Below are 41350 nucleotides of genomic sequence, written 5' to 3' on the forward strand. Positions count from 1 at the left end.
TCCCGGTCTTCTTCAATGCGTTTTCCATAGCGTCTGCGGATACGTTCGGCGGACAGCTGGATCGGCGTCAGCGGGTTCTTGATTTCATGCGCGATCCTGCGGGCAACATCCGCCCAGGCGGAATTGCGCTGTGCGGAGACAAGATCGGTAATATCGTCCAGCGTCACCACGAAACCATGTTCGCGGCGGGTCGACTGTTCACTGGTGATACGCACATTGATCGTACGCAGCCGCCCGCCCCTGGCGATCTCGACCTGCGTTTCGGGAAGCCTGTCCCCCGGGCCTTGAAGGGCTTCCGCAATACAGTCCTGCAACTCAGGCACAACCTCGATAAGGGACTTGTTGAGGATCTGCACTTCGTCCAGCATGAGGAGTTCCAGGGCTGATCTGTTGATCAGCATGATGGAAGCCTCGTCATCGACACCGATCACGCCGGTGGAGACACCGGACAACACGGCCTCGTTGAAGCGGCGACGGCGATCAATCTGTTCGTTGGCGGCAAGCAGTGCGTCGCGCTGACCGAGAAGCTGCCCGGTCATCTTGTTGAAGGTGGTTCCGAGGTTCGCAAGGTCTCCGCCGGATTTCTCGGTCCCGACCTTCACCGCAAGATTGCCTTTAGAGACTTCATCTGCCGCGGAAATCAGCGCGCGGATCGGAGATACCAGTCGGTTGGCGAAGCCGAAACCGATCCAGATGGCCGACAGCAACAACACAAGCGCCACACCGAGATAGACAAGTGCGAAGGCGATCTGCACGCCGAAGCGGCTGCTCTCCATCTGCTGGTATTCGGACGCTCCGTCTTCGGCCAGGCGAAGATATTCAACCACGCGCGGATCGATGGCGCGCACCGCATAAAGATAAAAGTTGTCGTAGGCCGACAGCTTCATCACACCGCCGACGATGTTGGAACTGCCCGGGGCGATCAGAATCGGATCGCCGGATTTGGCCTTGAAGAAGCTGTCGGCGGGAGGCAGCGGAATATCCGCATTGGGATCGAGAATGATCCGCGTCACCACATCACCGTTTTCATTCAACATGAAAGCGCCGAGAATGCCGCGCAGCGAGACCTGTGTGGAAAAGAACTGGTCGAACCGTGAGGGTTCGAAATCATAGACCGCCTTGGCCCGGTCTATGTCATTCGTCATGGCGATCAGATCGCCGCGCAGCACTCTGGCATGTTCCTGAAGATAAGCCTGCGCCACGGTCAGGGCGTTGTCGATGATCTGGCGCGTGCGTTCCTCGAACCACCGGTCAAGACCCCGATCAAGCGTTATGGCGGCCAGTATGGCCATCAGAACGGCCGGAACAGCCGCAACCACGCTGAACAGGGCAACAACCCGCACGTGAAGCCGTGCGGCGGCGCGTCCCCGCCGCCGGGCCTGCCAGAGTTTCAGGATCTCGAAGGCGATGACACCAAGCAGAACGGCGGCCAGGGCGCCGTTGATCGTCATGGCGGTCTTGATGACGTCCTGGGTAGGATCGATCGACGTGAGGCCCATCAGAATGGCGAAAGTCACACCGATGGAAATCAGGGCGACAACCATTATCGCCAGACCGGCGCGTCGCCAGATCCTGCCGGCAGCGCTCGACTGCGCAACGGATTTCTGTGCCGCTTCTAGTATCATTGAACCTCGAACAAATGCCATCGGGAACGCGGCACAGGCTTCTAGACTGCTTGCGGCAAACTTATCACACAATGTTGCGAAATTGCGACAGGGTTGGTTGAAGGATGAAAAAATGCGGTGGACGAATGACCGCATCCCGGCGTTAAACAGGATATCGCTATTTTTATCCCTTCCGCCGCGCGCGGAATCTGATCTGGCGCGCGGCCTTTTTTGCCGGTCATCTGCAGTCTAGTGGCCCAACCTGCTGAGGAGCCCTAGCGGGTCGAACGCATCACCTGAATGTCCAGATCCCGGATTTTCTTGCGCAAGGTATTGCGGTTCACCCCGAGCAGTTCTGCGGCCTTGATCTGGTTGCCGCGGGTTGCGGCAAGCGCGGCGCTGATCAGGGGATATTCCACCTCGCGCAGAATTCGGTGATAGAGGCCAGGAGGCGGAAGCGCATCACCGAAGGTGTCGAAATATCCGGAAAGGTAGCGTTCAACGGAACCGCCGAGATTAACGCTCTCGGCCGTCTCCTCTTCCATGGAGGAAACAGACGGCTGGCTCAGTTCGTGCTCCAGCAGATTTTCACTGATCACATCCTGCGGATAGAGCGCGGCAAGCCGCCGGACAAGGTTCTCCAGTTCCCGCACGTTGCCCGGCCAACGGTAGCGGCGCAGCAGGTTGAGAGCGCTCTGGTCTATCTGCTTGGCGGGCAGGCCTTCCTTTTCCACAAGGCTGAAAAAGTGACGGACGAGATCGGGTATGTCTTCCACACGCTCGCGCAGCGGTGGCAGGCGTATCGGCACCACGTTCAGGCGGAAATAAAGATCCTCACGGAACAGTCCCTGATTGATCAGGTGGCGCAGATCCTTGTTTGTCGCTGCAACAATCCTGACATCGGTCTTGATCGGCGTGCGGCCACCAACCGTAGTGTACTCGCCCTGCTGCAAAACACGCAAAAGCCGGGTCTGCGCCTCCATCGGCATATCGCCGATCTCATCCAGAAACAGCGTTCCGCCGTCGGCCTGTTCGAAGCGGCCGGAACTGCGGTTCTGCGCGCCCGTGAAGGCGCCCTTCTCGTGGCCGAACAATTCAGCCTCAATCAGATCTCTCGGGATTGCCGCCATGTTGATGGCAACGAAGGGTCCGTTGCGCCGTTTGCCGTAGTCATGCAGGGCGCGCGCAACCAGTTCCTTGCCGGTCCCCGACTCGCCGTTGATCATCACCGTGAGATCGGTCTGCATCAGCCGCGCCAGAACCCGGTAAATTTCCTGCATGGCAGGCGAGCGGCCAACCAGGGGCATTCCTTCGCCAGCATCGTCCAGTTCGACGGCCGGACGCCTCTTCGGCTCTTCAAGCGCTCGTTGAACAATACTCGTCAACTCTTTGAGATCAAAAGGCTTAGGAAGATACTCATAGGCACCTTTTTCAGACGCCTTGATGGCTGTCATGAAAGTGTTCTGCGCACTCATGACCAGTACCGGAAGGTCCGGCCGCATCTTTTTCATGCGGGGCAGAACGTCGAAAATGTTCTCATCCGGCATGACAACATCGGTAATGACGAGATCTCCGTCTCCCGAAGACACCCACCGCCACAATGTCGAGGCATTCGACGTCAACCGGACGGTATAGCCGGCCCGGGAAAGCGCCTGATTGAGAACTGTGCGGATAGCCGCGTCGTCATCTGCAACTAGGATCGTGCCTGTCGGCATGGTCAATCAGTTCCTTTGTTCGGCTTGTCGATTTCAGGCTGTCCATCGCCTGAAAACGCGGGCATCAGGATCCGGAAAACGGTTTTGTGGCGCTGGCTGTCGCATTCGATCACGCCGCCATGGTCACCGATTATCTTGGCGACGAGCGCCAGTCCGAGGCCGGATCCGTTGGTTTTTGTGGATATGAAAGGCTCGAAAAGATGCGGCAGCAGATCTTCCGGCACGCCGGGACCATTGTCCTGTACGCAAAATTCAAGCGGTAGCCCGACCTTCTCTGCCGTACCGGGAACGGACAGCCGCACACCGGGACGGAAGGCGGTCGAGATACGGATCTCACCGTCCGGGTCATCGCCGATCGCTTCGCTGGCATTCTTGATCAGGTTCAGGAAAACCTGGATGAGCTGGTCCTTGTTGGCAAACACAGCCGGCAGGGAGGGATCGTAAATTTCATGGATCTTCTTGCCGCGCGCAAAGCCACTGTCGGAGAGCCGTTTCACATGATCGAGCACCACGTGAATATTCACCGGCTCGCGCTCGATTGGCCGCTCGTCGGAGAAAACCTCCATCCGATCGACAAGTTTCACGATCCGGTCCGTTTCATCCATAATGAGGCGCGTCAGGGCGCGGTCTTCATTTGGAACCGACTGCTCGATCAATTGCGCCGCGCCGCGAATGCCTGACAAAGGGTTCTTGATTTCGTGAGCCAGCATGGCGGCCAGACCCGTGACAGTGCGGGCAGCCCCTCTGGAAGTGAGCTGGCGGTCGATCTTTTCCGCCATCGTGCGTTCCTGAAACATCAGCACGACGGCGCCCGGGCGATCTGCGACGGGGGCGGCGTTTATGTCGACCACCCGTGGCGCGCCTATGCGCGGAGTGCCGATATCGACCTTGTACTCGTTGACCGCAGCGCCGCGGTCGCGCACCTGTTCGATCAGGGTCAGGAGCGGACTGCCGAAAGGAACAAAATCGCTGATGGGGTGGCGTCTCAGGACCGACACACTTGAGCGCATGAAGATCTCCGCCGCCATGTTTGCCGATTCAATGACACCGTCGGGCGCCACGAGAAGCACCGGATGCGGCAGGGCATCCAGAATGGTCGGCCCGTCGCTGGCAAGTGCGGCCGTCCGGCCTGTCGCAGACACAAAATCCGTCACGCGGCTGTCCGTTTGTTCGAGGAAGAAAACCAGTCCGCTGCAAGACGCATCACCTGCGCCGGCTGACTGGACGTCATAAGCGTTTTCCGGAGTGCTCCGGAACAGGCGTCTCCGCCGTCGGCAGCGTCCATGTACCAGCCGAGATGCTTGCGCGCGATGCGCAGCCCCTGCGCCTGGCCGTAGTGGCTCAAAATGGCTTCATAGTGCTCGTTGACCAGGTCGGCCAGATCAATGCCGGCCGGTTCCGGCAGACGCTCTCCCGTCGCCAGGAAACGGCTGACATGGCCGGGCAGCCAGGGCCGCCCATAAGCGCCACGGCCAATCATCACGCCATCTGCCCGCGAAGCCGAAAGCATACGTGCCGCGTCCTCAAAAATTTTGCAGTCGCCATTGGCGATCAAAGGTATTGAAACCGCATCCCGAACGGCTGCGATAGCCTCCCAGTCTGCGGTACCCTTGTAAAACTGGCAGCGCGTGCGTCCATGAACCGTGATCAGTTGAACGCCGGCGGCCTCGGCGCGCCGCGCCAGTTCCGGCGCATTGATGGACTGCTCGTCCCAGCCAAGTCGCATTTTCAGGCTCACGGGAACTTCGACGGCCTTCACGGTCGCATCGATCAGCGAAAGAGCATGATCGAGATCGCGCATCAGCGCGGAGCCGGAATAGCCGGAGGTCACTTTTTTGGCCGGACAGCCCATGTTGATGTCAATGACGTCTGCGCCAAGACCGGCAATGACCTTCGCCGCCTCCCCCATCCAACGCGCCTCACGGCCCGCGAGCTGCACCACATGCAGCCCCTTGCGCTGTGATTCCGCACGCATCTGGGTTTCCGCGTCCCCTCTCATAAAGGATTCGCTGGCGACCATTTCACTGACCACCATACCTGCGCCATATCTTGCGGCCAGCCTGCGGAACGGCAGATCGGTGACGCCGGACATCGGCGCAAGCACCGCCCTGCCGGGTATTACATGACGTCCAATAGAGATCGTTTTCATCACTGGCGACACAAGGCTCTCTTCTTCTGCTCATTGCCTGTGCATTTTACAGATTGCCTATATTGTAGACAAATTCCGCAGCGCAACAAGTCAAAATTTGCAGTCGATACAAGTTCTTCGTTAAAGACGGTCAGATGGTTTCGGAATGCCCCCTGCAAGGAGACCTTAAATGGCCAAAACGGCGGCAGCCCTCGTTGTTGCTGCTGGGCGTGGGTCACGCCTGGCGGATCCACGAACTTCAGTGCCCAAACAATACCGGCTTCTTGCCGGGCACCCGGTGCTGACCCATACACTGAACGCTCTGGGGAATCATCCCCGGATTTCACATATGGTCACCGTCATGCATCCGGACGACATCGGCCTTTATGACGAGGCCGTTTCGGTGGCCTCCGAGACCTGGTCGCACAAACTGGTCCAGGCTGTATTCGGAGGCGAAACCCGGCAAGAGTCCGTTCATGCGGGCCTCAAGGCTCTGTCAGCCACCTCCTGCGACTACGTCCTGATCCATGACGCCGCGCGTCCCTTTCTGATCCATGACGTCATCGACAGGGTGCTCGATAAACTTGACGGCGGGGCGGAAGGTGCGCTTGCCGCCACGCAGGTTGTCGATACTCTCAAGAAACAGATAGAGCCCGGCCAGCCGCTGGAAACAATTGACCGGGAGAACCTCTGGGCAGCACAAACGCCGCAGGCATTTTCGCTTTCGCGGATTTCCAGAGCTCACGAAAACGCCGCGCAAGCCGCTCACACGGCCTTTCCCGACGACACCAGTCTTGCGGAATGGGACGGAATGACGGTCGTCCTGAGCGCAGGCGATCCCGCGAATTTCAAGATCACGACCGCAGCCGATCTCAGGCGTGCGGAGCAACAGGCGAGTTTGCTGACAATGTCCCAGCCCCATTCCACAGACCGCCCGCTTTCCGAACTGACCGATATACGCACCGGCATCGGTTACGATGTCCATGCGTTCGATGACGGTGACGCGGTCATTCTCGGCGGCGTTAGCCTGCCCCATACACAAAAGCTCAAGGGCCACTCCGACGCCGATGTCGTTCTGCACGCCATTACCGACGCGACGCTCGGCGCAATCGGCGCAGGGGATATCGGCCAGCATTTCCCCCCGACAAATCCTCTTTGGAAAGGCGCATCTTCCGCCATGTTTCAGGAAGACGCCATGCGCCGGCTGTCGGACATGGGTGGCCGCCTCGCTCATATCGACGTGACAATCGTCTGCGAGGAACCGAAGATCGGCCCTCACCGGGACAGGATCCGCACGTCGATTGCGGAAATCTGCCGCCTGCCGCTGTCCCGGGTCTCCGTTAAGGCGACGACTTCGGAAAGACTGGGCTTCACCGGCCGCAAGGAGGGAATCGCCGCCCTCGCCAGCGTGACGGTGAGACTGCCTTTCGAAGAATATGAAGGAGACGCAACATGACTGACAGGACACCACGCAGTCTCGATGACCTCACCCCGCTTGCGCAAACCGTTCTCGATGCCTTGACGGCCGCAGGCAAGATGGTGGCCACCGCAGAATCCTGCACCGGAGGCCTGATTTGCGGAACGCTTACGGAAGTCGCGGGCTCATCCGCAGCTGTCGACCGCGGCTTCGTCACCTATTCCAATGAGGCGAAAACCGAGATGCTGGGCGTGCCCGCCGACCTGATCGTTAAAGTCGGCGCCGTCAGCAAGGAAGTCGCCATTGCCATGGCGGAAGGCGCTCTTGCGCGATCCGACGCGGACGTTGCGGTTGCCGTTACGGGAGTCGCCGGCCCGGGTGGAGGCAGTGAGGAAAAACCGGTGGGAACGGTTCATGTCGCCGTCGCGTGCAAGGGAAAACCATCCGGTCATGTTCACTGCTGGTTTGCGGATAGAGGCAGAAAGTCCATCCGCCTCGAGACGGTACAGACTGCCTTAACATCTATTCTAAATGCGCTTTCCTGAGTAAAATATCATTAATATTACAGTTATTTACGACTGGATTATCTAAACTTGAAAAGTACTGTTGCCTCCATCAGAATTCTTCTGCCCCCGAAAGCAGCAATACATGAAGATAACATCAGCGACGATTTTTGTAATTTTATCCGTCGGCAGCACAGTATTTGCGGATAATTTTATACAACTTGGAGATTTTTATCTTATTTCGCGGGATCGTTACGGTTACTTCGTCGGAAGCCACAAACTTTTTAGAAATAACTACAGGGGACTAAATAAAGTTTCCTACTGCAACCGCGACTATTTCGTGCGCAGCCATTCCGTCGCCTGGACGGAAGTCGAGAGCCGTCGCGGCAATGTCGTGCGCATCGAGTATAATTTCGGCCGCGGCTGGAGACCCATATGCGAAGGTCCGCAAGATCAGGTCACCTTGACGGATATCGGGATAGACATGAGCGCCGACGACGTTCTTGAGACCGCGGACGAGAGCGCCGCTGGCCAGAGCCGTCTGTCCTCTATCGGAGCCATGTTTCAGACCGAAAATTCTGGAAACACAGACAGCGGTTTTCACAAACGCTGACTTGTCTGTACTGCCGATATCTCACACAGTTTGCCTGTTCAGGCTCATGAAGCATCGGGAGTATAAATTTTTAATAAAAGCAGCCTCCATTTCGAAACAGCTTTTACAAAGACTTGCTGTAGCGATCAGCATACAAGAAAAAATCCCTATAAAATCGCACTACAGGATAAGGTAATGTCAATCAGAAACGCAATGCTTGCCGCGGGTGTTCTTATCCTGGCTGCGGCGGAGGCCTTCGCAGGAAGCGACCTGCCCCAGGCCGGAGATACCTACATTATTTCGCGCGACGAATATCACGGTTTCCGAGGATCCCATCGCATCTACAACAGGGTGGCCGATGGACTGGTGAAAGTGGAGTATTGCGGCCGTTCCTATTGGGTCCGTTTCGCGACAGTTGCCTGGACACAGTTGGAAGTCGAACGGGAAAATGCCGTGCGCGTCGAGTTCAATCGGGGCAAGGGATGGCGGCCAATTTGCGCGCATCCTGAAAGGCAGGTAACCTTGCTTGATCTGGGAGTTCAGGAAGACCCGAGGGTCGTGGTTCAAAATGATGGCGTACCGGATCAACGCGTGAACCGTTTCGCGACCATTATAAGCTCCTTCCGGACAACAACAGTCGATGATGCGGCCAAATCGTTTCATGGCCGCCAAAAAGACAAGTAAGGCTCAAGTAAGCCTGACATCGTATAATTCGAAAATAGCTGGGGTGAACTGAACACGCAGGATAAGGAATTTCAAAATGAAACGCTTGATAGCGTTCCTGGTCTTCGCGATTGCCACAAGCGGCTGTCTGACCGGGACGGCGCTTGGCCAAAGTGATTTCTACATCCGCTCCAACTACTCCAATGGCGGTTTCACAGGATCTCACGAGATTCTGCGCAAACCGAAAGAAGGCTATTACGAAGCACTCTACTGCAACATGACCTTCTGGGTTTCCTCAAGCACGGTTGCCTGGACCGAAGAGCAGGCGGAAGCCGGTCAAACACTGGTGGTGGAAGAAGACAACGGCGCGGTTTCCAGAAGCGGCCGAAAGATAGTCTGCGAAGACTACAAGTCTTTCGCCACACTGGAAGATCTCGGACTGAAGCCCTCGGAAATAGAAGAAATTCGCGGAACCGGCGATACCGTCAGAACGAAATCGAGCCGTCTCCGGACGATCCGCGACGCCTTCAAGCAATTCAAGTAGGTCCTGAACGGTTTCGCGGCGGAAGAACAGCCGGGACAGAAAAGTCAGATCCCGTAGACTTCGTCCGCCCGCGTTTCAAAGGCGCTCGAGAATTTTCGGAAAGCCCTGTCGAACATGACCCCCATCAGGGAGCCGAGCGTCCGGCTGCGGAATTCATAGGAAATATAGAAACCGACGCTGCTGACCCCGTCGCCCATATTCTCGAAAGTCCAGGTATTCTCGAGATGCTTGAACGGCCCGTCGAGATATTCCACCAGGATCGTGCGCTCAGCGGGTCGCAATTCCACACGGCTGGTGAACGTTTCCTTGAAAAGCTTGTAGGCCACGGTCATGTCGGCAACCAGAACGGTGTTCCCGTTCTCGAGTTCCTTGCGCCCGCGAACCTGCAGGTCCTGACACAACGGAACGAACTGCGGATACTGTTCCACATCCGCGACCAGACGGAACATGTCGTCGGCGTTGTGACTGACTTTGTGATTGGATGAATAACTGGGCATTCAGTGTGTCTGACCGTGTTGCAATCCGTTTCCTCGGCCGTCCCGCTCCTTCGGGACCGGCCGACCCGTAGACCTGATTTCAGCGTCCGAGCTTTGCCATGCGGGCGGCGCGCAGATCCGAGAAGTCCTCCCCGGCATGATGCGACGAACGGGTCAGGGGGCTGGCGGAGACTTTCAGGAAGCCCTTGGCGTAGGCAATGCGCTCATAACCCTTGAATTCTTCCGGCGTCACGAATGACAGGACCGGATGGTGTTTTTTTGACGGCTGAAGATACTGGCCGATTGTCAGAAAATCCACATCGGCCGCGCGCAGATCATCCATCAACTGAAGAACTTCGTTCCGTTCTTCGCCGAGGCCGACCATGATGCCGGACTTGGTGAACATTTCCGGATCAAGCTCTTTCGTCTTCTGGAGAATGCGGATCGAATGGAAATAGCGCGCACCGGGGCGGACAGTCAGATATTTCGAAGGCACGGTCTCCAGATTATGATTGAAGACATCAGGCTTCGCCTCGACCACGATCTCCAGAGCGCCCTCCTTGCGCAGGAAATCCGGGGTCAGAACTTCAACCGTGGTTGAAGGCGAGGTCTTGCGTATGGCGCCGATCACATCGGCGAAATGCCGTGCACCGCCATCGTCAAGATCATCCCGGTCCACGGATGTGATGACAACATGTTCAAGTCCCATGGCAGCCACTGCATCTGCAACGCCCTGGGCCTCTTTGGTGTCAACGGGTCCGGGCATGCCCGTGCGCACATTGCAAAACGCGCATGCGCGCGTGCAGGTGTCGCCGAGGATCATGAAACTGGCGTGTTTCTTGGACCAGCATTCGCCGATATTCGGGCAGCCGGCTTCCTCGCAAACAGTCACCAGATTGTTTGCGCGCACCACAGCCTGGGTTTCGCGGTAGATCGGCGAGGTCGGCGCCTTGACACGGATCCATTTGGGCTTGCGCTGCACCGGATTGTCCGGACGGTGAGCCTTTTCCGGATGGCGCGGGCGCGCATCGGACTTTTCCCGGGGGCGATTGAGCGTATTGACGATCGTAACCATGCAACTTACCTGTCGTTATTCCCTTGAAAGGTCAAGTCTCAAACCCAATTGCCAGCTATGTTCCAACTGCAGAACTCACAAGTGTTTCGAGCCGCTGCCGCGCCGTTTCGGACAGCGGCTGGGATTTGCGCGTTGCCTCATTCATCTGAACGGCCACCGTCACGGCCCGGGCGACAGGGATACCGTCCTGAAACACGCACTGGAAAAGCCTGAACGAACTTCGCCCGACTTCGCTCACGGCCGTGCCGATTTCAACATCCCCGGGCCAGTTGATTTCGGCCAGGAAATCGAGTTCCAGACGGGCGATCACGAAGGCAGCCCCCTCTCCGGCAAGCCCCTCTCGATAAAGCAGATCAACGCGGCCGGTTTCCAGAAACGTGGAAAAAACTGCGTTGTTCACATGACCCTGCCGGTCGGTGTCGCAGTAGCGCAGCTTGTCGCTCGTCCTGAGCGGAAACGCCTCGATCCCGGCCAAACTGGCATTCGCCGTCGTCACTTGAACATCTTCTTCCAGATGAACAGAAACAGGACGGCTCCCAGAACGGCGATGATCAGCCGGTCCAGGATCCCTCCGGTCACATTCAAATTCAGGATGGAGGCGAGTTCGCCCCCGATCAGCGCCCCGACGAGACCGACGACGAGGCTTCCAAGAAAGCCTCCCCGGCTGTTGAGCACCCTGTGGGCAACCGCGCCCGCGATGAGGCCGATGATAACCGTGATGATCAATCCCATCGCAGCAGTCTCCGCTATCAAATCAGGCCAGCAGCCGCGCGATCAGCACGACGACAATCGCACCGACGGCAGCCACGACGATTTCATTTACATAGGCATTTCCAAGGTTCAGATTTATCCCGGCAATCTTGAACAGGAAACCACCGACGAATGCACCGATCAGACCGGTGATGAGATACCGCACCAGTCCGCCACCGCCAACGATGACACTTGCGAGCCAACCGGCGACAATACCGATAACGATCCAGATCAGAATTGATTTTACGTCCATGACTGAAACCTCCCGTTAGTACAAAGCGGACAGCCTCACGTTAACGTAAATGCTGTCCGTGTCTTTAGTTCCCTACCAAATTCCAATCCGCGGAAAAGCCTACATGTTCAACACGCGGCCATACGCATCCAGCACGGATTCCTTCATCATTTCGGAGAGGGTCGGATGCGGGAACACCGTATGCATCAGATCCTCTTCCGTCGTCTCCAGATTCATGGCGACAACGTATCCCTGTATGAGTTCGGTCACTTCCGCGCCGACCATATGCGCACCGAGCAACTGACCGGTTTTCGCATCGAAGATTGTCTTGATTAGACCTTCCGGCTCGCCAAGAGCAATCGCCTTGCCGTTGCCGATGAACGGAAAGCGACCGACCTTGATGTCATATCCGGCTTCTTTCGCCTTCGGCTCGGTAAGACCGACAGAAGCGACCTGTGGATTGCAGTAGGTGCATCCCGGGATCATCGACTTGTCCATCGCGTGAACATCCTTGCCCGCGATCTTCTCCACACAGATCACGCCCTCATGCTCGGCCTTGTGCGCCAGCATCGGCGGACCCGCCACGTCGCCAATGGCATAGATACCCGGAACGTTGGTGCGGCCAAAACCATCGATCACGACGCAGCCCCGGTCGGTCTTGACGCCAAGATCCTCCAGACCGAGATTTTCGATGTTTCCAACAACTCCGACCGCGGAGATCAGCTTTTCCGCCTTCAGGTCCTGTTTCTTGCCGTCCTTGGTCTCGACCGTCGCAGTCACGCCGCCGGCGCCCTTTTTGACGGCCGAAACCTTGGCTTCGAGCAGGAACTTGATGCCCTGCTTCTCCATCATCTTTTTCGCCATGCCGGAGATTTCCGGATCCTCGACCGGCATGATGTTCCCCATCATCTCGATGACGGTCACATCAACTCCCATGGTGCGGTAGAAGGAGGCGAACTCGATGCCGATGGCACCGGACCCCATGACGATCAGCGACTTCGGCATCGCCGGCGGCACCATGGCCTCGAAATAGGTCCAGATGTCCTTGCCGTCCGGCTCGATACCCGGAATGGCGCGCGGGCGCGCACCTGTTGCCACGATGATGTGCTTGGCCTTGTAGACGCCCTCCCCCTTGGTGCCTTTCGGGGCCGGGTGCTGAGGTTCCATGGCCTTCTTGGCAGTCTTGGAAACAGTGACTTCACCCGCCTTGGTGACCTTGCCTTCTCCCCACAGGATATCGACCTTGTTCTTCTTCATGAGGAAGCCGATGCCGCCGTTGAGCTGACCGGACACTCCGCGTGAGCGCTTGACGACGGCACTGGCATCGAAGGAGATCTTCTCCGCGGACAGGCCGTAATCCCTGGCATTCTGCATGAAGTGGTAGATCTCGGCGGAACGAAGCAGCGCCTTGGTCGGTATGCATCCCCAGTTGAGGCAGATGCCGCCCATATGTTCCCGTTCGACGATTGCGGTCTTGAAGCCCAGCTGGGCGGACCGTATCGCGGTCACGTAACCGCCCGGACCGGATCCGATGATGATCACATCGTAGTTGGTATCAGCCATGGTGTGTTCCCCGGCGAAAGAAGTCATCGTTGACAACGGCGCGGCAGGGTGCCGCGCCGGAGAGCTGCATCAGACCAGCATGCTCATCGGATTTTCGATGTAGCCCCTGAACGCGCCAAGCACGGACGCGCCGAGGGCACCATCCACGCAACGGTGGTCGGTGGACAGGGTCACGCTCATGACGGTGGCGGCCGCCAGTTCGCCGGCTTTCACCACGGCTCGCTGTTCCCCGGCTCCGACAGCCAGAATGGTTGCATGCGGCGGGTTCACCACGGCTGAGAAGTTCTTCACACCCATCATGCCCATGTTGGAAACAGCCGTCGTTCCACCCTGGTATTCCTCGGGTTTCAGCTTGCGTTCCTTCGCCCGCTTGCCAAGATCCTTCATCTCGTTGGAGATAACGGAGAGCGGCTTTTCTTCCGCCCGCCGGATGATCGGCGTAATGAGGCCTCCCGGGATCGACACGGCGACTCCGACATCGGCATGCTTGTGCATCACCATGTCGCTATCGGTCCAGGATACGTTCGCATCGGGCACATCACGCAGCGACAGCGCCAGAGCCTTGATGATCATGTCGTTGACCGAGAGCTTGTAGGCGGGTTTGCCGTCCTTGTCCTTCGAAGCTGCCTCGTTGAGCTGCGCCCGCAGCGCCAGAAGCGCGTCCAGCTCGCAATCCACCGTGACGTAGAAATGCGGGATGGTCTGCTTGGATTCCGTCAGGCGCTTGGCGATGGTCTTGCGCATGCCGTCATGCGGCACGAGTTCGTAGGACCCTTCCTCGAAGAGTTTCAGCACCTGATCGGCAGACTGACCTGCCGCCGGGGCCGAAGCCGGCTTGGGAGCTTCCGCTGCAGCCGGTGCCGCCTTGCCGGTACCTGCGGCAAGCGCCGCCTCTATATCGCGCTTGACGATCCGCCCATGGGGGCCGGAACCGGACAAGGCCTTCAGGTCGAGACCATTCAGCTGGGCCAGACGGCGCGCCAGGGGGGATGAGAAAATCCGTTCTCCGCCCGAGGTTTTCGGTGCGGGGACCGGATCGCTCACAGCCTTGCCACCGGCTTCCGCGGCCGGCGCGCTTTCGACAACCGCCTGAACCTTGTCTGCACTTGGCGCCGCAGCAGATGCGCCGCCGCCACCTGAGGTATCGATTGCTCCTGCGTCCTCACCGTCTTCCAGAAGAACGGCGATCAGCGCGTTGACCTTTACCCCGGCAGTGCCTTCGGACACGACGATCTTGCCGACCGTGCCTTCGTCCACAGCTTCCACTTCCATCGTGGCCTTGTCGGTTTCTATCTCGGCGATGACATCGCCCGCGGAAACCTTGTCGCCTTCCTTGACCAGCCACTTGGCCAGGTTGCCCTCCTCCATGGTCGGAGAAAGGGCCGGCATGGTGATATTGATTGGCATGTCCGTCTCCCGCGCCTCAGGCTGTATAGGTTACGGCTTTGACCGCATCGATGACTTCACCGACATTCGGCAGCGCCAGCTTTTCCAGATTCGCCGCATAGGGCATCGGAACGTCCTTGCCGGTCACGCGTGCAATCGGCGCATCGAGATAGTCGAACGCCTTTTCCTGGACCTGGAAAGCGATTTCCGACGAGACCGAACACATCGGGAAAGCTTCTTCCACGGTAACGAGACGGCCTGTCTTGCGCACCGACGCCAGAACCGTATCGATATCCAGCGGACGGATCGTGCGCAGGTTGACGACTTCCGCCGAGATCCCCATTCCGGCCAGCTCTTCTGCAGCCTTCATGGCGTAGGTCATACCGATGCCCCAGGACACCAGCGTCACATCTGTTCCGCCGCGCTCGACCTTTGCCTTGCCGATCGGCAGGACAAAATCCTCTATGTCAGGGATCTCGAAAGAGTGCCCGTAAAGGATTTCGTTTTCCAGGAAAATGATCGGATTCGGATCACGGATTGCGGCCTTCAAAAGCCCCTTGGCGTCCGCAGCCGAATAAGGCTGGATGACCTTTAGACCCGGCACATGCGCGAACCAGGCGGCATAATCCTGCGAGTGCTGCGCACCGACACGGGCAGCCGCACCGTTCGGGCCGCGGAATACGATCGGCGCGCCCATCTGGCCGCCGGACATATACAACGTCTTGGCGGCGGAGTTGATGATCTGGTCCATCGCCTGCATGGCGAAGTTGAAGGTCATGAATTCGACGATCGGGCGAAGTCCCGCCATGGCCGCGCCGACACCGAGGCCCGCAAAACCATGTTCGGTGATCGGCGTATCGATCACGCGCTTGTCGCTGAACTCGTCCAGAAGGCCCTGAGTGATCTTGTAGGCGCCCTGATATTCGGCAACCTCCTCACCCATGACGAAGACATCCGTATCGCGGCGCATTTCTTCCGCCATCGCATCCCGCAGGGCTTCGCGCACCGTGGAGCTCTTCATCGCGGTGCCTGTCGGAACCTCCGGATCTTCCGCCGTTTCCGGGGCCGGAGCTTGAGGCGTCGGTGCGTCGGCGACAGCCGGAGCACTCGGCGCTTCCGACTTGGCCGGTGCAGCATTGGCAGCCGGCGCGGAAGCCGCAACGTCTATTGCGCTTGCATCTTCACCCTCGGCCAGAAGGATAGCGATCTTTTCATTGACCTTGACGGCATCGGTGCCTTCGGCGACCAGTATCTTGCCGAGCGTGCCTTCATCGACCGCTTCGACTTCCATGGTGGCCTTATCGGTTTCAATTTCGGCGATCACATCGCCTGCGCTTACGGTATCGCCTTCTGACTTCAGCCATTTGGCGAGTTTACCTTCTTCCATTGTCGGCGAGAGAGCCGGCATCAAAATGTCGATCGGCATGATATACCCCCGCTTTAAATCAAGATATCGGTGTAAAGTTCAGACGCATCCGGTTCCGGATCTGTCTGCGCGAATTCGGCCGCTTCCGCGACACGCGCCCGGACATCCTTGTCGATGCCCTTCAGATCGTCTTCGGACGCCCATTCCTTCTCGATGAGGCGCTTGCGCACCTGCTCGATCGGGTCATGCTCGGTACGCATCTTCTGAACTTCGTCCTTGGAGCGGTACTTCGCCGGGTCGGACATGGAATGACCGCGATAACGGTAGGTGATCATCTCCAGTATGTAGGGGCCCTTGCCGGAGCGGCACCATTCCAGAGCCTTCGCACCCGCTGCGCTGACGGCACGCACGTCCATGCCATCGACCTGCTCGCCGGGAATGCCGAAGGATTCACCGCGCTTGGAGAGATCGGTCGTTGCCGAAGCACGGGCAACGCTGGTTCCCATGCCGTATTTGTTGTTCTCGATCACGTAAACGACCGGCAGCTTCCACAGCTCGGCCATGTTGAAACTCTCGTATACCTGGCCCTGATTGGACGCACCGTCGCCGAAGAACGCCATCGCGACATTACCGTTCTCACGGTACTTGTTGGCGAATCCGAGCCCCGTGCCGAGCGGCACCTGCGCCCCGACGATACCGTGACCGCCGTAGAAGTGCTTCTCCTTGGAAAACATGTGCATCGAGCCGCCCTTGCCTTTCGACAAGCCGCCACGGCGCCCGGTCAGTTCGGCCATGACACCTTTCGGATCGAGGTCCATTGCCAGCATGTGACCGTGGTCACGGTAACCCGTGATCATCTGGTCACCGTCCTTCTTGGCCATCTGCAGGCCGACGACAACGGCTTCCTGGCCGATGTACAAATGACAAAATCCGCCGATAAGGCCCATGCCGTACAATTGTCCGGCTTTTTCCTCAAATCGGCGGATCAAAAGCATTTCGCGGTAAGCGTGAAGTTCCTGGTCCTTATCGAACTCGGCGATCGCAGGCTCGGCCTTCTTGGCGGAGCTGCGGGTCCGGCTGGTGCTCTTGGAGCTAGCGGAGGTGGTCTTTGATGTTGCGGCCATTACCCTCATCTCGACGTGGCGTTTCCCCTAAGACGTGTAGCAGCAACTTATCCTGTTGCTGCTGTCAATCCAATCCATCTATCTCGCAGCGCGATATCCAGATACATTGTTGTATCCGTTGATGGAATTAATTTTTAACTGGATATAGGTTAAGGCGAGATTATAAACTGAAATTCAGTTTACTTCATAACGGTGACCTGGCCTCAGGACGACCAGTTCGTTGCTGTGCACCACGTTCAGGTTGAGCCGGGCCCGTTCGTCCAGCATATCGGGATCGAGGCTCTCCGGACGCAGCAGGCTGACGCGTGCATGAAGCTCCCGCCGCTTGGCCGCAAGTGCTTCAAGTTCGGTTTCCAGCTCCGACACCTGCCGCTCGATCATGGCGCGACCGACCAGTCCCAATTCGCCATTCATGGCATGAAAGCCGAAATAGCCGAGCGCTGCAATGGCTATTGCAGGCGTGATCAACCGGCGGAATACGGACTTTTTTCTCTGACGCGTGGCTGCTCGGGGCACTCTTGGACCTTAACGCTGAACTCGTGGTCTCTTTATCCCGATACTATGCGGCCTTAGGTTTAATAGAGTCTTGAGAAAGCCGTTCAAATGCACGCAAATATTGTGAACGGCCTGGAGCACCGCCGTGAATTCGATGAAGTCCCAGCGCAGGGAAATGGTTCTCCGACAGCTTGAAGGCCGCGATATCCGGGATAAACGCGTCCTGGACGCCATGCGCAAGGTCCCCCGGCACCTTTTCGTGCCCGCCGCGCAAAAGGCAGCGTCCTACAATGACGGCCCATTGCCGATCGGTTTCGGGCAGACCATTTCCCAACCCTATATCGTCGCGCTGACGTGCCAATTGCTGGACCTTACCGGCCCAGCAAAGTGCTGGAAATCGGTGCGGGCTGCGGCTACGCCGCTGCTGTACTGGCGGAACTTGCGCAAGAGGTCATCACGATCGAGCGCATGCCGGAACTGGCTGATCTCGCCAGGGCGAATCTCATCAAAGCGGATCATCCCGATGTTCGCGTGATCTGTGCCGACGGCAGCCTGGGATGTCCAGTTGAAGCTCCCTTCGACGCTATCGCCGTCGCAGCCGGAGCACCGGCTCCTCCAGATCAACTCAAACAGCAGCTGAATATCGGCGGGCGTCTGGTTGTTCCGGTCGGCTCTAGCAGCCGGCATCAGGAGCTTTTGAGAATAACACGCCTGTCAGACACGGACTACGAGACGATATCTGCGGGCGAGGTCACCTTCGTGCCGTTGGTGGGCGCGCAAGGCTGGCCGGACGAAGGTCACTGAGCGAAGCCGATTCTCCGTTGTAGAGAGTTTCCAGCCGTCTGAGTTCTAAGCCGCCGCCAGCCGCGCCAGCTTGGTCAGAACCGTCGCCGTGCCCTTGAGCCGGTCATCCGTCTTCTCCCAGTCCCGCGTCAGAACAACCTTCTGGTCCGGCCGGATCTTGGCCAGCACGCCCTGCTCGGCAATATAGGAAACAAGCCCGGCCGGATTGGCGAATTCGCTGTTGCGGAAGGTGATGACGATGCCCTTCGGTCCGGCATCCACCTTTTCGATATTCGCCTTTCGGCAAAGCCCCTTGATGTAGACGATCTTGAGAAGATGCTGAACCTCGTCCGGCAGCGGGCCGAAACGGTCGATCAGCTCCGCGCCGAAGGCATCGATTTCTTCCGCTTCGCTCACATCACCAAGGCGCCGGTAGAGCTGCAGCCGCAGTTGCAGGTCGGCGACATAGCTCTCCGGAATCAGGACCGGCGTGCCTATATTGATCTGCGGAGACCACTGCTCTTCACCGGCTTCGACACCGCCGTCCTTCAACTGGGCGACCGCTTCCTCCAGCATCTGCTGGTAAAGCTCAAAGCCGACTTCCTTGACGTGGCCCGACTGTTCCTCACCGAGCAGGTTCCCTGCCCCGCGGATGTCCAGGTCATGGCTGGCGAGCTGGAAGCCCGCGCCGAGCGTTTCGAGCGACTGCAGCACCTTCAGCCTGCGCTCCGCCGTCGCCGTCAGCGTCTTGTTCGCCGGAACGGTGAACAGCGCATAGGCGCGGGTTTTGGAGCGCCCGACACGTCCGCGCAATTGATAGAGCTGCGACAGGCCGAACATATCTGCCCGATGAACAATCAGCGTGTTCGCCGTGGGAATATCCAGACCGGACTCCACGATCGTGGTCGAGAGCAGAACATTGTACTTGCCTTCGTAGAAGGCGTTCATCACGTCCTCAAGCTCTGTCGGTGGCATCTGGCCATGGGCCACCGCAACCTTGAGCTCGGGAACGTTTTCAGCAAGAAATTCGCGCCGCTCCGCCAGATCCGCCAGCCGTGGACAGACATAAAAACTCTGGCCGCCCCGGTAGTGTTCCCGCAGCAGGGCTTCGCGCACCACCAACGGGTCGAAGGGCGAAACGAAGGTGCGCACGGCAAGCCGGTCCACCGGCGGCGTCGCGATAAGCGACAGTTCACGCACGCCTGTCAGCGCCAGCTGCAGTGTTCTCGGAATGGGTGTCGCGGACAAGGTCAGCACATGGACGTCCGACTTCAGTTCCTTCAGCCGTTCCTTGTGTTTCACGCCGAAATGCTGTTCCTCATCAATGATCAGCAGGCTGAGGTCACGGAACTGGATCGATTTACCAAGCAGTGCATGGGTGCCGATCACGATATCGACGGAGCCGTCCGCGAGACCCTTCTTGGTCTCGGTGAGCTGCTTTGCCGGGACGAGACGCGAAGCATGGGCGACGTTGATCGGCAGACCGTGAAAACGTTCGGAAAACGTCTTGAAGTGCTGGCGCGCCAGAAGCGTCGTTGGCACGACCACCGCCACCTGGCGGCCGGACATGGCCGTGAGGAACGATGCGCGCAACGCGACTTCTGTCTTTCCGAACCCGACATCCCCGCAGACCAGCCTGTCCATAGGCCGGCCGGAGGAAAGATCGTCAAACACCGCATCGATTGCGGAGAGCTGATCGTCCGTCTCTTCATAGGGAAAGCGCGTTGAGAATTCGTCATAGACCCCTTCCGGGGTCTCCACCACAGGCGCGGTTTTCAGCGCACGCGCGGCGGCCGTCTTGATCAGTCCGTCGGCGATTTCCAGAATGCGTTTCTTGAGCTTCGCCTTGCGCGCCTGCCAGGCGCCGCCGCCCAGCTTGTCGAGCTGGGCTTCCTGGTCTTCAGACCCGTAGCGGGACAGCAGCTCGATATTTTCAACCGGCAGATACAGCTTGTCGCCGCCCGCATATTGCAGTTCCAGACAGTCATGCGGTGCCCCGACAGCCTCGATGGTCTTCAGCCCGATGAAACGGCCGATACCGTGTTCGAGATGGACGACCAGATCTCCTTCCGAAAGACCAGTTGCCTCGGTGATGACATTGGCGCCCTTGGCTTTCCGGCGCGATTTGCGCACCAGCCGGTCACCCAGAATGTCCTGTTCACCTATGAAGGCGATGTCCTTGAGCTCGAAGCCGTGTTCGATCCCCAGAATGCACAGGCCGGAGGTATCCTTCGGAAGCGCCTCGACTTGCGTGAGTGTATCGACCTGCCTCACCGATCCGAGACCGTGATCGTCAAGGATCTGTCCAAGCCGGTCCCGGGAGCCTTCAGACCAGCAGGAAATGACGGTCTTCTTGCCTGTCTTCTGCAAATCGCGCACATGAACGGTCAGCGCATCGAAGATGTTTATATCACCGGCGGCGCGCTCGGCGGCAAAACTGCGACCTTGACGGCCACCGAGTTCTACGACTGTCTTTCCGCTTCCCGGAGGCGGCGTAAACGGATCGAGGGCAGCGCTCGCACGATCGGCGATTGCTGCCGTCCATTCCTGCTCGGTGATGTAAAGACTGCCGGGAGTAACCGGCATATAAGGCACTGTACCGGCCGCCGATCCCATTTCGCGCGCGTCCTGCCGGGCCTTGTAATACTCGGTGACCTGCTCGAAGCGCTCGTGCGCCGCGTCCGATACATTGGTATCGAGCACCAGAGGCGCGTCGCCGATATAGTCGAACAGCGTTTCCAGCTTGTCGTGAAAAAGCGGCAGCCAGTGCTCCATACCGGCATAGCGGCGCCCTTCGCTGATCGACTGATAAAGCACATCTTCCCGGCTCGCCGCGCCGAAATTTGCCAGATAGGACCGGCGGAAGCGGGAGATTGCTTCTTCCGAGAGGACCACTTCGCTCATCGGCACCAGATCGAGCCGCTTGAGTTGCCGGGACGTTCTCTGGGTCTCGGCATTGAAGGACCTGATCGACTCCAGCGTGTCACCGAAGAAGTCCAGGCGAACCGGTTCTTCGGCTCCCGGCGCGAACAGGTCGACGATACCGCCGCGGACGGCATATTCGCCAGTCTCGCGCACTGTCGGCGTGCGTGAAAAACCGTTCATCTCCAGCCAGTTGGAAATGGCCGCCATGTCGATCTGGTTGCCCGGAGCCATGGAGAAGGTCTGTTCGGCCATAAAAGACCGCTCTGGCACCCGCTGTGTGGCGGCATTCAGCGTGGTCAGAAGTATGGTCTTCTTGCCGCGATCGATACCGCGGGCAAGTTGTCCCAACGCCAGAAGCCGTCGCGCACTGATGGCCGAATTGGGCGAGACCCGATCATAGGGCAGGCAGTCCCAGGCAGGAAGCTGCAGGACTTCGGCATCGGGGTCGAAAAAACTCAGCGCTTCGCTGACCATCGCCATGCGGGTGGCGTCACGGGCGACAAACACGAGCGCCAGGCCCTTCGCCCCGCTTTCGGCCAGAAGTCGCGCCAGTGCATAGCTTTCAGCCCCATCGGGCACGCCGGCCAGCGTGACGTTGGCCTGGTCTTTGAGCAGGCTGTCAAACACGGATGTCGGTCCTTGTTGGTATTATGTGACGTTTCCGGCAGCCCCGGAAATCTTGTGATAGGCAATGATCCGGCGGTAAAGCGGACCGTCCCACTCGCCGGGCAGAGGCGTGCGGCCGGTCATCCAGGCATAAAGGTCCTGATCGTTGGCCGTCAGAAGATGCTCAAGTTCGCGGATCTCGTCTGCTGACAACCTGTCGATCTCGGCATCGGCAAAGCCACCGAGCAGAAGATCCATCTCCTTCATCCCCCGGTGCCAACACCTGAACAGGATCTTTTTGAGCCTCGGGTTTCGTGCCTTGGAGGTTGTATCGGTGTTGCTGCCGGAGGGCTCGGACATGAAAAACCTAACTGGAGCTGATGGGCGGTCCTCGAAAGACAGTCTTCTTCTTGACAGGAGTACCGGCCTGAGAACGATCTTGGCGGATATATAACGCCAGTGCTCCGGCTTGTCAGCGTCCAAGTTCACATAATGTTCCGATTGTTGCGCGTCATGGCGGCTTCATGGCAGAACTAGAGCGCAGACTCACGAATGAGGATGAGTTCGCCCCCTGGAGGAACTTCGAAAGATTCCACCGCCCTGCCCGCTGACTTTCAAAGGTTTTGACGCCAAACATGCGCCCGCCGGTCCTTGATCCCCTGTTTGCTCCCGTCTCGACGCTTCCCGGGATCGGACCGAAAATCGCGAAACTTGTATCCGGACTGGTCGGAAATCAGCCGGAGCGGGATTCGACCGTTGCCGATCTTCTGTTTCACTTGCCCCATAGCCTGATCGACCGGCGCCACACGCCCGGGATCGCCTATTCTGAAAATGGTGACATCGTAACCCTGGACGTCACAATCGGCCGGCACATGGCCCCGCCCCGCAATTCCCGGGCGCCTTACCGCATTTCCGCCCACGACGAGACGGGACAGATCACCTTCGTTTTTTTCCACTCGCGCCTGGACTGGCTGCAGAAAACATTTCCCGAAGGAGAAAGACGGATCGTTTCCGGCAAGGTCGAATGGTTCAATGAGCGCCCGCAGATGGTTCATCCGGATTATTCGCTCAAGCCGGATGAAGCCGAGCAGATGCCGACAATCGAACCGGTCTATCCGCTGACGGCGGGTCTGGCCGCCAAGACACTGCAAAAAGCCGTGAAAGCCGCATTGGACAAGGTCCCCCAACTGCCGGAATGGCTGAATGAACCCTACCTGCACAAGACAGGATGGCCGGAATTCGCAGACGCCCTCCGGACGGTGCACCTGCCAAAGGAGCGCAGCGACATCGAGCCTGCGTCCCCTTACGTGCAGCGTCTTGCCTATGACGAACTGCTGGCGAGTCAGCTCGCCCTTGCGATGGTCAGGGCTCATATGCGTACGCTTGGCGGAATTGTCCGCGCGCCGAGCGGAGCCATGCAGGACGCGGTGATCGATGCACTGCCGTTTCAGCTCACCGGCAGCCAGCAAACAGCGATCCGGGAAATCAACGAGGATCTTGCCACACCGGTGCGCATGCTGAGACTGCTTCAGGGGGATGTCGGATCCGGCAAGACCGTCGTTGCCCTCGCCGCTCTTGCACAGGTCATTGAAACCGGCGCCCAGGGCGCGCTGATGGCGCCGACAGAGATTCTCGCCCGCCAGCATTTAGCCTCCATGGCGCCACTCTGCGAAAAAGCCGGCATTCGCCTCGCTCTGATGACCGGCAAGGACAGTCAGAAGGACAGACGTCTGAGGCAGGCGCAACTGGATGCAGGCGAGATCGACCTTGTTGTCGGCACCCATGCCCTGTTTCAAGGGACCGTGACCTTCCGGAACCTCGGCCTTGTCGTCGTCGATGAACAACACAGGTTCGGCGTCCACCAGCGCCTCGCGCTTTCGTCGAAGGGCCAGGGTGTCGACGTTCTCGTCATGACGGCCACGCCGATCCCGCGCACCCTGGTGCTGACGTGTTTCGGCGACATGGACGTCTCGAAATTGACCGACAAGCCCGCGGGTCGAAAACCCGTCGCAACCGTATCCGTGTCACTGGACCGGCTTGACGAAATCATCACGCGGGTCGGCGCGGCCGTAGCCGAGGGACAAAAGGTCTATTGGGTATGCCCGCTCGTTGAGGAATCCGAAAAGATAGACCTGGCCGCTGTCGAAGACCGGCACCGGGTTCTGGAACACATCCTTGGACAGCGGGTTGCCCTGGTTCACGGGCGGATGAGCGCCGATGAAAAGGATGCCGCCATGTCGGACTTCAAATCCGGCGCATGCAAAATCCTTGTCGCAACCACAGTGATAGAGGTCGGGGTCGATGTGCCGGATGCCACCATTATCGTGATTGAACACGCGGAACGCTTCGGACTTGCCCAGCTTCACCAGTTGAGGGGGCGTGTCGGCCGCGGCGACAAGCCTTCCTCCTGTGTGCTGCTCTACAAAGGCCCGCTCGGTGAAACCGCCCGCGCGCGCCTCAACATCATGCGCCAGACAAACGACGGCTTTCTGATTGCAGAGGAAGACCTGAAGTTGCGCGGCGGAGGTGAAATCCTCGGCACCCGGCAATCGGGAACGCCCGGTTTCAGGATCGCCAGGGCGGAGGATCACGCCGACCTGATGGAAGTCGCCCGCGACGATGCCCGGTTGATCCTGGAAACCGATCCGGATCTCAACTCGGACCGCGGCAAGGCCCTCCGCTGCCTGCTCTATCTTTTTGGACGCGACGCCGCCATCCGCCTTTTGCGAGCCGGCTGATCAGGCGTCTTCGGACGTTCTCATCTTTTCCAGTTGCGAAGGATCGGCAATCGCGTCTTCCAGGATATCCGGGTATTTCGGACTGACGAGGCCTGCTGAAATCACCAGCTTGGCGGCATCTTCAACGCTCATGTTGAGTTCGACGACATCTTCCTTCGGAACAAACAACAGGAACCCGGAAGTAGGATTCGGAGTGGTCGGCAGAAAGACGGAGACCGTTTCCGCCGCATCTTTCAGCCGTCTGGCGACTTCCCCCTTGGTGTCGGTGGAAATGAACACTATGGCCCACAGCCCCCGTCGCGGGTACTCGATCAGCGCAGCCTTGGTGAAACTGCTGCCTCGCTGATCAAGTACTGTCTCAAAGATCTGCTTCAAGCCATTGTATATATTACGAACCAATGGCATACGGCCGACAATATTTTCACCGATCGAGATAAGGCTGCGACCGAGAAAATTGGCAGCGAGGAAGCCGACGATGGTCAGGACGAAGAAAGCGACGATCAATCCGAAACCCGGAATGGGAAACGGAAGATAGGTGTCGGGATTGTAAATCTTCGGCACGAAGGGCTTAACCCAGCCGTCAACCCATTTGATGATCGTCCAGGTCAGCCACAGGGTAATTCCGATGGGACCGGTGATCACCAGGCCGGTCAGGAAATAGTTGCGCACACGCGTGGCCGCCCCGGGGCGATGGGCTTTCATCTGCGGTTCGTCTGATTTATGTTTGTTTCGGCTCATGGGTGAAACCCGCTCGAAGTCCTTTTGACGTTTGTCTTTTCACCAGACCGCACTTAGATAATCATCTTAAGCCCGGTGCGGTATCCTTCGCATGATTTATTTTTCAGCGATTTACCCGAAATTTGCCGGAATCGGAGGCAGACTTGCGGCGCACCACATTCAAAATCCTCGGAACCGGATTTGCGGGGATTGGAATTGCCGGTGCGTTTTTGCCGATCCTGCCGAGTACCATCTTTTTCATCCTGGCGGCAGCCTGTTTCGCCCGTTCCTCGCCGGAACTCGAAAAAAGATTGCTGAACCATCCAGTCTTCGGCCCACCGGTTATCGCCTGGCGGGAGCACGGCGCGATCCCGGTCAAGATCAAGATGGTCGCATTTGTAGGCATGGTCTTCGGCTATGCGGTGTTCTATTTGACCGTCCAACCCGGCCTGTGGCTGGCCTTGCTCGTCGCAGTCTTCATGACAGGATCGGCCATCTACGTTCTCAGCCGCCCCTCCGGGCCGGACAGCAACGGATCTAATTGTCCGGAATGAGCCGTTTTCCAAGCGGCACCGCGGCTTCCTCGGCATATCCGAGCTGTTCGTAGAACCGTTTCACACCTTCGTTTCCCTTGCGAACGAACAGGTTTACCTTGGGACAGCCAAGCCCAAGGAGAAAGTCTTCGCAGTGGGCCATGAGCATTTGCCCGAGGCCTCCTACCTGATGCGCCGGATCGACACTTAGATAATAGATCGATCCGCGATGGCCGTCATAGCTGACCATCACCGATCCGATGACCTTCTCGTTCAGCAAGAGCACCGGGAAAGCGCCGTTTCGATCCGCAAGCTTGCGATCGATATCCCTGTCGGGGTCGTTCCAGGGCCGGATCAGGCCGCATTTCTCCCACAGGGCGATAACCTCACCCCGAAACCGTTCCTCGAACGGGACGATCCTGGGCCCTTCTTCCTCACCCATCTTTTATTCCACCGTCACAGACTTTGCCAGATTGCGCGGCTGATCCACGTCGGTCCCCATGAAGACGGCCGTATGATAGGCAATCAACTGCACGGGAAGCGCGTAGATGATCGGCGCAACGATATCGGACATCTCCGGCATGATCACGACGCTCTGCGCCGCATTGCCGCTCTCGGAAGCCCCAAGTGTATCCGTGATGAGGACGATCCGGCCACCGCGGGCAGCAACTTCCTGCATGTTGGAGACGGTTTTTTCGAAGATGGCGTCATGCGGCGCGATGACAAAAACCGGCATATTTTCGTCTATCAGGGCAATTGGCCCGTGCTTGAGTTCACCGGCTGCGTAACCTTCCGCGTGAATGTAGGAAAGCTCTTTGAGTTTCAGCGCGCCTTCCAACGCAAGTGGATAGCTGGTCGAGCGCCCGAGGTAGAGCGCGTCGGCCGCTTTTGACAGAGGCTGCGCCAGTTTCTCAATGTCTGTCTCCGCGGCAAGCGCTTTCAAGGCAAGGCTCGGCACTTCGGTGAGCTCTGCAACCAGTTCCCGTTCCTTTTCGGCCGAAAGCACACCGCGCTCCCTGCCCGCCTGCAGCGCAAGAGCCGCCAGAACAGCGAGCTGACAGGTGAACGCCTTTGTAGAGGCAACGCCGATCTCCGGTCCGGCAATTGTCGGAAAAACCATGTCCGATTCGCGCGCGATGGTGCTTTCCGGCACGTTGACGATCGCACCGATAGCCGCCCCGTTTTCCTTGCAATAACGTAGCGAGGCCAGCGTGTCGGCGGTTTCTCCGGACTGGGAAATGAACAGCGCAGAATCTTTTTCGCTCACCGGCGTTTCGCGGTAACGGAACTCACTGGCGACGTCGATCTCAACCGGCAGGCGGGCGTATTTCTCAAACCAGTACTTCGAGACCAGTCCCGCCAGATAAGCCGTTCCGCATGCAGTGATGATCAGGCGTGACAGGTGCCTGAAGTTCAGATGCTCCGCACCGGCTACCATGGCCTGGTTCGTGCTGTAGTCGAAATAGCGCGACAGCGTGTGTCCGAGAACTTCCGGCTGTTCATGGATTTCCTTGGCCATGAAGTGCTTGTAGTTGCCTTTGTCCATCAGGCTGGAGATAACCGCTGACTTTGCTTCCGGACGCTCGACGGGCTGGTTACCCTGATCGAATATCCTGACGCCGGATCGGGTAATCACGGCCCAGTCGCCTTCCTCCAGATAGGTGATACGATCCGTGAAGGGAGACAGGGCAATTGCGTCCGACCCGAGGAACATTTCACCGTCACCATGGCCGATAGCAAGGGGAGAGCCTTTGCGGGCACCGATCAGCAGATCGTCCTCACCGGCAAAAAGCATCGCAAGCGCGAAAGCGCCCTTCAGGCGCGGCAGGACCGATGCAACCGCGTCCTGAGCGGACAGACCTTTCAACATCGCGAGATTGATCAGATGCGCAACGACTTCCGTGTCCGTATCCGTATCCAGCACGGCACCGGCTTCAACGATCTCCTCGCGAAGCTCAAGGAAGTTTTCAATGATCCCATTGTGAACCACTGCAACGGCCCCCGCCTGATGCGGATGGGCATTGCAAACAGTTGGAGCGCCGTGGGTTGCCCACCGGGTATGGCCGATGCCGGAGTGCCCTTCCAGAGGTGTTTTTTCAAGCACCGCCTCAAGGTTTCGAAGCTTGCCTTCCGCACGGCGCCGGACGAGCGCACCATCGACGAGAGTGGCAACGCCCGCGGAATCATATCCCCGGTACTCCAGCCGTTTGAGGGAATCCACGATACGCGGAGCAGCCTCGACCTTGCCAAGAACACCTACAATTCCACACATGAAAAAAACCTTTTGAAATGACACCCCATCGACCGCAATGGCTTAGACGACAGCGCGGCCGATACTGAAATCAAACCCTGTTTCAGAACGTGACAGAAGACTGATGTTCTTGAATCGTATTCACGATTTTTCGTCTTTTTCCGCCCGAAGCCGCTTGCGCAGATCTTTTGCTCCGCTGTCCCGGACAACCTGTCGAGAGCGGCCGAATGCCAGAGCATCATGCGCCACGTCGTCGGTGATGACACTTCCGGCCGCCACGAATACGCCATCGCCAAGTTTCACAGGAGCAACCAGCGTGGAGTTGGAGCCGACGAAACTGCCCGCGCCTATCTCGGTTTTGTGTTTCAGGAAACCGTCGTAATTGCAGGTAATCGTGCCTGCACCGATATTCGATTTGGCCCCGACCCTGGCATCACCGATATAGCTGAGGTGGTTGGCCTTGGCGCCAGTCTCGAACGTCGCGTTCTTGACTTCGACGAAATTCCCGATGCGTGTATCGGCTCCCAGAACGGCTCCGGGACGCAGACGGGCATAGGGCCCAACAACGCTTCCGGCTCCCACAACCGCCCCTTCCAGATGACTGAACGCGCGGATTTGCGCCCCGCTCGTAACTTTTACACCGGCCCCGAAAACGACATTCTGTTCGACAATCACATCCGCTTCCAGCTGCGTGTCATGGGAAAAGAAGACGGTTTGCGGCGCAAGAAGCGTGCAGCCGTTGTCCATTGCGGACCGGCGCATTCTGTCCTGGAAATCAGCTTCGCAGGAAGCGAGCTGCGCGCGTGTGTTGATGCCCTGTGTTTCGCTCTGCGAGCCGGTAACCGAAACCACACTCAGCCCGCGCCCATTCGCGATTTCAACGGCATCGGTGAGGTAATACTCGCCCTTGGCATTATCGTTGCCAATCGCTTCGAGCAGAGAAAGTGCGTGTGCTCCTGAAAATCCCATGATGCCGGAGTTGCAAAAGGTGATCCTGCGCTCCTCGTCCGAAGCGTCTTTTTCCTCACGGATGGCAACCAGGCGACCGTTTTCCGTCAATAGCCGCCCGTATCCGAACGGGTTGCCGGTTTCGAATCCGAGAACCGCCAGATCGGCGCCCGCGGCCAGGGCCTGACGGACTTTCGCAACCGTTTCCGGTGTCACCAGCGGTGTATCACCGAAGAGTACGAGAACATCGTCCGCGTTCAGCTCAAGCGACGGCTTCGCGGCAAGTGCCGCATGCGCGGTGCCGAGCCGGTCATGTTGAACATAACAGCGTGCATGGGGGGCCTGTTGACCGATAAAGTCTTGCAGCGTTGATGCTTCCGGCCCGATGACCACGGAAACTTTCTCAGACCCAGCTGTCTGGAGCGCATTCAGGACGTGCCCGACCATCGGCAATCCGCCAATCTCATGCATGACTTTTGGCAGGTCGGACTTCATCCGCGTTCCCAGACCGGCGGCAAGGAGGATCGAGAGGCAAGAACGGGATGTCATGAAAGGTCCTGTGTCGGAAAAGCAGGCTCAGCGGGATCAATTTATGCTCTATATGCCCCGATCCACAGAACATTGAAAGATCTGTCTGCCTGCACGCGACGGTTTGCGTTTCGTTAACCATAATTAACGATTGTTACGCTACCATTGTTCAGATTCGCCAACAGGATTCGGGAAACAGGCGTCTTGTACGAACCGCTGCCAAAACTGACGTTACGGGAGATGATCCGGGAAACGTTCACGCCCTCGCGTGTCGGCCTGTTGTCATGGGCGTTTGCAGCAGTGGTCATGGGAACCGTCGGCCTCGCCTCCTTCCAGTTCGGCGGTCAGGCGATGCTGTCATCGTCCAAAAGGATGCTGACCGGCACCTTCACGCTGCCTCCCGGAGGAGATGTTGCGACGACAGCCTCCATCAGATCCGTCGGCACATCGACACCGGTGGAAATCATGCGGTTGCCCGGAAACGCAGCTTATGATGATGCTTCCGGCCTGACCCGCAGCCAGATCGAAGTGCTTCAGCGCGAAATCGTCGTCCTGCGCCGCCGGCTGAGCGCCTTGTCGGAACAGAACCTAGCCTATTCAAGCCGCATTGCCGCGCTCGAACAAGAAGTGACGGAAACCAGAAGCTCCGCAACAGCGCATTCCGCTCCCGGCAGTACCAAGACCCCGCCCCGCCCGGGGGTGATCGTTACAAAAGCAGCACCGGACGGCGCCCCCCGCAAGAGCGCTTCACGACAGACAGTCCCTAAACCGGTCGCAAAAGCAGAGGCATCCCGTCCGGAGACAGCCAACGCGTCCAGTGCCGTACAGACGGCGCCCGCAGAGCTGCAGACCTTGCGGACTTCCCCGGAAGCCATGCCACGCCGGATCAGTATCTACCGCGCTCCGGAACCGGCGGTGCCTTTGCCCGATATCGGCATCAACACTCAGGAGCCGGTGCGTATGGTCGCCCTGCCCGATGCTGCCGGCACTCCGCAGACAACGGGCTCCATCCCTCCGCAAAGCGTCATGCCGCCTCCGGAAGCCTTCAACGCCACGCCCACCAGCCCGCAGCCGATGATCGTTGCCCCTACCTACCCTGCGGACAAGCCCAGGAGCAGAGGAGGAAGTCAGGTCAAGCGTAGCGATTTCGGCGCCTTGATCGGTCATTTCGAAACGGAGGCTGCCGCAGCTGCTGCCTGGGCGAGGTTCAAGGACCAGAACCGGGACCGGGTGCACAACCTGCAGCCTCTGCTCAGCAGTCAACTGGACGAAAAAGGTGGAATCGCTCTCATAGTGGGTCCTTTCGCAAACGCCGCCGACGCTGCCGTCGCATGCGTGCGTATGCTCGAAGTCACAGCGTTGTGCCATCCGACCATATTCGCCGGCGAGACCCTGGTGACGGCAGCGGAATTCCCCAACACTGCATTCTGACCGTAAAAAAGCCTCGTGTGACGGACTGGTTCTTCCAACCGCCCGCATAAGGCTATCCGAGTGTCTGCAGCGCGGGAAACGTCTCCAGAAGCCAATACGACAGGACTGCGATCTGACCGGTCAGAAACATGATTCCGGTCAGCACAAGGACACCTCCCATCGCCTTTTCGACCGTTCCCATATGTTTGCGAAAACGCTTCATGAATTTCAGAAACGGGCCTGCAAAAAGTGCAGCCAGCAGAAAGGGAACACCGAGCCCCAGCGCATAGGCGCTCAACAGCAAGGCCCCCTGTGAAACCGTTTCCTCGCTCCCCGCGACAAACAGGATTGCCGCCAGGACCGGACCTATACACGGCGTCCAGCCAAATCCGAACGCCAGCCCGATGACATAGGCACCAAGTGGACCTGCGGGTTTCCTGTCGACATGAATACGGGCCTCCCGGTACAGGAAACCAATTCTGAAGACGCCCAGGAAATGCAGGCCCATGATGATGATCGCGGCACCGGCGATATAGCCCAGATAATCCAGATAGGCACGAATGACCTGCCCAAAAAAACTGGCGGTCGCGCCAAGAAGGACGAACACCGTCGAAAAGCCGAGTACGAAGATAAGCGCACTGAAAAAAGCTCTTCGCGAGGCGTTCCCGACCTCACCGTCTTCCCCTGTCAGCTCATCGAGCGACACACCGGCCAGAAACCCCAGATAGGGAGGCACAAGAGGTAAAACGCAAGGCGACACAAAGGACAGGAGACCGGCAAAAGCAGCGCCGATGATTGTAACATCCTGGATCATATGGGGGTCCGGCAGGTTCGAGATTTCATCTGGGGGAAATTAGCTTGGTCACGTTCCCGCTCATTCAGGCACACTTGTCTAGTCCGGTTTGCCCGCAGAGCAAAGACAATTGCCGCTCACCTTTTGGAGAGTACCGGCAGAACCGCTTGTCCACTTGTGAGTTCAAGCCCTAGTCGGCCGCCGGCAACAATCCCTGATCCCGGTAGAACTTCAATGCACCTGGATGAAGCGGGGCCGGCATGTCTTGGGAAACCATCTCCTCGACTCTTAGCAGGCCCAGGGCCGGATGCAGGCGTTTGAAACTTTCAAAATAGTCGAAGACCGCCTTGACCACCGTGTAGACGATGTCATCGGGCATCCTTGCCGAGGTAATGAAGGTGGCAATCACTCCCAGAGACTCGACCGGCCCGGAAAACCCGTACAGTTCTGCGGGAATAAGCGCCTTGGAGTAGTAGGGCATCTCGCGCACCATTGTGTCGACGGCATCGTTCCTGATGCCGAGCAGTTTGATATCGCATTGTTCCTGAGTTTCCTCGATCAGATTGGCGGGGTGGCCGATCAACTCGAAATAGGCGTCGATTGTCCCTGAACAAAGTGCCTCTGCAAGCTCTGACGTCTTCAGGTTCGAGACATTCAACTGGTCTTCCCGCACCCAGCCCAGGCTACCGATCAGTGCGTTCCAGGACGCAGCCGATCCGGACCCCTGACTGCCAATGTTTATTTTTGCCGATTTCAGATCGTCGAATTCCAGGAACCCGGCTCCTTCCCTGACCACGATAGTTGCGACTTCCGAATGAAGGGAAAAGACGGAGCGCAAATCCTCGAATGGCTCGACCGATGCAAAGACGGAGGTTCCGAAATAGGCGTGGTGTTGCCAGTCCGACTGGACGTAACCGAAGTCCAGGTCTCCAGACCGGATCAGCCGGATATTCGAGATCGATCCGACCGTCATTTCAACCGAGCAACGAATCCCGTGTTTGGCTCGGCTCAAATTGACGATTTTGCAGGTCGCTCCGCCGGTGGGAAAATAGACCCCCGTCACACCGGCTGTACCAATCGTGATGAAATGCTGGTCCCGGGCAAGGGACGGCCCAATGAAAATCGGAAAAAAAACTATGCACAAGAACAGGTTATAAATCGCTGCAGCCACAGAAAGTCCGGCTCGGTTGAACGGAGATTTCCATTTCCACGGGACGTAATCGCGCTTCAGGCTCCTGGACAAGACTAAACTCTACCCTCTTCGGTCCGGATTGGAGCAATTCCCCCAACAAGGGATAACAAACCGGGTTGGGTAAAACCAGCGATCCTTGCATCATGATTTTAATTTCGGGAACAAAAAAAGGCGCTTCCGCGCCTGCAACCCCAAATCCCGGAAATCGGAATATGCGCCGGCCCCTCTACCATAGCCGGTCATATCCGCATCGGTTCAGTTGTTTCGCCCCCCCATGATCACCTCGAAAAGCTTGCTCTCCATCTCTTCTTCGTCGTCGCCTTCCCGCAGCCCCTGACGCCACTGATCCAGGATCAGACGCAAGCCAAGGGTTTCACGGCTGTGGGGAAGATTGCCGAGGAAAGCTGAAAAGAAAGAATCAAGATGTTCCCGGTCGATCAGTCCCTGATCGATCAGCCCGTGAATAAGCGTCATCGTCGCCGCGATATGACCCTTTACGAAATCAAACTCGATTGAGCTCGTTTCTGTGTCCACTGTCGTTATCTGCATGTAACCTCTCTTGCACGCAACAACTTTACATCACCGAGCATTTCCACGCCACCTGACAGTTTTTGCAGGAGAATGATCGTTATTTTCCTAAATTTGAATATTATTGATCAACACTTGTGAAAATATCGGCACGCTCACTCGTAATGATTACCATTAGGTATTCTATTAAGGCCGCTAATACCTGAATATACTGGCATTTCCCCTTTGAGTAACCAGAAAACCCGCTCTCAAAACTGAGGCCTATCTGTTCTTTTCCAACCTGTTGAAAAAATTCAGTTTGCCTCTTGCAATGTCCCCTTTGTCAGCCTAAACACACGCCACCAACGCGGTCGCGCTGCAGACAAAGCGCCGGGGCCCGCACCGGAAATTTGGTGAGAGCCGATAGCTCAGCTGGTAGAGCAACTGACTTTTAATCAGTAGGTCCAGGGTTCGAACCCCTGTCGGCTCACCAAAAACCCCCAGAAAAACAATCACTTACAGGTGTAGCGGAACCCAGAGATTGACAGTCTTTGCGATTTGGGTTCCGATTTGGGTTCCGGAGGAATTGTCTTGGAAACCCTGAAGATGACTGAACGCTGGCTCAATGCCTTGAAGCCGGCTTCTACCCGTCAAGAATTTGCCGACAGCCTTTCTCCCGGCCTGCGCCTGCGCGTCGGTGCACGCAAGATGACCTGGTCCCTCCTTGTCAGGAGCGCGGAAGGCCGGACAAGAATTGCACTCGGCACATATCCGGCGCTTGGTCTTAAAGACGCGCGTGTGAAAGCAGCGAACACTGCCGAGGAAACCTGGTCAGCGCTTGCAGATAGAAGTGGAGAGAACAGACAAAAAGTCGGCACTGTGCGTGACCTGTTCACCTTCGTGATTGACCAGATGCGTGCCGAAGGCGTGGCCACTGTCAACGAGTACGAGAATTATCTCGTCAATCGGAAAGACAGCGCCTTGAACATCATCGGCATGGATGACCAGGGAAACGACATCCCCGCCAACTGTGTGACGCCCGACGATGTAACCAAGTGGCTTAGAAAGTTTCATGAAGCCGGCGCGCAGACAGGTCACCCCCGCGCCTATCTCTCTGCCGCTTTCGGGCGAGGTCTTTCCGCCGACTATGACCCGACCAATCCCAATCCGGACATCCGTTTCAAGTTGAGCGCCAATCCTGTCACTCATGTAGGTGGCAAGATGAAAGGCCAGCCGCGTGACCGGGCGCTATCCATGGAGGAGTTGATCGAGTTCTGGCACGGCTTCAACGGCCGCGGGGTCAGCCCTCAAATGAAACTGACCTTTCGACTCATTATAACTATGGGCGGTGTACGGATCACGGAGATCGTGCACAGTCAAAAACCCTGGTACGTGATGCGGGGAAAAGAGCGTTGGCTAGCGCTGCCAAGAACCAAAAACGAACATGCGCATGACCTTCCTTTGAGTGGAATGGCCGAAGCCGCGTATCAGGCCGCACTTTTAATTTCGGACCCCGGCAGCCAATATCTCTTTCCCAAACACCATCAGCCAGACCAGCCGCAGACGCTGAACAGCATCAGTCAGTCGGTGAGAAAGTGGTGCGCCCGGAACGATGTCGAACCGTTTCAGCCGCGTGATTTACGGCGAACGATCAAAACGCTGCTGATTGAACGAAACCCAACCCTCAACAGGGACTGGATCGACATATGGCACAATCACGGCCGCGCATCCGATGTAGCCCGAAAGCATTATGACCGGGCGGAGTATGTGGCGGTAAAACAAGCAGTTGCGGCGGCAATTGATGATCTGATGGTCGATGTCGAAAAGCGCACATTAAGTCGCTCGACTTGAAAGGGATCTGGCCCCAAACGAAATGCGCCATCATGCTTCGCTATGCCACGTTCCGTTGATTTCTAGGGGTTTATGGACGTTCGCCGGTTCCACCAAGCTTGAACAGACCGTGAAGAAAAATGTCCTTTTGCCGACAAGATATGACAAAAGAGTCCCGAAATCTGTTCCCCACCTCTTAACCTGATTGACAATCACCCTTCGGCCTATTGCTTCTGAGTACAGCCCCAGTGCTCAAGCTCTCATATCATCCCAAAAATTGACAAGGTGGAATTGTCAGCAATAACGTCGCCATCATTGAACTTCGAGGCACAATATGAGATTCCGATTCTGCATTTCTGTTTTGCTGGCCGCGTTGTTGGCTTCCTGTCAAACCGTTGAAACGAGCGTCGAAAGCTATTCGCACTTTCCAGGTCACCCTGGCGGTAAGACGATCCATGTTTATCCGTCAAAGGCAGCCAGCCGAACAACTGCATGGAAATCCGCACGGCCCAAGATTGAGGCCGCCTTCCGTGAAAAAGGCTTCAAGATCGCCAGCAGTGCTAAGGCTGCCGCCTACGAGGCCCAAATCCATCTTCAGATCGATGGCGGCCGTCTCGTCGACACGGTCGATTATTTGCCGAACTATGGTGTCACGAGCATCGAGGTATCGTCGGGTTACGGTTATGGCGACACTGTCACGGTAACGCCAGCTTACGGCGTAACTGGCCATACTGCTATTCCAGGCAAGATGGTCGTCTACAGACGCGGCCTTGCCGTTCGCATATACGACGGCAGAGATAAGATCCTTTTTCAGGCTACCGCAGATAGCTCAGGCGGATGCAACAACCTCGCCCTGGTTGCCCCATATCTCACACGTGCGGTTTTGAAGAATTTCCCAAAAGAAACTAACGGGAATGTCAGTATGAGTTTCAGCGAAAACTGTTAGCTCCACGCGCAACTTGCCTTAATTGAACGCAGGCCAACTCGTGTTTGACCAGTCGGGAGCGCTATCTGAGACACTTATGGTGCTGGCTGTCGGATCGCGAACCTAGTGCTCCATGTGCTGCGCTGGCTGAAGGAAAGCTGCAAGCAGGTCTCGATTGGTTCCGGAGCAACGCCACAACCCGGCGAACCAAGCGGGCCGAAGTGTGCCACAATAGCGTCGCGGCCCCCGGCTGTTGGCATATTATTCTTGAGCTTGGTAAAATGATCGAATGGTGGGCGCCACCGCTCTAGGTTTTTCAACCTGCGTTGTGTTGAAGGCTTCTTACAGCTGACCTATAAAGAACAAAATAGGTACATTGCCGAAAGAACCACATGTCGAGACGCAGCCGACGCGGGCTTATCAACAAAACCGAGGTGCTGCAAAAGCTGCAGACGGGTCGCGCCGGTGCTGTTCAGGTTTGTGCGCAGGCGGAGATTGGGTCTAAGGAATACAAGCTGGCCGGATACGTTCAGGAAGCCATCGACGATCTCGCCGACAAGTTGACCGGCGACCGGGAAGTTTTCTGGTCGGGTGCCGCAACCACGCCTGCCCGCGAAGACAGTGAGAAGAGGTGAAACTTCAAGCTCCTTGTCCTGCCGCTCGACACGCGCAACGATTGCCTGAGTTCCATTCAGAAGCCGCCACTGTAGCTTTTCAACAGTGCTGCTTTAAGCAACCGCGTTGCACCCCAAACCTTCACCTGATGAGCCTGCGGGTCACGGTATTCGCATGACAATCAACCCTGCTCCGATTCAAGGCGCGATCAAGCTGATCCGTAACTCATGAAACCCAAGTTGAAGGGTCAGAGCTATTTCGTTTTGGAACTTCAGTCCGGCAATTTCTTAACTACTCTGTGAAGCAATGTCCTCACAATCGGGCACTCAAAGGTATTTACGCGCCCTATAGCTTGCCTTTTTCCAACGATTGACAAGACCAGCCCAAGGTATACTGGTCTCATCACGCCCCAGGCTTCGCTCGTATGTCTCCCGAGCCAGTTCAATTTTTTCGATCAGCTTTTGCGGGTTTTTCTCCGCAGCCCGAAGCGCGTGCCGGGTATTGGGCCCAAACTTACCGTCAACACGCACACCCAAGGCTATCTGTAGCGTCTTTACGGCCCCGGTCGGCCCCCTGTTCCAGGCGATATCCCGCAACAAAAACTTGATTGCGTTGGTATCGGTTTCGCGTGATGGAAAATCTGTCTTGCCGGCAATGTATACGACCGCTTGGCGTTCCGCTTGGTCTTGCTTCCCAGCCTCAACTAGCCGTCGAAGTTTCCAGGCCTCAGCGTAATGGTATTTGTCATTTACCCCAGCTACTTCAAATGTCCCGCCGCCGTCCCACGGATCTAGCATGTACACACGAATTCGGCCTTGTGCGTCGACCCGCTTTTCAAAGTTGACAATGTACTGAACCATTTCTAGGCGTAAATCTGGGCTGGTTTCCGGTGATTTCGAAAGCGAAGTGCACCCTGACACAAACACCAGCGCAAAGAAGACGGCAAAAATTCTTAAGTGACTGATGGCCACGAGCAACTCCCCCCAAAAACGTCATTTGGAGAACTATCGCACGGAAAGGGTGGCAGTCACAATCACCTCAGCCAAGAGTTGTCTTTCAAAGGAAACGATGCTCAGCCATATGTGGTTCAAGTTTCAATCCAGCTCGGCGCATCGCGGTCCCTTCTACCCGGGACGAGTTCACGGCGCGGTTCACGCGGAAATAGGTCAACTCGCCACCGAGGTTCTCGCCCAACAAAGCCCTGGCATCATCGACAGCCACGGCCGGACCGATCCAGCTGTCATAAACATCCGGTCTAAGGATGATCGGCATGCGGTGGTGAAGCTCAGAAATGTTGGGATCGGCAGCCGCGGTCAGGATTGTGCAACTGGTGACCTCAAGGGCAGCGTTATAGGACCACAGGCCAGCGAACGAAAACGGCTTTGCCTCGGCAGCTCGATCAGCCTAGGATCCTTCTTGCCGTCGTCTTCGTTCTTGGTCCATTCATAGTAGCCATCGGCCGGGATCAGGCAGCGTTTCGACTTGAAGGCATCCCGGAAGGCCGGCTTCTTGTGCGCGTCCTCACTGCGGGCATTGAACATCGGCCACTTGGAGGTCAACTCTTTGGTCCAATGCGGCACCAGCCACAAGCGTCCTTCGGACACAACCTGACCGCCGCCCTTGTCCAGATGCACGAATGGAACGTCCTGCGTCGGCGCGATGTTGAAGCGCGCTGCGGTGTTGCGCGCCTTGTCATCCGAACGGACGAGATTATACATCCGCCAGAGATCCGCACATAGAGAGACGCTAGATGCGGAGTAACCAAGGGTCAATTAGATTAGGAAGTGCAAAATAGTAAACAGAGCGTCTTACAATCTTCACCTTCTTGCTACCCAAAAAATAGACCACATCTCTCGATTACCTCATTTGATAAAAATATCTCTAGTTGTTATAACATAAAACAAAATAGGATCTGATTGAAAAATACTAAAACCATTTCTTCTTACTCTTCTCAAGCCAATTCTCTTTTTTCTTATTATTTTCACTATAAATTTCACTTAATTCTTCTAAGTTTTTATACAAGGTTTCTCGTCCAGTCTGACTTCGTAGTTCAAAAACGAACTCTCGTGCCATATCCCATTGTTTCACCAAGCCTTTTTTGTACCATTGTTCAAAAATTTTCGCGCTGATCGTACCGTTGTGAATTCCTATGGCAATCAGCTCCAAATGGTTCAATGACCGCCGGATTTGTTCACAATCATTGCTCGCATGCCGGTCGGAATGCGCGTACTGTTTCAAACTGCGTTCATTGCTGTTGTATAATGAGTTGAATTTGGCGTGAGCGTCCAGAAGCTCTCTGTCACTTTCAGCGCGTAACATCAGCTCTATGGTGCCTCTTTTGATAGTGGTTGCCCGATTAATAGCAATTCCAAAGAAGGTTACGAGCGCTGCAGTGAATCCAACAATAAGTGAAATGACTGTAGAGAAGACAATTGCCTTAAATACGGAGTCTATCGGAAAAAAATTTCCAATCTCAAACCATTCAAACATTCCCTCCCCCATAAACGTATAAAGCTGCCAACTAAGGCAGCTTTATACTCTAGGTTGCTGAATAGCGCAATCACATCTTTCGTGTCGCTGCAGCCATCACCAAACTGCTTGGGGTCAGCCTAATCCGCCCCATCCTTCTTTGAGTGCCATTTCACAGTCTCCGTACAGATCAATTTCAATGAAAATCTCGAACGCACCTAGCCATAACCGCAACGGATTGCATTTTCAACCCAATCCAAGTAGATCCGTCCACTGTCTCGTATTTGACCCCAATTCTCCGTAATTCAAGTAAATTTCTCGTAAACGCAAAGATTGGGGACATCTAGCTGCTCGATTCGCACCTGAAGGACGGACGCTAAAAGAACAACTCCTCGCGCGCACGAACGGGTTTCGTCTCAAGAGAACAAGGCTTCTACCTCCTCGGAACGCCGCGCCAAATCTCCAGCATATCCTTCGCGAAGGTCTTAGGATCCCGGCTCGCCCTCAGGATAAACACCGCGATATTCCGGCCGGCCATCGCCAGGATACCAGCCATGCCGTAGGCCCATTCCTCGCCGAACCCGAAGAGGCTGCACACCGGGTCCCCGAACACCAGCGCCGCCATGAATCCTATGAAGAAGGTCATCAGGCGATCGCGGGCCGACAGGTCCTTTGGCAAGGCCGCGCCGATCACGGCAAAGGCGCTGATCGCACCGATCTTGGCGAGCGGCAGTTGCCAGAACCATTGCCAAGCCCAGTCACAGAACTCTCTCACTCCACACCCCCTGTCATCTCTCCCCGAAACCTGTCGTGCCACCCCACGCAGCGCACCACGCGCGCGTTGGCCTGCCCGAGCGCCCGGTCGGTCTTGATCAGCGCCAGGTCGAGCGGATCGCCGACTTGAACGCCGGAACGCTCTCGCTCACGACAGTCTGGTGGCAATTCAGGCGGCGCGGTCTCCGCCGCAGCAGCCGCGCCAAGCCTGGCGCCGGCACCGGCCGCCCGGTCCCTATCGGTTTGACAGGCGCTCAAGAAGAGGCCGATCGACAACAGCATCAACAGTCGAAACATAATCATCCAGCTCCAGGGCTTGTTGGGTGCGCAGGGCTTCGGACTCCGTCAGCTGTTGCTGAAAGGAGAAGTTTGCGGTTTCCAGCGCGGCAGTGCGCCGTTTGAGTACGGCCAGCTCGGCCTCGGCCGCGGCCAGTTCAACATCGGCGACATAAGAGGAAACGGCCGCGCGCACGGCACTCGACTTGTCGAACGTGTGCCAGGTGAAAAGCGCCAGCCCGACTGCCGCAAAGGCGGTCAGGATGGCGCCGGTTCTGGATGTCCAGAACCAGCTGAGGGCGGCGAACATCAGCCGTAGTCCTGCGGTAGGCGGGTCTTCTTCGGCCACTGTTTGGCAACGACATCGAGGCCGAAGGCTCCGCCGGCGAACAGAAACACCGGTGTCGTCAGCAGCTCCGCCCAATATTGCGCCACGCTACCGCCGCCGCTCCACAGATCGAACCCGCAAAGCACCAGAAGAGCGGCGAGCAAGGCCCATGCGGTTTCCCGCTTGTATGTCTTGACCATCGGAAACCTCCTTTAGAGACGGGCCGCCTGGACGTGCATCCAGTCAAAATTGGCGGCGCGGCCGAGCGAAACCCAGCCCTCGGCTTCCCATGCGCGCCAGAACGGAATGGCGTCGTCGAGCGACAGGCGCGCCTGTGGCCGCTTCCAGGACAGGCGGTTGCGTTCCGGATCGAAGTCGATGGCAATGCCCCAGGAATGCATGGAATAGCGGCTGCCGCCGCGCATGCGGCGCACGTTCAACGAACCGCCAAAGAGATCGAGACCGAGATCCTTGATCTGCCGGTCTGAATAGAGGCCGCGGATCTTGTGAAACGCGCGCTCGGCCGAGGCGGCAACCTTGCTGTGAAGAGTGATCGTGCGCACCGGCAC

Annotated in this window: 43 protein-coding genes, 1 tRNA gene and 1 pseudogene (1 of these 45 cut by a window edge); 13 read left to right on the forward strand and 32 right to left on the reverse strand. The window is 57.4% G+C overall.

Going from position 1 to position 41350, the window contains the following annotated elements; translation table 11 throughout:
• The 4 genes from OA90_RS16905 to dusB all read right to left on the reverse strand — a co-directional run.
• Window positions 1-1625, reverse strand: partial view of a PAS domain-containing sensor histidine kinase gene (locus OA90_RS16905; RefSeq protein ID WP_068414465.1) — the 5' portion only. It extends 631 nt beyond the left edge of the window; 1625 of the gene's 2256 nt are visible here — the first part of the coding sequence; its start codon is at window positions 1623-1625; its stop codon lies off the left edge, out of view.
• Window positions 1626-1879: 254 nt separating this feature from the next.
• Window positions 1880-3319, reverse strand: a complete 1440-nt coding sequence (gene ntrC / locus OA90_RS16910; protein ID WP_068414468.1) for a nitrogen regulation protein NR(I) — start codon at window positions 3317-3319, stop codon at window positions 1880-1882.
• Window positions 3320-3321: 2 nt separating this feature from the next.
• Window positions 3322-4473: a nitrogen regulation protein NR(II) gene (locus tag OA90_RS16915; protein ID WP_068414471.1), complete on the reverse strand. Its 1152-nt coding sequence runs from the start codon at window positions 4471-4473 to the stop codon at window positions 3322-3324.
• Entirely contained in the window at window positions 4470-5411 is a 942-nt protein-coding gene (gene dusB, locus OA90_RS16920) for a tRNA dihydrouridine synthase DusB (RefSeq protein ID WP_068414607.1), read from the reverse strand. The genes OA90_RS16915 and dusB overlap by 4 nt, the downstream gene beginning before the upstream one ends.
• 226 nt (window positions 5412-5637) lie before the next feature.
• Here dusB and OA90_RS16925 point away from each other — a divergent pair, with 226 nt between their 5' ends.
• The 5 genes from OA90_RS16925 to OA90_RS16945 all read left to right on the forward strand — a co-directional run bounded on the left by OA90_RS16925 (window position 5638) and on the right by OA90_RS16945 (window position 9166).
• On the forward strand, window positions 5638-6903 hold the full coding sequence (locus tag OA90_RS16925; protein WP_082837101.1) for a bifunctional 2-C-methyl-D-erythritol 4-phosphate cytidylyltransferase/2-C-methyl-D-erythritol 2,4-cyclodiphosphate synthase: 1266 nt from the start codon (window positions 5638-5640) through the stop codon (window positions 6901-6903).
• On the forward strand, window positions 6900-7409 hold the full coding sequence (locus tag OA90_RS16930) for a CinA family protein (RefSeq protein ID WP_068414474.1): 510 nt from the start codon (window positions 6900-6902) through the stop codon (window positions 7407-7409). Before OA90_RS16925 ends, OA90_RS16930 begins: the two co-directional genes overlap by 4 nt.
• Before the next feature lie 103 nt (window positions 7410-7512).
• Window positions 7513-7980, forward strand: coding sequence for a hypothetical protein (locus OA90_RS28605; RefSeq protein WP_156510536.1), 468 nt, complete (start codon window positions 7513-7515; stop codon window positions 7978-7980).
• A gap of 174 nt (window positions 7981-8154) precedes the next feature.
• Complete coding sequence (locus OA90_RS16940) at window positions 8155-8643, forward strand: hypothetical protein (RefSeq protein ID WP_068414480.1); 489 nt, start codon at window positions 8155-8157, stop codon at window positions 8641-8643.
• A gap of 76 nt (window positions 8644-8719) precedes the next feature.
• Window positions 8720-9166 carry a hypothetical protein gene (locus tag OA90_RS16945; protein ID WP_068414484.1) on the forward strand — a complete coding sequence of 149 codons (447 nt, stop codon included), beginning with the start codon at window positions 8720-8722 and terminating at the stop codon, window positions 9164-9166.
• Window positions 9167-9210: 44 nt separating this feature from the next.
• Here the strand turns inward: OA90_RS16945 and OA90_RS16950 are convergent, their stop codons facing one another.
• From OA90_RS16950 to OA90_RS16995, 10 genes are all read right to left on the reverse strand, one after another.
• On the reverse strand, window positions 9211-9663 hold the full coding sequence (locus OA90_RS16950; protein WP_068414486.1) for an SRPBCC family protein: 453 nt from the start codon (window positions 9661-9663) through the stop codon (window positions 9211-9213).
• A gap of 79 nt (window positions 9664-9742) precedes the next feature.
• Complete coding sequence (lipA, locus tag OA90_RS16955) at window positions 9743-10717, reverse strand: lipoyl synthase (protein WP_068414490.1); 975 nt, start codon at window positions 10715-10717, stop codon at window positions 9743-9745.
• A 55-nt stretch (window positions 10718-10772) separates the two neighbouring features.
• Window positions 10773-11213 carry a thioesterase family protein gene (locus OA90_RS16960; RefSeq protein ID WP_068414492.1) on the reverse strand — a complete coding sequence of 147 codons (441 nt, stop codon included), beginning with the start codon at window positions 11211-11213 and terminating at the stop codon, window positions 10773-10775.
• Window positions 11210-11449, reverse strand: a complete 240-nt coding sequence (locus OA90_RS16965; protein ID WP_068414495.1) for a GlsB/YeaQ/YmgE family stress response membrane protein — start codon at window positions 11447-11449, stop codon at window positions 11210-11212. The genes OA90_RS16960 and OA90_RS16965 overlap by 4 nt, the downstream gene beginning before the upstream one ends.
• 22 nt (window positions 11450-11471) lie before the next feature.
• A complete protein-coding gene (locus OA90_RS16970) occupies window positions 11472-11720 on the reverse strand; it encodes a GlsB/YeaQ/YmgE family stress response membrane protein (protein ID WP_068414499.1) in 249 nt (82 codons plus the stop codon).
• Between the two features lie 99 nt (window positions 11721-11819).
• Window positions 11820-13262, reverse strand: coding sequence for a dihydrolipoyl dehydrogenase (lpdA, locus tag OA90_RS16975; protein WP_068414502.1), 1443 nt, complete (start codon window positions 13260-13262; stop codon window positions 11820-11822).
• A gap of 69 nt (window positions 13263-13331) precedes the next feature.
• Entirely contained in the window at window positions 13332-14669 is a 1338-nt protein-coding gene (locus OA90_RS16980) for a pyruvate dehydrogenase complex dihydrolipoamide acetyltransferase (RefSeq protein ID WP_068414505.1), read from the reverse strand.
• Window positions 14670-14685: 16 nt separating this feature from the next.
• Window positions 14686-16074 (reverse strand): pyruvate dehydrogenase complex E1 component subunit beta, encoded by a 1389-nt coding sequence (locus OA90_RS16985; RefSeq protein ID WP_068414508.1) that lies wholly within the window; start codon window positions 16072-16074, stop codon window positions 14686-14688.
• Window positions 16075-16088: 14 nt separating this feature from the next.
• Complete coding sequence (gene pdhA, locus OA90_RS16990) at window positions 16089-17138, reverse strand: pyruvate dehydrogenase (acetyl-transferring) E1 component subunit alpha (RefSeq protein WP_068414511.1); 1050 nt, start codon at window positions 17136-17138, stop codon at window positions 16089-16091.
• 174 nt (window positions 17139-17312) lie between these two features.
• A complete protein-coding gene (locus tag OA90_RS16995; RefSeq protein WP_244274662.1) occupies window positions 17313-17654 on the reverse strand; it encodes a septum formation initiator family protein in 342 nt (113 codons plus the stop codon).
• A gap of 154 nt (window positions 17655-17808) precedes the next feature.
• Between OA90_RS16995 and OA90_RS17000 the strand changes: the two are divergent.
• Window positions 17809-18437: pseudogene (locus tag OA90_RS17000) on the forward strand (protein-L-isoaspartate(D-aspartate) O-methyltransferase).
• A gap of 45 nt (window positions 18438-18482) precedes the next feature.
• Here the strand turns inward: OA90_RS17000 and mfd are convergent.
• Both mfd and OA90_RS17010 read right to left on the reverse strand, forming a co-directional pair.
• The gene (gene mfd, locus OA90_RS17005) at window positions 18483-21968 is read right to left on the reverse strand and encodes a transcription-repair coupling factor (protein ID WP_068414514.1); all 3486 of its coding nucleotides are present in this window, start codon (window positions 21966-21968) and stop codon (window positions 18483-18485) included.
• A gap of 21 nt (window positions 21969-21989) precedes the next feature.
• A complete protein-coding gene (locus tag OA90_RS17010) occupies window positions 21990-22307 on the reverse strand; it encodes a succinate dehydrogenase assembly factor 2 (RefSeq protein ID WP_068414517.1) in 318 nt (105 codons plus the stop codon).
• 275 nt (window positions 22308-22582) lie between these two features.
• Here OA90_RS17010 and recG point away from each other — a divergent pair, with 275 nt between their 5' ends.
• Window positions 22583-24685, forward strand: coding sequence for an ATP-dependent DNA helicase RecG (gene recG / locus OA90_RS17015; protein ID WP_068414520.1), 2103 nt, complete (start codon window positions 22583-22585; stop codon window positions 24683-24685).
• Here recG and OA90_RS17020 read toward each other — a convergent pair whose 3' ends face one another.
• Window positions 24686-25423: a DUF502 domain-containing protein gene (locus tag OA90_RS17020; RefSeq protein ID WP_082837103.1), complete on the reverse strand. Its 738-nt coding sequence runs from the start codon at window positions 25421-25423 to the stop codon at window positions 24686-24688.
• Between the two features lie 143 nt (window positions 25424-25566).
• On the opposite strand from OA90_RS17020, the gene OA90_RS17025 reads away from it, so the two are divergent.
• Window positions 25567-25956: a YbaN family protein gene (locus OA90_RS17025; protein WP_068414523.1), complete on the forward strand. Its 390-nt coding sequence runs from the start codon at window positions 25567-25569 to the stop codon at window positions 25954-25956.
• Here the strand turns inward: OA90_RS17025 and OA90_RS17030 are convergent.
• From OA90_RS17030 to glmU, 3 genes are all read right to left on the reverse strand, one after another.
• A complete protein-coding gene (locus OA90_RS17030; protein ID WP_068414526.1) occupies window positions 25940-26377 on the reverse strand; it encodes a GNAT family acetyltransferase in 438 nt (145 codons plus the stop codon). The two genes, OA90_RS17025 and OA90_RS17030, sit on opposite strands and share 17 nt — an antisense overlap.
• Before the next feature lie 3 nt (window positions 26378-26380).
• Window positions 26381-28207 carry a glutamine--fructose-6-phosphate transaminase (isomerizing) gene (glmS, locus tag OA90_RS17035; RefSeq protein WP_068414529.1) on the reverse strand — a complete coding sequence of 609 codons (1827 nt, stop codon included), beginning with the start codon at window positions 28205-28207 and terminating at the stop codon, window positions 26381-26383.
• Window positions 28208-28327: 120 nt separating this feature from the next.
• The gene (gene glmU / locus OA90_RS17040; protein ID WP_068414531.1) at window positions 28328-29683 is read right to left on the reverse strand and encodes a bifunctional UDP-N-acetylglucosamine diphosphorylase/glucosamine-1-phosphate N-acetyltransferase GlmU; all 1356 of its coding nucleotides are present in this window, start codon (window positions 29681-29683) and stop codon (window positions 28328-28330) included.
• A gap of 183 nt (window positions 29684-29866) precedes the next feature.
• Here glmU and OA90_RS17045 point away from each other — a divergent pair, with 183 nt between their 5' ends.
• The gene (locus OA90_RS17045) at window positions 29867-31093 is read left to right on the forward strand and encodes a hypothetical protein (RefSeq protein WP_068414534.1); all 1227 of its coding nucleotides are present in this window, start codon (window positions 29867-29869) and stop codon (window positions 31091-31093) included.
• A 52-nt stretch (window positions 31094-31145) separates the two neighbouring features.
• Here the strand turns inward: OA90_RS17045 and OA90_RS17050 are convergent, their stop codons facing one another.
• The 3 genes from OA90_RS17050 to OA90_RS17060 all read right to left on the reverse strand — a co-directional run bounded on the left by OA90_RS17050 (window position 31146) and on the right by OA90_RS17060 (window position 33606).
• The gene (locus OA90_RS17050) at window positions 31146-31886 is read right to left on the reverse strand and encodes a cytochrome c biogenesis protein CcdA (protein WP_068414537.1); all 741 of its coding nucleotides are present in this window, start codon (window positions 31884-31886) and stop codon (window positions 31146-31148) included.
• Between the two features lie 169 nt (window positions 31887-32055).
• Window positions 32056-33036, reverse strand: coding sequence for a TAXI family TRAP transporter solute-binding subunit (locus OA90_RS17055; protein WP_082837105.1), 981 nt, complete (start codon window positions 33034-33036; stop codon window positions 32056-32058).
• A gap of 276 nt (window positions 33037-33312) precedes the next feature.
• Window positions 33313-33606, reverse strand: a complete 294-nt coding sequence (locus OA90_RS17060) for a hypothetical protein (RefSeq protein WP_068414540.1) — start codon at window positions 33604-33606, stop codon at window positions 33313-33315.
• A 375-nt stretch (window positions 33607-33981) separates the two neighbouring features.
• Here OA90_RS17060 and OA90_RS17065 point away from each other — a divergent pair.
• The 4 genes from OA90_RS17065 to OA90_RS17080 all read left to right on the forward strand — a co-directional run bounded on the left by OA90_RS17065 (window position 33982) and on the right by OA90_RS17080 (window position 36954).
• Window positions 33982-34057 (forward strand) — tRNA-Lys (locus OA90_RS17065).
• A 98-nt stretch (window positions 34058-34155) separates the two neighbouring features.
• Complete coding sequence (locus tag OA90_RS17070) at window positions 34156-35415, forward strand: integrase family protein (RefSeq protein WP_068414542.1); 1260 nt, start codon at window positions 34156-34158, stop codon at window positions 35413-35415.
• Between the two features lie 313 nt (window positions 35416-35728).
• A complete protein-coding gene (locus OA90_RS17075) occupies window positions 35729-36340 on the forward strand; it encodes a hypothetical protein (RefSeq protein WP_156510537.1) in 612 nt (203 codons plus the stop codon).
• Window positions 36341-36711: 371 nt separating this feature from the next.
• On the forward strand, window positions 36712-36954 hold the full coding sequence (locus tag OA90_RS17080) for a hypothetical protein (protein ID WP_068414548.1): 243 nt from the start codon (window positions 36712-36714) through the stop codon (window positions 36952-36954).
• 306 nt (window positions 36955-37260) lie between these two features.
• On the opposite strand, the gene OA90_RS17085 is transcribed toward OA90_RS17080, so the two are convergent.
• The 9 genes from OA90_RS17085 to OA90_RS17120 form a co-directional block, all read right to left on the reverse strand.
• The gene (locus tag OA90_RS17085) at window positions 37261-37905 is read right to left on the reverse strand and encodes a putative peptidoglycan-binding domain-containing protein (RefSeq protein WP_156510538.1); all 645 of its coding nucleotides are present in this window, start codon (window positions 37903-37905) and stop codon (window positions 37261-37263) included.
• Between the two features lie 85 nt (window positions 37906-37990).
• Window positions 37991-38296: an SOS response-associated peptidase family protein gene (locus tag OA90_RS29550; RefSeq protein WP_199823749.1), complete on the reverse strand. Its 306-nt coding sequence runs from the start codon at window positions 38294-38296 to the stop codon at window positions 37991-37993.
• On the reverse strand, window positions 38248-38652 hold the full coding sequence (locus OA90_RS29555; protein WP_068414557.1) for an SOS response-associated peptidase family protein: 405 nt from the start codon (window positions 38650-38652) through the stop codon (window positions 38248-38250). Before OA90_RS29555 ends, OA90_RS29550 begins: the two co-directional genes overlap by 49 nt.
• Before the next feature lie 208 nt (window positions 38653-38860).
• A complete protein-coding gene (locus OA90_RS17100; protein ID WP_199823745.1) occupies window positions 38861-39424 on the reverse strand; it encodes a DUF4760 domain-containing protein in 564 nt (187 codons plus the stop codon).
• Window positions 39425-39836: 412 nt separating this feature from the next.
• Window positions 39837-40178 (reverse strand): hypothetical protein, encoded by a 342-nt coding sequence (locus OA90_RS17105; RefSeq protein WP_068414564.1) that lies wholly within the window; start codon window positions 40176-40178, stop codon window positions 39837-39839.
• Complete coding sequence (locus tag OA90_RS28610) at window positions 40175-40435, reverse strand: hypothetical protein (protein ID WP_199823746.1); 261 nt, start codon at window positions 40433-40435, stop codon at window positions 40175-40177. The genes OA90_RS17105 and OA90_RS28610 overlap by 4 nt, the downstream gene beginning before the upstream one ends.
• The gene (locus OA90_RS17110) at window positions 40413-40763 is read right to left on the reverse strand and encodes a hypothetical protein (RefSeq protein WP_068412259.1); all 351 of its coding nucleotides are present in this window, start codon (window positions 40761-40763) and stop codon (window positions 40413-40415) included. Before OA90_RS17110 ends, OA90_RS28610 begins: the two co-directional genes overlap by 23 nt.
• Complete coding sequence (locus tag OA90_RS17115; RefSeq protein WP_068414567.1) at window positions 40763-40981, reverse strand: hypothetical protein; 219 nt, start codon at window positions 40979-40981, stop codon at window positions 40763-40765. The genes OA90_RS17110 and OA90_RS17115 overlap by 1 nt, the downstream gene beginning before the upstream one ends.
• 12 nt (window positions 40982-40993) lie before the next feature.
• Window positions 40994-41350 (reverse strand): M15 family metallopeptidase (locus tag OA90_RS17120; protein ID WP_199823735.1); only part of this gene is annotated, 357 nt, incomplete at its 5' end.

This window comes from Labrenzia sp. OB1 (assembly GCF_001624695.1).
GTDB lineage: Bacteria > Pseudomonadota > Alphaproteobacteria > Rhizobiales > Stappiaceae > Roseibium.

Bases quoted from the DNA above. Each gene is read 5' to 3' on its own strand.
- ntrC (WP_068414468.1), bottom strand. From the start codon at position 3,319: ATGCCGACAGGCACGATCCTAGTTGCAGATGACGACGCGGCTATCCGC.
- dusB (WP_068414607.1), bottom strand. From the start codon at position 5,411: ATGTCCGGCGTCACCGATCTGCCGTTCCGCAGGCTGGCCGCAAGATAT.
- OA90_RS16925 (WP_082837101.1), top strand. From the start codon at position 5,638: ATGGCCAAAACGGCGGCAGCCCTCGTTGTTGCTGCTGGGCGTGGGTCA.
- OA90_RS16930 (WP_068414474.1), top strand. From the start codon at position 6,900: ATGACTGACAGGACACCACGCAGTCTCGATGACCTCACCCCGCTTGCG.
- OA90_RS28605 (WP_156510536.1), top strand. From the start codon at position 7,513: ATGAAGATAACATCAGCGACGATTTTTGTAATTTTATCCGTCGGCAGC.
- OA90_RS16940 (WP_068414480.1), top strand. From the start codon at position 8,155: ATGTCAATCAGAAACGCAATGCTTGCCGCGGGTGTTCTTATCCTGGCT.
- OA90_RS16945 (WP_068414484.1), top strand. From the start codon at position 8,720: ATGAAACGCTTGATAGCGTTCCTGGTCTTCGCGATTGCCACAAGCGGC.
- OA90_RS16950 (WP_068414486.1), bottom strand. From the start codon at position 9,663: ATGCCCAGTTATTCATCCAATCACAAAGTCAGTCACAACGCCGACGAC.
- lipA (WP_068414490.1), bottom strand. From the start codon at position 10,717: ATGGTTACGATCGTCAATACGCTCAATCGCCCCCGGGAAAAGTCCGAT.
- OA90_RS16965 (WP_068414495.1), bottom strand. From the start codon at position 11,449: ATGGGATTGATCATCACGGTTATCATCGGCCTCATCGCGGGCGCGGTT.
- OA90_RS16970 (WP_068414499.1), bottom strand. From the start codon at position 11,720: ATGGACGTAAAATCAATTCTGATCTGGATCGTTATCGGTATTGTCGCC.
- lpdA (WP_068414502.1), bottom strand. From the start codon at position 13,262: ATGGCTGATACCAACTACGATGTGATCATCATCGGATCCGGTCCGGGC.
- OA90_RS16980 (WP_068414505.1), bottom strand. From the start codon at position 14,669: ATGCCAATCAATATCACCATGCCGGCCCTTTCTCCGACCATGGAGGAG.
- OA90_RS16985 (WP_068414508.1), bottom strand. From the start codon at position 16,074: ATGCCGATCGACATTTTGATGCCGGCTCTCTCGCCGACAATGGAAGAA.
- pdhA (WP_068414511.1), bottom strand. From the start codon at position 17,138: ATGGCCGCAACATCAAAGACCACCTCCGCTAGCTCCAAGAGCACCAGC.
- OA90_RS17010 (WP_068414517.1), bottom strand. From the start codon at position 22,307: ATGTCCGAGCCCTCCGGCAGCAACACCGATACAACCTCCAAGGCACGA.
- recG (WP_068414520.1), top strand. From the start codon at position 22,583: ATGCGCCCGCCGGTCCTTGATCCCCTGTTTGCTCCCGTCTCGACGCTT.
- OA90_RS17020 (WP_082837103.1), bottom strand. From the start codon at position 25,423: ATGAGCCGAAACAAACATAAATCAGACGAACCGCAGATGAAAGCCCAT.
- OA90_RS17030 (WP_068414526.1), bottom strand. From the start codon at position 26,377: ATGGGTGAGGAAGAAGGGCCCAGGATCGTCCCGTTCGAGGAACGGTTT.
- glmS (WP_068414529.1), bottom strand. From the start codon at position 28,207: ATGTGTGGAATTGTAGGTGTTCTTGGCAAGGTCGAGGCTGCTCCGCGT.
- glmU (WP_068414531.1), bottom strand. From the start codon at position 29,683: ATGACATCCCGTTCTTGCCTCTCGATCCTCCTTGCCGCCGGTCTGGGA.
- OA90_RS17050 (WP_068414537.1), bottom strand. From the start codon at position 31,886: ATGATCCAGGATGTTACAATCATCGGCGCTGCTTTTGCCGGTCTCCTG.
- OA90_RS17060 (WP_068414540.1), bottom strand. From the start codon at position 33,606: ATGCAGATAACGACAGTGGACACAGAAACGAGCTCAATCGAGTTTGAT.
- OA90_RS17075 (WP_156510537.1), top strand. From the start codon at position 35,729: ATGAGATTCCGATTCTGCATTTCTGTTTTGCTGGCCGCGTTGTTGGCT.
- OA90_RS17080 (WP_068414548.1), top strand. From the start codon at position 36,712: ATGTCGAGACGCAGCCGACGCGGGCTTATCAACAAAACCGAGGTGCTG.
- OA90_RS29555 (WP_068414557.1), bottom strand. From the start codon at position 38,652: ATGTATAATCTCGTCCGTTCGGATGACAAGGCGCGCAACACCGCAGCG.
- OA90_RS17100 (WP_199823745.1), bottom strand. From the start codon at position 39,424: ATGTTTGAATGGTTTGAGATTGGAAATTTTTTTCCGATAGACTCCGTA.
- OA90_RS17110 (WP_068412259.1), bottom strand. From the start codon at position 40,763: ATGTTCGCCGCCCTCAGCTGGTTCTGGACATCCAGAACCGGCGCCATC.
- OA90_RS17115 (WP_068414567.1), bottom strand. From the start codon at position 40,981: ATGGTCAAGACATACAAGCGGGAAACCGCATGGGCCTTGCTCGCCGCT.